The following is a 57,671-nucleotide window of genomic DNA, read 5'->3' on the forward strand; positions in this document are numbered from 1 at the left end:
CGCCTCCCCAACCGACTCACTCCCGACTGTCGTCGGCCGTTCGTCCCTCGCACAGCATCGGCGCGCCATCCGAGCGCGCCAGCGCGCGCCGACAGCAGTTTCGCGTCACCTCGCAGTCGAGTATTGACTCACAGACATCACCCACGCGGCTGCCCGGCCGGTCGCCTGGGGCAGTTTCACCGGCCGGACCTAACTCATGAGCACTGACACAGACGACGACTCCGGTTCGCACGGTTGCAAAGCACCCGATTCAGACGGCGAAGTAGCCGAGAATATCGCTATCGTCGCGTTCGAGCGGAAGATGGACACCGCCGAGGACATCGTCGACGGCATCGGCGACCGCTACGAGTCCATCGACATCCTCGAATACCACGGCGACGTGTTCGAGGAACACTGGGGCGAGTACGACTGCTTTATCGGGCTGATGGCGAGTGGCATCGCGATGCGCAAGACGGCCCACTTGCTCGACGACAAGTGGGACGACCCCGCAATCTGTGTCGTCGACGAGGAGCTCACCTGGGCCATCCCCATCACCGGCGGCCACCACGGCGCGAATCAGGTCGCCGACGACCTTGCAAGCATGGGCGCGGTGCCGGCGATGACGACCGCGAGCGAGGCCGCCGACAAGCAGGGCGTCGAGAAGCAGGCCAAGGCGCTTGACGCCCACGTCGTCAACGGGGACTCGACGGTCGCGACGAACCTCGCCGTGCTGGACGACGAACTCGGCCCCATCGAGCGCCTCGACGGCCCGAAGGCCGTGTTGGTCGACGACGACGTGACGGTGCTCAAGCGCAACAAGGACGACGGCGTCGTGCTCGGGTGTGGCAGCGTCGCCGGCGCGGATGTCGAGCAGTTCCACGCGGCCTGGGAACAGGCGCTGGACGAGGCCGACCTCGACCGCGACGACGTGGAGTTCATCGCGACTGGCACCCGAAAAGCCGACGAGGAAGGCATGCTCGCCGCTGCTGAGGAGTGGGGGCTGGGTGTCATTGCCTTCGAGAAGGAGACGTTGGAGGAGTTCGAGGGACCGACCCCCTCGCGGTCGAAGGAACTCATCGGGTGGCCGGGCATCGCCGAGGCGTCGGCCATCGCCGCCGGTAGCGAGCACGATCTGCTGGCCGAGAAGACCCGCTATGACGAAGCTGTGACCGTCGCTATTGGGCGCTAATCTCGCTTTTTCTCAGGCATTGCGGTTTCAGTTCCGGTCTTCGGTCACCGAGCAGCTACTGAACCATCTCTGGCCGCGACTCCACAACTGTTCCGAGTTCTTGCCACTGTACAACTCTAAACTTATTTATTATGTGCGCTTGTGGTGACAAATGGCGCATGACAACACTACTCGAAGACAAGACGGCGGTCGTTACGGGCGGCGCGAGCGGGTTCGGCCGGGCCATCTGCCGACGGTACGCGGAGCACGGCGCAGACGTTATCATTGCGGACCGACAGCAGGACCCCCGCGAGGGCGGCAAACCGACCCACGAACTGGTCGAAGCCGAGACAGACCAAACAGCACACTTCGTCGAGTGCGACGTGACCAACCCCGACGACCTGGAGGTGGCTGTCACCGCGGCCGAGGAACTGGGTGGTATCGACATCATGGTCAACAACGCCGGCATCTCCGAGATAGCGGACTTCTACGAGACTACAGAGGAGGACTACGACCGGCTGATGGACGTGAACACGAAGGGGGTGTTTTTCGGCGCGCAGGTCGCGACGGAGGCGATGCGGGAGAACGGCGGTGGCACTGTCATCAATATGTCCAGCTCCGGCGGCATCCGCGGCACCGGCCTGCTGGTCAACTACTGCACTTCGAAGGGCGCAGTCCGACTGTTCACGTACGCGCTTGCGGATCGCCTGAGCAACTACGACATCCGGGTCAATGCCATCCATCCGGGCTACAGCAAGACCCAGATGTTCGAGGACGAGCGCATCGACGACACGACGAAAATGATGCTGAAGGAACTCATCCCCTCAGGTCGCTTCGGCGAACCCGAAGAGATCGCCGACGTGGCGACGTTCCTCGCCAGCGACATGGCCTCCTACGTCAACGGTGAGAGCGTTGTAGTCGACGGAGGACTGACGAACACCTGACCGAGAGGTACCGAACTGTTTGCGCTGCGATTCGTCGACGTGAGTACGGTTGCACAGCCACCGCTCTCGACTCTTCCCCGAGCTCGTATACAACCAAACTACCCCTTCCCAACACCTGCGCTTGGACTAGTACAAGCACAATTGTTTTATGCGAAAGCGGCGTTGTACTCACCATGCGCCACAGTATCGAGATTCGACCGGCGGCCCTCGGAGACCGAGGATGAGTAGCGACGGACGCCAGTCGACAGCGGCCGCGGCTGAGGCGACGCGTCCAGCCGACTACGGGACGCTGTACGTGGTCGGTATCGGGCCGGGGCTCCCCCACGACATGACCCAGCGGGCGAAAGACGTTATCCAGACCGCTGACTGTATCATCGCCTCGAACCTCTATCAGGAGTTCCTCCGGAAGGACGGCACGCTCCCGCCCCAATCGGCTGAACTCGACGGCGAAACCGATGACGGCGAAATCGCTGGCGAAGAAGGGGCCGTACTGGAGCGGCCCGACGGCAGTCGGCAGACGCTCATCCGCTCGTCGATGGGGAAGCAGGTCGAACTCGCCCGCGAGGCCTTCGAGCGGGTTCGGGCTGGCGAGGACATCGCCCACGTCTCCGGCGGCGACCCGAACGTCTACGGGAAGTCCGACCTCCTCTTTACGATGGCCGACGCCGACGACGCCGACGACGTGCCAATCGAAATCGTCCCCGGCGTGACCGCGGCGCTGTCCGGCGCGGCGAACCTCGGAGCGCCGCTGTCGAACGACTTCTGTACGATTTCGCTGTCGGACAAATGGCGCGGCTGGGACGAAATCGAGGAGAAGCTCCGGGCGGCCGCGATCAGCGGCTTCATCGTCGTCCTCTACAACTGCTGGCGCGATTACGAGCGGGCCGTCGATGTTCTGCGGGAGGAACGAGCGGACGACGTGCCCGCCGCTATCGTCAACGACTCCGGCCGCGGGGAAGCCGGCCGGAACCTCGACGACGAGACGGAGACGATCACGACGCTTGGCGAACTGTCCGAACACGACGACAAGGTCGGCGGCATGGGCTCGTCCATCGTCGTCGGCACTCACGAGACCGAAGTCTGGCGCAACGATTATCAGGAGTTCCTCGTCACCCCGCGCGGCGGGCGTGACGTCGACGATTTCTAACAATGAGCACTGACAACACTACTGACGCAAGTACCGAGACAGAATCGAAATGCGGGGCGAGCGAGGCGGGAAGCGCCTCCGAGAGCGCGAGCGAAGTAGAGACCGATACCACCTCGAAATGCGGTGCGAGCGCGAGTTCGTCGACAGAGACGAGTCCGGACACGGGCGACGACACCGCCTCGAAGTGCGGGGCCTCGTCGTCGTCCGAATCGTCGTCCTCGTCCAGTAGTCGCTCCTGTGGCGCGTCCTCGTCGTCCGGTTCCTCGGACGAGGAGGAGGTCGGCGCGACGGTCGACGACTTCGACGCCGAACCGGGCCGGCTCATCGCCGTCGGCCTCGGCCCGGCCAGCCTGAAGGAATGACCGCTCGCGCCCGCTCCGCCCTCATGGACGCCGAGCACATCGTCGGCTACACGACCTACGTCGAACTGCTGCCCGACGAGATTACTGAGGGAGCCGACGACATCTACAACACGCCGATGTGTGGCGAAGTGTCCAGAACGGAGGAGGCCATCGACCGCGCGCTGGCGGGCAACGACGTGGCCATCATCGGCAGCGGCGACCCGAACGTGTACGCGCTGGCCGGCCTCGCGCTGGAGATCATCGAGTCCAAGGGCGCGACGGCGACAATGCTCGATTTCGACGTGGTTCCGGGCGTCCCGGCCGCCCAGTCCTGTGCAGCCCGCGTCGGCGCGCCGCTGGTCAACGACACCGTCTCCATCTCGCTGTCGGACCACCTCACCGACATGCCGACCATCGAGTCGCGGCTCCACGCCGCCGCCAAGGAGGGCTTTACCATCACCATCTACAACCCCTGGAGCCGGAAACGGCGGGACAACTACGAGAAGTGCTGTGAGATCTTGCTGGAACACCGCGACCCCGAGACGCCCGTTGGCGTCGTCCACGCCGCCGGCCGCGAGGACGAACAGGTCGAAATCGTCGAACTCGGCGAATTGCCGGAACTCGGCGAAACGGACCTCGTGGACATGACCACCACCCTCCTCGTGGGCAACGAGGACACCTACGTCTGGGACGACCGGATGGTGACCCCGCGGGGCTACGAGACCAAGTACGACTACTAATGTACCGAATCACTATCGACCGTGAGGCCTGCGACGGTATCTTCGCCTGTCTCGTCCGCGACGACCGCTTCGTTGAGGATAGCGAGGGACTGGCGGCTATCGAGACGGACGACCAGACGGCAATCGAGGCCACTTTCGACGACGACCGGCGAGACGACGCCGAGCAGGCCGCCGCGGCCTGTCCGCTGGACGCGATTCACGTCGAATCCGTCGAGGATGGCGCAGGAGCCGTCGATGTCCCGGCGAGTGACACCGAGGAGGTCCAGCCATGAGCGTCGAGACCGGCGCGCCGCGGGACATGCTTGCGGCCCATCCCGAGACGGCATACTTCTGGGGCCGGGTCGCCGGCGACGGCGAGTGCGAGGACGGCTGTGTCACCGTCCGAACCAACGACGAGACGGCCGCCCGGCGGCTCGCGTCCATCGCCGGTGCGGAGCGGGCCGACCGCCGCATCGTCGAGCGGGCGTATGCCCACGACACCTCGATTACCCGTCAGGAGGAGGAGTTCACGGTGCAGGTCGTCGGCAGCCTCGCTGACCGTGCCAGCGCCGCGCTTGGCCTCCCGTTCGACGGCGAGTCGGGCGGCTACCGCTTCGACGCGCTGGCCGACTACGACCGCCAGCTCCTCCGGGGGCTGCTCGAAAGCTGTGGCACGGTCTGTTTCAAGTCCGACGACAACGCCGTCGGCATCTCCTTCGTCCACGAAGACGAACGACTCCTCCGGACGATACAGACGCTGCTCGACCGCTGTCCGGTCGACGCGCCCTACGACGAGCTCTCGGAGACATCGTCGGGCTACTGGTTCGGCGTGGCCGACGACGCGGCACCTGCCCTCGGCGACTGGCTGTACGAGGGCAGCGAAGAGACGGGGTTGTTCGCGCCGAGCCGCCGGCGCAAGCTCCAGAAAAGCATTGAACGAGTCCGATGAGTGAAGCTATCACCGCGCCGGAGACGCTGGACGACGAAGCGGTGCTGCTGGTCGGCCACGGCTCCCGGCGCGAGAAGTCGAACGAACAGGTCCGCGACCTTGCGGTCGAACTGGAGGGCCGACTCGGCATCCCGGTCGACGCGGCCTTTCTCGAACTGGCCGAGCCGGCTATCGACGAGGCCATCGCAGGGCTAGCCGGGGCGGTCTCGGAAGTGTCGGTGGTCCACCTCTCGCTGTTCGCCGCCAGCCACGTCAAAAACGACGTGCCCCTGGCCGTCGAGCAGGCCCGCGAGGCCCACCCGGAACTGACCATCAACAACGGCGCGCATCTGGGCGTCCACCCGGCGCTGCTGGACCTGCTGGACGACCGCGCGGCGGCCGTCGAGGCCGAACTGGGAGTCGACCGCGAAGAAGACGAGGTGGCTGCCGTCGTCTGCGCCCGCGGCTCCAGCGACCCGGACGCAAACGCCGACGTGCACAAGCTCGCTCGCCTGCTGTACGAGGGCCGCGAGTTCTCGCGGGTCGAAGCGTCGTTCATCGGCGTTACAGAGCCGCTGCTCGACGACACCCTGCACGACATCGCCAAGACCCGGCCCGACGCCGTCGTCGTCATCCCGTACATGCTCGGCGACGGCGTGCTGACCGGCCGTATCAAGGACGGCGCGCGCGAGTTCGACGAGGAGTACCCCTACGTCGACGCCGCGCCGGGCGAACCGCTCGGGACTGACACGCGCCTGCTGGACGTGCTGGGCGACCGCTGGCAGGAGGCCCGAACCGGCAGCGTCGAGATGTCCTGTGACACCTGCAAGTACAAGGTCGAACTGGACGGCTACGAGGAGGACCAGGGCGGCGCTCGCGCGATGCTCCGGGCGCTGACCCACCAGGCCGAACACGCCGACCGCGAGAACGTCGACGACGACCCCCACGTCCACGACGCCCCCGAGAAACACGTCGCCGTCTGTACGAACCAGACCTGCGCACAGGACGGCGCACCCGCGGTCCTCGAACGACTGCGCCAGGCCGCCCGCGACAGCGACCAGTGCGACGCCCGCATCACGCGGTCGTCGTGTCTCGGCCGCTGCGGCGAGGGGCCGATGGTCGCCGTCTACCCGGACGGTGTCTGGTACGGCGGCGTCGAAGACGAGGACGCCGCCGACATCGTCTCCTCGCATCTTGACCGCGACCGCATCGTGAGCGAACTCGTCGACCAGACGCTTTGAGAGTACACCCTTACAACACTACAACCATGAGCTGCTACGAAATCGAGGCCCTCCGACTGGGCCTCATGAACGTTCTCGGTACCGAAGACGACCACGCCCGCCAGCACGCCGAACAGGAGCTGGAGGGTCACATGACCGGCCCCATTGAGGCCCTCGCCGGCGCGGAGACGCTGGCCGCCATCGAGCGCCACCTCGACGCCGCGCTCGTGGACCTCGAAGAGGAGATCGCCGCGACCCCCGAAGACGACCCCGAGTACGACTACCTCCGGGGGCGACTCGTGGCGGTCCGCGACGCCGAGCGGGCGGTGTCGCGCATCACCATGCAGGGCGAGGACGTCCTCGACGGGCTGGGTGAGGCCCACGACGTCCTCCACGAGGCGTTCCCGGTCGATGAGTAGCCAGCGCGCCCCGACCGCTGACCTCGGGGACGTGGCCCCGGCTCGCTCGCGCCATCAGGGCCGTCGCTCGGCGGTCACGCTGACCGACGGGCTCGCGGTCGTCGGCACCGCCGACGGGGACCTCCGGGCGTTCGACGTCTCGGCGGACTCCGGCCCCCCACGTCCGTGCTGGCAGTACGACACGGACGGGGAACCCAGCGTCGTCGCGGCGGTGTCCTTCGACGGCGGTGTCGTCGTCGGGGAGCGCAGCGCTCGCGGGCAAATCCGCTGTCACGACGCCGACGGGGACCTGCGCTGGCGGTACGAAACCCGCGGGGACCTCGGCGAGGCCCAGCAGGAGACCAGATTTCTGTTGCCGTTCGTCGCCAGCCTCGCAACCGACGGCGGCCGGCTCTATGCCGCCGCCAGACGGTACGAGCGACGGACTGACGCCGACGGGAACGACCTCCGCCACTTCGAGAGCGTCGTCTACGCGTTCGCGCCCGACGGCACCGTCGACTGGACGTACCGGACCGACGGTTCGCCGATATCCCTCGACGCCGACGATGGCCGTGTCGCAATCGCCTACAACCGCTGTCCTGGCGACCACCAGCACGGCCTCGTCGTCCTCGATGCCGCCGACGGTGACCCGCGCTGGATGTGGGACCCCGGCACCGACGGCCAGCGGCGTGTCGGTGACGTGGCCCTGCTGGACGACGGCGCTGTCGTCTCCAGCCACGGCGACTACTGTGGCTACCGGCTCGACAGCGGCGGCCGGGAGCGCTGGCGTGTCCCGCTGGCGACGCCGACCGACGTGGACGGCGACATCGTCTACGCGTACCCGAATCACGTTCACGCGACAGAGGTGGGCGCGGTGTTTGTGACCGGCAACACCTACCCCGAGGAGGGCCGCGAGACAGAGGCACGGCATCCGACCGAGCACACTGCCGTTGGCGTCTCGCCCGATGGCGACCGTCGCTGGGACGCGCCCGTCGGCGGCTTCGCCAGCGGGCTTGGCACCGATGGCTCGCTGCTGGCCGTCCCCGGTGCACAGAACTTCCGGGACCGCGATGCCGACGACCACGCGCTTCGGCTGTTCGGTGTTGCAGACGGCCCCATCGACACATTGGACACCGACGGCGTCGTGACGGCGGCCGCAGTTGCGGACGGGACCGCTGTCGCCGTCGAGGAGCCGGTCGTCTACCACGACGAGGGCCGCGAGCGCGGAGCGTACCGGCTGCATCTGGTTGAGGTGGAGAACGAGACGGCCCGTTCGCGCCACTGACGCGTCGACGTAGCGATTTGGGCCGGTAACGGCCCGTTCGGACGACTTTTCGCTCAGACGTGATATCCCCGGTTTGGATCTGATTACTGTGTTATGTGGTGTCAAACTAACCATTCGACAGTCGTAGCGTCTCGGTATGGGTGCCCAGCATGGCCGATAACACAGACCCGGACCACGAGGAGACACAGTCGGAGGCAGACGCCAAAGCTGACGACGACAGCGCCGCTGCCGATCACCCTACAGAGCGTGAGCGGGAGTTCGCGCAGATGCAGCGACGGCTCAACGAGCGGGAGATGGGCCTCGACCAGCGGAGCGCGGAACTCGACCGGCGCGAGGAGGAGATCGCCGCCCGCGAAGAGGAACTCGACCGACAAGAGACAGAGCTCGACGAGCGGGAGTACCGACTTGATGAACGCGAAGCCGCTCTCGACGACCGGGAGACGGCCCTCGACGAGCGCGAGGCCGAACTGACGGAGTACGATGCGCAGTTGTCAGAACGTGCCACGGAACTCGACGAGCACGAGAAGACGCTGCACACCTACCTTTCGGGGCAGATGACGGACGTAGAGGAATCGGTCACGGAGACGATGCACAACGCGCTGGACCGGTACGAGGCGGATCGGTCGGCCGGTCGGTTCGGCCCGACCGGTACGATCCTCGTCGGGCTGGCCGGTGTCGCGCTCGTCGTTGCCGGGATCGGGTTCGGCGCGCTGGTCTCGGCCGGTACGGCGTCGTTCGGCGTCGGCGGGACGACGACGAACCTCGCTATCGCCGCCGTCGTCGCTATCGTCGGCCTGGCGCTGAATCTCGGAACGGTTGCCGGAAAAATCTGAGCCGCGTCGTCGTTAGTCCGCGGTCGCGGGATAGTCCAGGTCGTCCGCGGCTGGGGTATCACTGTCCCCGAGCCAGGCGTGAACCCCTGCGATTGTGGCCCACAGCACTAGCTGGCCGAACACGACCGTCCAGCGGTAGGCCGCGACGAGCGCGGCAGGCACGTCACCGTGGACCGGGTTTGCCGGTGCGAGCGCGACCGGAACTGCGAGCAGTGCGAGCGGCAGCGCCATGGCTCCGAGTCGAATGGCGGTGTGGTGGCGCGCTGTCCGCTGATACGCGAGCCCGGCGAGCACTGCGACCAGCGCCCCCAGTGCCATCAGGCCGGCGTACCAGGCGAGGCGCGTCTCTGTCCCAAGCGCCTGCTCGACGCCCGGCGGCTGTGGCGGCAGGACGAGCCACGGCGCGCCGGAGACGGTGAGAAAGCCGGCTCCCGCAAGCGCCAGTCGCTTCGTCGCGCCCGAGCCGGGGATTGCAGGTTCGAGGAAGAAATACGCCATCCCGAACACTGCGACGCCGAACAGCAGGCCCCAGAGGACGCCGCCGCCGATGCTCGCGACGGCCGTCGTGAGCCCGGAGACGACGGGGCCGCCGCCGTGGCCGTGCCCGTGTTCGAACGTCTCCAGTCCGGCAGTGAAGCTGTTCCCGACTGTCGCGACGAACAGACCGTAGACCAGCCCGCCGGCCACGCCGGCCACTGCGCCGCGTTCGAGGTAGTCAGTCGCCATCAGTGGCAGGTGATCCCGGCGCTGTGTCGGAAGTTGTGCAGCGAGTCGTGCAGCATCGGGTCCTGCACGAACAGCAGCGTGAAGCCGAGCGCCGCCACCAGCGCGACGGCAATGGCGATCTGCGGGCCGGTCAGCGACGCTCTGGCGCGTTCGATACGGTCATGCACGCTGTCCGTAGCGCGTGCGGTGTCAGTGTCGTCCTGCATTGAAATCTCGTTTGTCTTAAGAACAAGTAAGATTGTAAAACTTCCGCCTGAGACAGCTCCGGCCGGGGGTTATCGCTTGCTGGCGACGGCGTCGACGCGCTCGGCGGTCAGCGCGTCCAGCGGGACGACCGACGCGTCCGTTTCGTCAGCAACGAGGTCGAGCAGACCGGCGCGACTCCCTTCGCCCGCATCCACGACGACGGTGCGGTCGGCTGCTTCGCCGAGCGTCCGCGCCGCGTTTCTGGTCGCTGCGACCGGACTCCCGTCGGCGGTGTTCGCCCGGCCGTCGGTCACGACGACGACAACGCCGGCGTCCGGGTCCGCCCGGTCGAGCACTTCCCGAGCGGCCGCCAGCCCGTCCGGCAGCGGCGTCCGGTCGCCGGTCGGGAGGTCCTTCAGGTGTCGGGCCGCCAGCGAGACGCTCTCGGTCGGCGGGAGGACCACGTCCGCGCCCTCGCCGGCGAAGGTGACAAAGGCGACCTGGTCGCGGGCTTGGTAGGCGTCCTTCAACAGTTCCAGCACAGTCCCCTTCGCGGCTTTCATCGCCGGGCGCATCGACGCGCTTGCGTCGACGGCGAACACGACCAGCGTCTCGGCGTCGCCTGCACGAACGGACTTCCGAAGGTCACGTGACTCGACATGGCCGCTCCCGCGACTGGCCGCCGCCCGGACCGACGCTGCGGCGTCGACCTCATCGTCCCGGCCGGCGCGCTCGGTTCGGACCGTTGCACCGCGTTTCGTCCCTGTCGCGCTCGCACGGCCGCTTGCGCTCCCACCGTCGGTGTCGACCGACGGGGCATCCACGTCGGGTGCGCCGCTGTCGCCGACTGTGGCGCGGGACTGGCCCGGCAGCAGCGGGGTGGCGTTTTCCGGGTCGTCGGACTGGTTGGACTCTCCCTCCCCACCGTCGTCTCCGGCCGCTCCTTCGCCGTCGCCGGCCTCTGCTTCCTGCCGCTCGCCGTCGCTGTCGGCCGAGGTGGGCGTTGGCTGCTCGCCGCGCTCGCCTGACTCGTCGTCGCCGCCCTCGCCGGCGTCACCGCTGTCGTCCGGCCGCTGTTCTTGCTGTTCGCTTCCGTCCTCACCGCCTTCGGAATCGGCTCCGTCGTTTACTGACTCGTCGCCGGCCCCCGCTTCCTCTCCATCGTCTTCCGCGTCACCTTCCTCGTCACCGTTTTCTCCGTCGTCGTCGGACTGCTCCTCGGATTCGTCCTCGCCGTCCTCGAAATGGTCGTCGAGCACGTCGTCCACGTCCGGCGCGTCCTCGAAGGGCCGGGAGGTGAGCCGGTGGGGGAGCGCGAACTCGGCGGCGCGCTCGATGTCTGATTCAAGAACCGTCGTCCGCCCGTCGAGCGCGGCGAACGTCCGGGCCGCCCGCGCGGTGGCGATGTCGCCGCGGTGACCGTCGAGGCCGGCGTCCCGACAGAGTTCGGCGATCTGCTCGCGGAACTCGCGGGCGAGGGCGACCTCGGGCAGCAGTTCGCGGGCGGTCCGCAGGCGCTCGCCCGGGTCGCGGTCGGGTTCGCTCTGCATCTCCTCGTCGCCGTCCTCTCCCAGTGCTTGGTCGATGATAGCGACACGGTCATCGAGGTTCTCGCAGGCCGACACCTCGGTCTGCAGGGCGAATCGGTCCCGCAACTGCGGGCGGAGGTCGCCCTCCTCGGGGTTCATCGTCCCGACGAGGGTGAACTCGGCGGGGTGGGAAACGGTGACGCCGTCGCGCTCGACCCGGTTCTGGCCGCTCGCAGCAGCGTCGAGCAGCACGTCGACGAGGTGGTCGTCCAGCAGGTTCACCTCGTCCACGTAGAGGATGCCGCGGTTCGCGCGGGCCAGCAAGCCGGGGTCGAACTCGTGGTCGCCGTCGAGCGCGTCGGCCACCGACAGCGTCCCGACGACGCGGTCCCGGGTCGCGCCCAGCGGGAGCGTGACGAGTGGCACCGACCGCGTCTCGACGGGTGGGTCCGCCCGCGTCCGGCAGTCGTCACACTGGGCCTCCGGCCTGTCCGGTGGACAGCCGTAGGGACAGTCCGCGACCGCGCGCTGCTCGGGCAGCAGGTCGGCGAGGGCGCGCACGGCCGTCGATTTCGCCGTCCCCTTCTCGCCGCGGACCAGCAGGCCGTCGAGGTCGTCGTCTGTCGCGACGGCCAGCAACCCGTCTTTGAGGTCCCGCTGGCCCACCACGGCTGCGAAGGAGGCCTCCTGCGAAGCTTTTTTGCCGTCGCCGAGTACAACCATACTTGTATTAGTGCAAACGGAGATTTAATAACGTTATGCCACAGCTAGGACTCTACACCGCGACGGAGAACGAACTCGGGGCCGTCCAGCGGGCCGCGGACGAGGTCGACGCCGACCTCGTCGTGCGCTCGGAGAGCGACCTCGACGACGAGCCAGCGGTCGAGGCGTTCGTCGACGAACTGACAGACGCCGACGCCGTAATCCTGTGGCTCCACGGAGCCGAGGACAGCATGCCCGGCTACGAGATGGCCGTCGAGCGGTTGCGCGAGGCCGGCGTCCCGCTCGTGGTGAAAGCGACGGGCGACGCCTTCGCCTTCGAGGACACGTCGGTTCCTGACGAGCACCGCGAGACAGTCTACGACTACCTCGAGAAGGGCGGGGCGAGCAACGTCGCCAACTGCGTGCGCTACCTGGTGGCGCAGTACGGGCACGCCGACCCATCCTACGACGACCCGGTGACGCTGCCGACGGAGGGCGTCTACCATCCCGACCATCCGGGCGCGAGCATCGACGACCTGCGGGCGACGTTCGACCCGGCGAAACCGACCGTCGCCGTCTGGTTCTACGAGTCCCACTGGACCCACGAGAACACCCGCTACGTCGACGCGCAGGTCCGGGCCATTGAGGCCCAAGGGGCGAACGCGCTCCCGATATTCTGTGAACCGGCGACCGACGCCGAGGGCCAGTGGAACGCCGAACAGGTCACTGAGGAGTGGCTCCTCAATGCCGACGGCAACCCGCTGGTCGATGCAGTCTGCTCGTCGTTCATGTTCTCGCTGTCGATGGACGAACGCGGCCGCAGCGCCGACGACGAAGGCCAGAGCGCCGAGGACGTGTTCCTCGACAAACTCGGCGTCCCGGTCATCCAGACCGTGACGACGATGCGGTCCCGGTCCCGGTACGACAGCAGCGACACGGGCGTGATGGGCTTCGAACTCGCGCTCTCGGTCGCGCTGCCGGAGTTCGACGGCAACGTCATCACGCACCCCATCTCGGGCAAGGAGCGGACCGACGACGACGCCGGCATCGGTAGCGCGCCGAAACAGCACTTCCCCATCGACGACCGCATCGACCACGTCGCGCGGCTGGCGGTCAACTGGGCCGAACTGCGCCACACCCCGAACGACGAGAAGCAGGTCGCCGTCGTCCTCCACAACTACCCGCCCAGCGACGACGGTATCGGGACCGCGTTCGGGCTGGACTCGCCCGAGAGCACGGTGAACCTCTTGGAGGAACTGGACAGTCGCGGCTACGATTTGGGAGACACAATGCCCGACAGCGGCCAGTCCCTCGTCGAACGCCTCACCGCCCAACTGACGCTGGACGACCGCTGGGTCGCGCCCGAGGACGTGCGCGAGATGAGCGTCGACACCGTCTCGCCGGCCCAGTACGGCGAGTGGTTCGAGACGCTGGACGCGGACTTCCGCGAGAACGTCGTCGAGGAGTGGGGCGACCCGCCCGAGCGCCCGTTCGCAATTCCCGGCGTGGAGTTCGGAAACGTGCTCGTGACGGTCCAGCCCCCACGCGGGTTCGGCATGGACCCCTCGAAAGTGTACCACGACTCGGACCTCCAGCCGCCCCACGACTACGTCGCCTTCTACCGCTGGCTCCGCAACAGCTACGAGACGGACGCTGTCGTTCACCTCGGGACCCACGGCAGTCTGGAGTGGCTGCCGGGCAAGACTGTCGGGCTGGACGGCGAGAGCGCACCGGACCAGCTCATTGACGACATCCCGAACGTCTACCCCTACATCGTCAACAACCCCGGCGAGGGGACCCAGGCGAAGCGGCGCTCCTACGCCGCCATTGTCGACTACCTGACCCCGGTGATGGCCAATGCCGGGACCTACGACGACTTGGCCGACCTGGAAGAACTGGCCGACCGCTACCGCGAGGCCGGCATGGAAGACGCCCGGACCGACGACGGCGAGCACCTCGCCGAGCAGCTCCGCCAGACCGTCGACGAACTGGACCTCGCCGTCGAACTCGGCATCGCCGGCGAAATCGACGAGAAGGCCGACGTACGTGGCCCTGACGAAGCCGGGTCGACTCTCGCTGAGGGTGACGTGGCTGGCGACGACCTCGACATTGACGCCCTCGTCGAACGGGTCCACGAGTACCTCACCGACGTGAAGACGACGCAGATCCGGAAGGGGCTGCACACGATGGGCGAGCCGCCGGCCGACGACCGACTGGTCGACTACCTGGTCGCGCTCACGCGCCTCGAGAACCCCGGCGCGCCGTCCCTGCGCGAGAGCGTCGCTGGCGTGCTCGGCGTCGATTACGACAAACTGCGCAACGCCCCCGGCGAGTACGACGAGGCGCTGGGGATGACCTACGCCGAGGCCGCCGACCACGTCCACGAGACCAGCAAAGACCTCGTCCGGACGCTGGCCGAGCACGACTTCGACGTGCCCGAGAGCGAACTCGAAGACAACACCTCGGAGGTGAATATGAACCTTCTCGTGGTCGACATCGAACCGCTCGGGGATGCCCGCGTGCGGTCTGGCGCACACGAGGACCTCCGCGAGGCGCTGGCCTACATCTGCGAGGAGGCGGCCCCCCGGGTGGCCGGCGCAGCCGACGAGATTCCCCGCACCGCCGATGCTCTGGCTGGCGAGTACGTCCCACCCGGCGGCTCCGGCGCGCCGACCCGTGGCGGTGTCGACCTGCTCCCCACAGCCAGAAACTTCTACACACTGGACCCGCGGAAGGTCCCGGCCAAGACGGCGTGGGACGTGGGCAGCGAGGTCGCCGACGGCGTGCTGGAACGGCACGAGACCGACGAGGGCGAGTACCCCGAGGAAATCGGCGTCGTCGTCTGGGGCACGCCGACGGTTCGGACCCGCGGCGAGACAATTGCGCAGGTGCTCGCGCTGATGGGCGTCGAACCGGTCTGGTCCGACGCCGGCCGCGTCGAGGACGTGGAGCCGATTCCGCTCGAGGAACTCGGCCGCCCGCGCATCGACGTGACGACGCGGGTCTCCGGGCTGTTCCGCGATGCGTTCCCGGCGGCAGCGGGGGTCGTCCACGACGCCGTCGACGCCGTCGTCGACCTCGACGAACCGCACGAGATGAACTACGTGAAGAAACACGTCGAGGAGGAGACCAACGACCTTGTCGCCGACGGCATGGACGAGGGCGACGCCGAGAGCGCGGCGAAACACCGCGTGTTCACCACTCGCCCCGGCGGCTACGGTGCCGGGACCAACAAGGCCGTCGACGAGGGCAACTGGGACGACCGCTCGGACCTCGCCGACGTGTACGTCCAGTGGGGCGGCTACGCGATGGGGTCCCGGGGCCGGGTCAGCGACGCCCACGACGCCTTCGAGCGCCGCCTGTCCTCGGTCGACGCGACGGTCAAAATCGAGGACACCGCCGAACAGGACGAGTTCGACTCCTCGGACTGGTACGCCTTCCACGGCGGTTTCATCTCCGCAGTCACGGAAATCGCCGGCGAGGAGCCGAACTCCTACGTCGGGGACTCCTCGGATCCGGACAACGTCGACGTCTACACCAACGAGGAAAAGGTCCGGAAGGCGATGCGCGCCCGCGTGCTCAACCCCTCGTGGCTCGACTCGATGGAGGAACACGGCTACAAAGGAGCCGGGGACCTCTCGACGACGGTTGACGTGGTGCTGGGCTGGGACGCGACGACCGACGTGGTCAGCGACACGCTGTGGGAGGACGTGGCCGAACGCTACGCCTTCGACGCGGACCGTCAGGAGTGGCTCCGGGACGTGAACCCCTGGGCGCTGGATTCGATCACCGACACGCTACTCGAAGCTATCGACCGCGGGCTCTGGGACGCCGACGACGAGACGCGGGACCGCCTGCGGGATCTGAACCTGGAGGTGGACGGTGATTTGGAGGCCCGTGCCGGGGCTGGCTCCAGCAACGATTCGACAGAGGTGACCTCAGATGACGACTAACACAGACGACGCGACAGACGGCGACACGAACAGCGAGGACGACTTCGAGGAGTACGCCGACCTCGGCGCGACCACCTCGAACGCGATGGATATCGCGGAGACGTCGATGGACCGCGTCCGCGAACTCGTTTCGGACGAGACGCTGGCCGACCGCATCCGCCAGAAGTCCGTCCACGCGACCGGCGACCCAGAGTTCCAGCACCTGATGCGGTTCACCGGGACGGACGACGACGAACCGGTCCGTGCGGGGGCTCGCGCTGTCCTCGATGAACAACCCATCGTCACCGACATCACGATGGTCAAGGCCGGCATCACCGGCCGCGGGCACGACTGTCCGGTCCAGAAGGCCATCGGTAACGGCGCGGAACTGGCCGCCGAAACCGGGATGACCCGCACGGCCGCGTCAGTGCTCGAACTCGACAAGCAGGGCGTCTACGACGGGGCGATTGCCGTCGTCGGGAACGCGCCGACCGCCGCGCTCGCGCTGGCGGACTGCATCGAGGACGGCACGCGCCCGGCGGTCGTCGTCGCCACGCCCGTCGGCTTCGTCAAGGCCGCCGAGAGCCGAGAGCGGCTCCGCGAGGTCGCCGCCGAGCACGGCGTGCCGACCATCACGAACGTCGGCCGCCGCGGCGGGAGCGGACTGGCCGCCGGGCTGACGAACGAACTGGTGCACGTAGCCTCAGACGTACGAGACGGGGAACTCACGCTCGATGAGTAGCGACGACTACGACCTCGATAGCGGGCCGGACCCAGCGGCCATCGCGGCGAGCGCGCCCGAGGACCCCGACGCCGACCGGCCGGTCCACGCTGTCGGCATCGGCCCGGGGAACCTCGATTTCCTGACGCCGCGCGGTGAGCAGGCGATTCGCGAAGCTGACGTAGTCGTCGGCTTCGAAACCGTCGTCGACTTCGTCGCCGACCGGACCGACGCGGACCTGCTGACCTGTGGCTACCGGGACGAACTCGACACGCTGGAGACTTTCGCCGAACGCGTGGCCGACGGCGAGCGTGGGACTGCGGTGGCGATGGGTGACCCGAACCATTCGGGCTACCAGTTCGTCGGGAAGGTCCAGCGCGCCGTCGACCGGCCGGTTCGTATCGTGCCGGGCATCTCCTCGCTGCAACTGGCTGCCAGTCGCGCCCGGACGCCAATGGAGGACACGACCTTTGTGACGCTCCACAAGAGCGGCGACCTCTCCACCGACCTCGACCGGCTCCGGAGCGACGTGGGCGACCGACACCTGCTCGTGTTGCCGCGCCCCTTCGACCTGATGCCCGAAGACGTCGCAGCCGAACTGCTGGACGCTGGCGGCGACCCCGAGCTGCCGGCGCTGGTCTACGAGCGACTGACCCACGACGACGAGGACCGGACCGCGACGACGCTCGGCGATCTTGCCAAAGATGCTGGCGGTGGCGGCAGGGACGACACGCGGTTCTCGGACCTGTCGGTGTTCGTCGTGCGGCGAGACTGAGGCCGTTTTACTGCGGTCAGCTAACTGCGGCGGGCTCTTGCTGCCGCCGCCTGTATTCGTTTATCAGACGGAACGCCAGCACGTACCCGATAGCAGCGAACACGATGGCCAGGATAATGTTCCCCGTCCACAGTCGGACCAGCACGTCGCCGCCCATCGACATCGACACACCGTCGAATGACAGCCCGGGTATCGGCCCCAGAATCCGGTTGCCGAGCCAGAAGCTCGACGCGTACACGCCCCACTTGACTGGCGGATTGAGTATCAGCACCGAGGCAAACAGCGCGACCTTGCTGAGCTGTCTGAACAGGTACGCGAGGACGAGAAAGGCGATGAACCCAGTGCCAAGCGTCGGTAGCGCGGTGAGGAACACACCGACGCTGAAGCTCATCGCGACCTCTCGCGGAGAGTGGTCCTCTATCAGCGCGGTCACCAGCTTCTCTTTGACCTGTTCCCGCGTCTGCGCTACTCGTCGGCGAACCATCTACGTGCCAGAATGTACCGTGGGTACAAATCGCTTCCTCTCGTCGACGGGAGCTCGGCACTGCCGCCGCGACAGCCCTAATCGCCCTCGCCGTCGGTCGCCATCGGCCGGTTTGTGGCGGCCAGCGTCGCCTCGAACGTCTGTGGCGTGCGCGTGTCGGCCATCGTCCGTGCCGTCTCGACGGCGGTTGCGACGGCCTCGGTGACGAGCGGATGGTCGCCCAGCGTGTCAGTGTAGGCGAGCCCGCCTCTGTCGAGGTCGAGCTTGGCGGGAATCTGCGTCTCAGTTGCGTCGGTCGGCGCGAGAAAGAGCGGCACGGCGACGGCGTGGTCGTGGGTGAGGTTGTACCTGACACATTCGACGGCGGGGTTTTGCAGCAGATAGCACGGTTCGACCTCGCCGAAGGCCGACCGCTCGCGCAGGCGCTCGGCGTGGTACTCCGTCACCTGCCGCTGATACGGCTTGCCGCTGGAGCCGAAGGCAACGAGTGCGACGGACGAATCGGCAGCTTCCGGTACCGCAGCGGCGGCACGATCACGGAGCGCTTCGGTCAGCAGCGGGCTTCGCCCAACCGGTTCGCAGTAATGCGTCTCGGCGTCGACCTCCTCGAGCGCCGCCGGAACGTCCGTGACTGTCGTGTGGTCGTGAGCGACGGTCATCGGGAGCGCAAACACCCGGTCCGCATCGATGGCTACCAGTTCGTCGCGTAACTCCCGACGGGGTTCGTGGTCGTAGGTCAGCACCGTCACGTCGGTGGCTACCCCGCGCTCGCGCAGACGGCGAGCGTGTGTCTCGTAGGGCGTAGCGCGTGACGTGTCCCGACCGATGAGCAGGAGTGTGTCGTGTGGCATTGGTAGCTCCTAACGCTAAAACAAGCTGAGTTGTTTTAGCGAAAGTTGGCTTGCCTGAACGTTGGCAGGAACCCACTAATACCTTTGGGTCCCCCGTCGTACCGGCTATCGACGACCGTCTGTGCAGCGCAGCGGGCACCGGGTCTTATGGATGCTGGACCGCAATCTCGGGCTATGGACGTGACCGAGAGTGACCTGCCCGGCGTGGGAAAGAAACACGAGGTGGACATCGGCGGTGGCCAACAACTGGTCGTCGTGACCCACAACACGGGCACTCGCGAACTGTATCTGAGAGAGAGCGAGGACGCCGACTCTGTGAAGTTGCTCGAACTCTCTGACCGGATGGCTCGGATAGTCGGCACGATACTCGAAGGCGCGTACTTCCAGCCGGTCGAATCCAATCACGTCGAGACGATGCTGTCGGAGGGCACGCTGCTCGAGTGGTACGCAGTCGAGGACGACTCACCGCTGGTCGGTGAGACGCTGGCCGGCGCTGATGTCGGTCAGCGGACTGGCGTCACTGTCGTCGCGATACAGCGCGACGACGACGTCATCGCCGCCCCCGCGTCCACCGCCGAAATCGAGGCCGGTGACACAATCGTCGTCATCGGCGAACGCGACAACTGTGAGCGGTTCGAGCAGCTCCTTGGCGGAGAGCTGTAGACAGATGCCTGTAGCCGGCTCGTTGGGAGGCTACCGCCGTGGCTGACCTGCTCGGTATCGGTGTGTTGTTCGCCGCCGTCGCGGTCGCTACCCTCGTCGCCGTGTGGCTGAACAAGTCGGTGATTCCGTTCTACATCGTCTTCGGGATGGTGCTGTCGCCGTCGGTTGCGGGGCAATTCTCCGTCGCCGGCTACGGTCTCCCGGTCGTCGAGTCCTCCGAGTTCATCGAACTCGGCGCGGAGCTCGGTATCGTCTTCCTGCTGTTTTTCCTCGGGCTTGAGTTCAATCTCGACCGGCTGCTGGACCGCTGGGAGCGCATCACCAGAGCGGGGACCATCGACCTCGCCATCAACTTCGGTGCCGGTCTCCTGCTCGGGTTCGCGCTGTTTCGCGACCTGCTCGCGGCCTTTCTGGTCGCCGGCATCGTCTACATCTCCTCGTCGGCCATCATCACGAAGTCGCTCATCGACCTCGGCTGGATCGCCAACGACGAGGCCGACCCGTTGCTCGGGACGCTCGTGTTCGAGGACCTGTTCATCGCGGTGTATCTCACAATCGCCGCCGCGCTCGTCACCGGTGGGTCCGACCTCGGGGCCGCCGCGACCTCTGTCGGCGTCGCGCTCTCATTCATCGTCGCGCTCCTGCTGCTGGCCCGTTACGGGACGCCATGGTTTGAGTGGGCCTTACAGACGACCTCGAACGAGTTTACTGTGGTGCGAGCCGTCGGTATCACGGTTTTCATCTCCGGACTTGCCCTCGCTATCGGCGTTAGCGAGGCCGTCGCCGCGTTCTTCATCGGGATGGCCTTTGCCCCGACCACTCACACGCACAAGCTAGAACGACTGCTGGAGCCCCTCCGCGACACGTTTGCGGCGGTGTTTTTCTTCTGGATCGGCGTCGAGACCGACCCCCGATTGTTCGCAAGCGTCGCGGGGCTGGTCGCCGCCGCTGTCGTCGTCACCACGCCGACGAAAATCCTGTCGGGCTATCTGGGCGGCCGCGCGTACGACCTCGACCCCCGTCGGTCGATACGCGTCGGCCTCGGCATGGTCACTCGCGGCGAGTTCTCTCTGATCATCGCCGCCGTCGCACTGACCGGCGCAGGCACGTCGCTGTCGTCCGAGCTAGCCAACGCCGTCTACTCCTTTACTGTCGCCTACGTGCTCGTGATGAGTATTCTCGGGACGATGCTGATGCAGTACTCTGCTCCCTTCGAGGACTTTGCAACGGCCCGCTTCGGGGCGGAGTAACGAGAAAAATGTGGGGGCGGCCCTACAGTTCGCTGTCGGGAACGACGACGACCTTCCCGAAGCCTTCGCGGTCCTCGATTATCTCGTGTGCCCGAGCGATCTCGCTCATCGGCAGCGTCTCGCGGACTCGCGGCTCCATCTCTCCTTGCCAGACCAGATCAAGCACTTCGTCGGCCTGCCCCGGGGTGGCCATCGTCGAGCCGATGACCTGCAACTGGTTCCAGAAGATGCGGTTGATGTCCGTCTCCGGGTTGCCGCCGGTGGTCGCGCCGCAGGTGACGACCCGGCCGCCCTTGACGAGGCTTTTGAGCGAGTCCTGCCATGTCTGTGCGCCGATGTGATCGACAACCATGTCGACGCCGCGGCCGTCGGTCAGGTCCCGAATCTCGCTCGCGAAGTCCGCCTCCTCGTAGTTGATGGTGTGGTCCGCGCCCAGTTCTTCGGCGTAGTCGAGCTTTTCCTGGCTGCTGGCAGTGGCGAACACCTCAGCGCCGGCGTGGTCGGCTATCTGGACGGCCGCGTGGCCGACACCGCCGGAGGCACCGAGAACGAGAACGGACTCGCCGGCCTTCAGGTCGCCGCGGTCACGGAGCATCCGCCAGGCGGTCTGGAACACCAGTGGCGACGCGGCGGCCGTCTCCCAGTCGACGCCCTCCGGGACTGGCGTGAGATTCTCCGCTGGCACGGCGGCGTACTCGCTGTGGACACCCCGGACGTGCTCGCCGATGATGTGGAAATCAGGCGCGAGCGTCGGGTCGCCCTTCCGCGTGAACTCGTCGCCACCGCCGCTCTTGCCGGCGAGGACGGCGACGCGGTCGCCCGGCTCGAACCGCGAAACGCCGTCGCCCACCTCGTCGACGACCCCGGCGGCGTCACTCCCCGGGATGTGTGGCATATCGAGGTCGATGCCGGGGAGCCCGCGACGGGTCCAGATGTCGAGGTGGTTCAGTGCGGCCGCCTTCACGTCGATGACGACCTCGTCGCGGCCCGGTTCGGGGTCGGGAAACTCGCCATACTCGAGCACATCACGATCGCCGTGACTGTCGAACTGAACGGCTTGCATCGTCATCACTTCCCGTGGCTCGCTTATAAACGCCAGCCTCCCGGAGGCTATTCTGGTTGTCGTCGCCAGTGTTCGGTCTACCAGCGCCGCTCAATCTGTGTCTATTGCTTATTCTATTCTGTCTATGCACTGTATGGTTACAGAATACACATCTTCTCTCTATCTAGCCGACTTCTATTATTATCTATCGTATATGCGGCCATATCAGCCTGAGATACTGTGGATATCTGGAGATAAAAACACAAAAGACGCTAATTCAGATATCTGAGCGTCCTTCTCGGCCTTGCAACACTGTCCGGGCTTGGTGTGTGCTACTACTCACCACTGCTGGCTCGATGAGGAGCATACTTATCGCTCGAACCCGTTCTCTACGGCACCAATGACACACACATCAAACACACCCACTGGTCGCTCTCGGGCCGTTCCGACACGCGACTGCGTGGCTCCTCGCTGTGGGACAGCGGTGACCGACCGATGAATCTCTCGCTCGTTATCGTCGCGACGATGACTGGCGTCGCAACCGGCGTCGTGTTCGGACTGCTTGACGTTCCCATTCCGGCCCCACCGAATCTCGCCGGTGTCATGGGTATCCTCGGAATCCTCGTCGGCTATCGCCTCATCGAGTACTTCGACGTCGGCGTCAGCCTGCTGTCGTTGCTGAAGGTCTGACGACGATAGAGCGCTTTTCGGACCTGAGCGTCCTAGCTTCTCGCTACCAGAACGACAGTGACGGCAGTGACGACACTGCCGCCGTCAGTGGTCCGCGTGCTCGGTTCCGTTGTGGTGCTGGTGAGTGCTTTCGTTCTCGCCGTGGTCGGTTCCAGCCTCCCCGTGATCGTGATCGCGAGTGAGGCGGCCGTGGTACGTGTCGAGCGTCCGTTCGAGGAGCGCGGTCCGCGTCTCGTGGCCCTCGACGACCGGTTCGACCCACCGCGATTCGGTTCGCCAGTAGCCCATCACGTCGCCGGACGGCTCGATCACCTCCGCGTCGAGGCCCTCGACCCCCCAGTCGTCCGTGTACGCCTGGATGAACGAGACGACGACCGTCTCGATGCCGGCCGCGAGTTCGTGGCCGCGCGTGCTCTTCGTGACGTACGTCAGCCTGACGCGGCTGTCTTCGACGGCGAGCGAGTCGATGTCGACGAACCACTTCCGCAGGTTGGACTCGAACGCGGCCAGTTCGGTGTCGGCAGTACCGTCGGCTTCGTCGTCGCTACCTGCGTGTTCGTTGCCGTGGCTGTGTCCCTCGCCATGGTCGTGACTGCCGTCTGTGTGCGTGTGGCCGTGCGCCTCGTCGTGATGTGGCCCATCGTCTCCCTGCGCGGGCGTTGGCGTCGAGCCGCCGGCCCCGATGTCGTCCGACTGGCTGTTCTGCGTCCCGCCGAGGCTGCTACAGCCTGCGCTGGTCGCCGCAGCCAGCGCGAGGGTTCCGAGGAACCCACGCCGACTCCGTCGCTGGCTGGTGTCCCGCATGAATCAGGTCCTCCGTCGTGTTGCGAGCAGCGCCGCGCCGACGAGCGCGAACAGTGTGACGACGGCGGTGAACCCGGGTCCGGACGCGGCGGTCGTCTCCGACTCCGCGGTTGCAGTGTCATCCGCTGCTGTTGCCGCTGACTCGCCCTCGGTGTCCGCCGGCGTTGCAGTCCCCGTAGTGCCGCCGGATTCGCCGTTGCCGTCAGTCCCGGATTCGGCCTGCTGGTCGGTCGAAATCCAGACTGGGCTAGTCAGCGCTCGGTCGCCGTCTTCGTCGACGACACGGAAGGCGACCCACGCGTTCCCGTCGATATCAACATCGGTGCTCATGGTGTCGTTCGTGCCGTCGAGCGTGACGTTCGAAACGGTCGTGCCGTTCCGAATGACCTCGGCGTAGGCCAGTTCGTCGAGGTTCCGGACCGTTGCGGACGCCTCTACGGACGACCCGGCGGTCGTGTTCACGGTCTCGCCAGGCATCCTGTCCTCGACGGTGAACTCGACGGCCGGACCGTACGTCGCGTACGTGTGCCCGTCTTTCACTGACTGGGCCCACTTGTCAGGCGTGACGGTCCCTTCGACGTATGCCCGGGTGCGGGCGCTCCCGTATTTCGCCGGGAAGCACTGCGAACAGTGGTCGTCGCTGACCCCGGTCGCCGTGATGTCGTAGCCGTTGTTCCAGAGGGTGAACAGCCCCTGCACGCTCGCTGCGTCGGACTCGCCGTACGGGCCGTTGTACGCCTCGATGGCGTCGACCATCGGGAGGTACTCCTCGTGCTGTCCGGGCGCGCTGTCGAGGCTGACGAAGCGGTCACCCGGATGGTTGATCTGGAACACCGTCGCGTTGTGTCGGCTGCGGGACTCCTCGATGAACTCCACGAGGGTCCCGTCGGAATCAATCATCTCCTCGCCGTGCAGCGGATAGGGGTTGAAGTGCCCGAGGTCGCCCGTGGTGATCTCCTCACTCCGGACGAACATGATGTCGCGCTCCTGTGCCTGTGACTGCATCGACCCCCAGCCGCCGATGGCGTTGTGGTCGGAGATGAACACTGCGTCAACGCCCGCCGATTTCTGAATGGCGACGAAGTTGTCGATGGGCGTCTTGCCGTCGAAGCTGACGCTGCTGTGGGCGTGGGGGTCGATGCCGACCCAGTTGCGTTCGCTTGGGTCGAGTTCCTCGGTGAACGTCGCGTTGACGCTGACCGATTCGCCGGGCGTCACCGAGATGTTCTTCTCGACCGGCTCGGCGATGTAGCCCGTCCCGTGGTTGAACACCAAGGTGTAGTTACCGGGCGGAAGCTGGAACGAGGCTGTGCCGGCCGGCGTCGTCCGGGTGTAGACGGTCTGGACCGCGGTGCCGCCGTCGAGCACCGTAATCCGGGCATCGGCGGGGCTGACCTCGCCCTCGTCGTCTATCGTTGCGGTGACGTTGACGGGAGCCGGTCCTTCTAGCGAGTCGAAGTCGGCGGTTGTCGCTTCGCCGCCGCTGACGGTGACGGACTTGGGCTCTGATGCTGCGAACCCGCTGGCATCGGCCGTCAGCGTGTACTCGCCGGCGGGGAGTTCGAGTTCGTACGTTCCGGTCTCCGAGCCGACGGTGTAGGTGAACGCACGGTCGTCCTTCGAGGCGGTGACTGTAGCCTGTGAGACGGACTCGTTGTCCGTACTCTCGATGCTGCCGGTCACCGTCCCTGTCTCGGTTCCCTGCTGCTTGTTGTAGTACTCGCTGGTCGCGCTACTTGACCCATCTTCGCCGACGAAGAAAGCGAACTCCGCTGACCGCGTTTCGCCGGGGTCGAGGCGGTGTTCGAGCCACGGGTCAACCCAGGTTGTGGACCCCGTGTACGAGGTAAATGAGCCGTTCCCGCCCCAGACGCCGTAGCTCACGCGGTCACCGGTGAGCGCGGCCCAGGGCTGGTCGAGCGTGTCGGCACTCACTGGTGGCGAGCGCGTCTCTTCGATCGTTCCCGAGCCAGGGAGCCAGGTCGACTGCCCCTCGGAACTCAGTGCGGCCCCGCTCTGGAGGCGCTCGGAATCGTTGATCGGGAGGCGCTGGTCGCCGCCGTTTTCCATCGTGGTGTTGATCCAGATGTGGCTGGAGTTGGCTGGCAGCGTGTACGTCGTCGTAATCGAGACGTTCGGATTCGTGCTGACGTGGCCAGTCGCGGTGACGACTGCCGCGCCGTTTGGCCCGGTTGCGTTCTGGCGCTCGAAGGACTCGTAGACGGGCCACGTCCCGAAGTTGTTGAACGCGAACTCGGCGACACCGATCTGGTCGGTCGTCAGCCCGTACGCGTTGGCGTCGTAGATACCGCCCGGCAGCGTGCCGAAGGGTCCGTTCGTCTCGGTACCGATGGCGGCGGCGACTTCGCTGTTTTTCAGCACAATCGTCTCGTTTGCTGGCGTCTCGCCGCCCTTGACTCGCTCGCCGGTGACGGCGACCGGCTTGTCCGGTCGCTCGACGTGGCCCGACGAGGCCAGCCACTTCACCGTCCGGAAGAGGAACGGCCGCGTATCGGTTTGCTGGTGTTCGGCCTGCCACTCGTCGGTGAGATACGTCGTGAGCGACTTCTGACTGCCGAAGGCGACGACGCGGCCGTTGTCACCGATATCCCACGTCGCGGCCGCACCAACGATGCGCTCGCCACGGGGGTACTCCTTCTCTGTCGTGGAGTAAGTGTACTCGTAGGTATCGCTGTCACCGTACAGCAACGGGGCCTGCGTCCCGTTGTCCGTGTCGGTGACGTTGAGACTGACCCCGTCGTACTCTACGGTGTCGACGTTGTTCATTATCGGATGGCGGCCCGTGTTGTGCAGGATGACCCGCCACTCGTAGTCCTCGACGGTCTTGTTGGTCGGATCTTGAACGTTCCGGAGCCACTTGTCGCTCTCGCCGTTGAAGTGGAGGCCGTACGGGTCGGTGATGTCGTTGAGCTTGCCGGCGTGGCCCTGTAGTGGTGAGGTCCAGTCCCCGACGACGAACAGGCTGCCGCCGTTTCTGACGTACTCGTCGATTGCATCCTGCTCGGCCTCGCTATAGGCCGTCTGGGGGACGGGAATGATGACCACGTCGTAGTCCGACAGCCCGCTCGCGGCCGAACTGTTCCACGAGGTCAGCCCGCCGGTCGTCGACCGTTTCGTGTCGACATCGTACCCGCGTTCGCTGAGTCGGTTCGCGAACTTCGTGAATGTCGAGCCCTGATGACTCCCGTCGATCAACACGTCGACGCCGGCACCGCTGTTGTTGAGATCGACGGAATCATCAGGAACCGGACAGCTCCCGTCGAGCTGACAGGTCGCCCCACCAGCCGAAGCCGTCTGTGTTGCTGTCTGACTGTTCGCCGTTGCTAGCTCGTTTTGTTCGCTCGGTGCAGCAGCGGCGCTTCCGAGGAAGCCGGTGCTGACAACCGACAAAACGAGTAGTACGCTGAGTAGTACTGGCCGTATGTGATTTCTATCCATCACTTCCTGTACAGTATTGTGACTATATAGTTAAAATTTATGATAGACGCACTGTTGCCGGATACTGACTGTTCTCCGTAACGAATGATCGACTTTCCCCCTGAGCTGTGGCCCGGACTTCGGGGATGGATGAACCCTCAGCTGTCCCCCAGTATCGCACCGCTTGGGCAGTATAAGACGGCTTTGGCGGACACACCTGGTCTGTCGGCCACACATTCCGACACACGGATTGTGGTAGCGACGACGGCCCGACAGATCGCCCACAGGTCTGTCTCCGGCGGTGTCCGTGTCACAACCGGTACGTACCAGCTTTTAAGACCCGATGGGCGGAACTTCGGAGGTATGTCACGCAAAGTCTTCTTTGATACGGACCCTGGCTGCGACGACGCGGTCATGCTGGCGATGGCGCTCGGTCACGATGCAATCGACGTTGTCGGTCTCTCGACTGTCTGCGGGAACACGACTATCGAGAACACGACGCGAAACGCCCACGCGATACTGGGCCTCGGTGGCTACGACGTTCCGGTGTCCCGGGGCTGTGGGCGTCCGCTCGTCGACGATCTCACGACCGCCGAGTGGATTCACGGCGAGAACGGGCTCCACGGCGACATCCCCGACGCCGACGGCGACACGCGGGACATCCACGGGGCCGACGCAATCGTCGAAGCCGCCCACGAGTACGGGGACGAACTGACGATCGCAGCCGTCGGTCCGCTTCCGAATCTGGCGATCGCACTGGCCAAGGAGCCCCGGTTACCCGACCTCGTCGAGGACATCTATCTCATGGGTGGGGCGGCGATGACGACCGGGAACGTGACGCCGATGGCCGAGGCCAACTTCCACAACGACCCCGCGGCGGCCAGCCGCGTCCTGCAGGACGCCAACACGCGGATGGTCGGCCTGGACGTGACCAACCGCGCCACCGTCTCCCCCGAGTTCATCGAGGAGTTCCGCACGGCCGACGGCGTCCGCGGAACCATCGCCGAGTGGCTCGACTACCGACCCGACTCCGGGACCTACCCGCTCGCCGACGCACCGGCTATCCACGACGCCGCCGTCGTCGCCGATCTCATCGACGAATCGGTACTCACCTTCGAGGAGTACCACATTGAGGTAGACACGACCGGCGGTCCCTGCCACGGGGCCGTCATCTGTGACGAGCACGGCACGACCGACAACGACCCCAACAATCGTGTCGCTGTCGACATCGACGTCGACCGATACCGGGACATCCTTGAGACGGGCCTCCAAGCCTACGCGACGCAGTAGCGGCCGCTTGCTGTGTCGGTTCTGCTATTACAACGCCCTGATAACACCCGTGAAACTGTCTTCGGGCGAAAATCCGATGAGCCGACAGCCTGAAGCCACGGAAACCAGACCACTGAGGCGCGGACTGCTCCACCGCTGCAGCACGAGTGTGTCCGAACTTGCGCTACTGTGCTATTGCCGACCGAATGCCAATATGGCACAAGTCTGTGATTCACTTTGTGCAATATTACCACACCATCGTCTGTGTGGATTATTTGTTGTAGTTCCGTCAAATTAGCACCCAGCAAACATTTTATATAAACGTTCAATCTAATGTATGCTGTGTCACGAAGCAACAAAGAAGACCTAGAAGCCGCTTCAGCGGACCGATCGGAGAACGATACGACGAACACACCAGTCGACCGGCGGAAGTTCCTCTCGGCTACTGCTGCACTCGGCGTTGCGGGAATCGCCGGCTGTGCTTCCAGTTCCGACAACGGCACCGAGCAGACCGACGAAGCATCTACAGATGCTGAGGAGACCACGACTTCATCTGGCACGGCCGAGAGCACATCTGAACCTGCAACGGGCGAGGTGACGCTCGTCCACGACACCCACGTCCACGGCAGTTATGGCGACCTCGAAGAGGCGGCGAACATCGCTACCTACTTCGACCTGATGAATCAGATCGCGGACAACAACGACCACTCGATAAAGGTCGGATCCGGCGACGACCTGGCCACCTCTATTCTCTCCGCACAGTTCGACGGCAAACACATCGTCGACGCGTTCAATGAGGGCGGGCTGGAGTTCGACACGTTCGGGAACCACGACTTCGACAGAGGGCCGGACGTGTTGCGGGACCGCATTTCCGACAGCGACTTCCAGTGGGTGAGCGCGAACGCCCGCAACGCACAAACGGGCGACGTGTTCGGCGCTGAACAGGGAGCGAGCCAGTACGAACTCGTTTCGGCCGGCGATGTGACTGTCGGGCTCACGGGCATAATCAACGTCGAAGCGCCGACGATCACCACCATGGGCGAGACGACGGAGGTCCCGGGCCTCGAAGCCCCGGTCGAGGAAGTCGTGACCGAAATGCGGGACGACGGCGCTGATCTTGTCGTCGTGCTGTCCCACGTGGCAAGCCCGGCCGCCGTCGAGCTCGCGGAGTCTGTCGACGGTATCGACGCCATCGTCGGCGACCACGCCGCGACGTTCTCCGAGGAGCCCCAAGTCGTGAACGACACGGTGCTTTCCTTTGTTGACGACGAGTACGACTACCTCGGCGAACTGACGCTCACTGTCGAAGACGGGGAGCGAACCGACCACAGCCTGACGGTGTACGACACCGCTGCCGCGGTTGATGAGGGCCGCGTCGAACCGCACCCGGGCGTGCTCGAGATCGCCGAAAACTACGAAAGCAAGCTCAGCGACGAGCTCGACGTCGTCATCGGAGAGACAACCGTCCCACTCGATGCCCGCGAGGACACTGTGCGCTCCGAGGAGTCAAACTTCGGGAATTACATCGCCGATGCGCTCCGCAGCCACGGCAACGCGGACGTCGCAATCCAGAACGGTGGGGGTATCCGGACCGACGAACTCTACCCCGAAGGGGACATCACGAGACGAATGGTCTACAGCGTCCTCCCGTTCGGGAACAACCAGGTGACCATCGAGGTCACCGGTGAAACGCTGGTCGAGGCACTGGAGCTCAGTTCGACCGGCGGGGGCGGATTCCTGCAGGTGAGCGGTATGCGCTACACATACGACCCGGACAAATCGAAGGGCGACCGCGTCACGGAGGTAACAGTCGGTGGTGAGCCACTCGACACCGAAGCGACCTACACCGTCGCAACGAACGGCTTCACCGCCACAGGCGGCGACAGCTACACGATGTTCCAGGACGCCCCGAGGATTATCGACGCGAACGAGGGCGAACTGCTGTCGGTCATCGTCGAGGACGCAATCGAGGAGGACGGGACGATTTCGCCGTCGGTCGAAGGCCGAATCAAGACAGAGTAGCTACAAACATGGATTCGCTTGGCCGACCATGATTGTCTCGCCGCTGTGTGCGGCGTGTCCTACACTGGGCCGCATCGCCGTCGTGCGCTCTCTCGGCGTCGGTCGTCTGGCATCCCAGCGCCCGCCTTCCGTGCGATGGTTGTAGCCGGGTTCCGTCGTCTCGGCGGTAGCAGATTCTCTCCCGATGTGGCACTCTGGCCCGGAGTTGCATCTCGATCGTAGCTGACAGTACACGGCCAGGCCATGTCTGGCGTGAGAACTGTCGTCTCCTCGCTGTGTCCCCGAGTAGCCCCCTACGTCCCGTCTCCGAGCGTGAGCGTCGTGTCGTCGAACTCCAGAAACGCAGTCTGGTAGCCGCGATGTCGCGCGACCTGTGGCGGGCCCCGACCGAAAGCGTCACGTCGTCACCCATCGCGATAGCAGAGAACGGGGCACCGTAATGATACCCCAGTTCGGGGTGAATGGCTGCCTTCAGTGGCTCGCGGACCTCCTCGCCGGCGTTGGCCACAGTTGCTCGGAGACCCATGAACGGGAGGGGATACTGGTTGTACGGCGTTCGAGCGGACACGGCGAGATACGGACCAGAGCTGTCGATTCCGGCCGGAGCCCTACGCAGCACCTGCACCACAAATTCCGCAGCACCACTTTCGATGATCCCGCCGTGTTCACCCGGTAGCGACGCTGCATCCGCCAGCCTTCCGTCGGGCTGCATATCCGTCTCCATCGGTTCGAGCGCCCCCGCTTGTCCCGCCTCGTCGACGAACCGCTCGCGAATGTTGTTCGTGATGTCGGTTCTGAACAGCAGGTCGAACTCGGCGTCCACCGCGTCGGTGAATCTCCCGCGATACTCCCCTAGCTGCCGCACCGAGACCGGGTCAAACGAGAGTTGCACCGTGTACTCTCCCTCCTCCGGAAACGCGACGTTGTCCCCGAAGTGTGGGCCCATCTGCTGGGACAGCATCGGCCACAGCGACTTTTCGGTCACACTGTCGCCGCTCGCGGCATCTCGAACCTCGACAGGCGGGCTACCCAGCGGGATGCGCTGGTTGTACTCCGGGTCCCACACGGTTGCCATGAGATGCAGTCCCTGCCCGTCCTCGATCTGTACGTAACTCTTCTCTTTGCCAGTTAGTATCCAGAAGTCGTGAAGCAGTGTATAGGACATCGCCACCATATACGGTCCTACCTCCGCCATACCGACCATCCGCATCCCGTCTTGATGTGCCGGGATGTGCACTAATGGCCGTTCCTGGGCAGACGCTGTCGGGAGCTCATTTCCCCGCCCCTGTTCGGTTCCCTCGGGCGTCGATTCGGTACCGCCAGGTGCAGCCTCGGACGGGGTCTCGTCCGCGGCGTCATCCCCCGTTGCACAGCCGGCGACACTCACCCCAAGTGCTACCCCGCTCGTAGCGATGAAGTCCCGGCGCGTCGGGTTTCTCCTGGGCGACATGGTATCCCTCTGCTCTCGGAAAGGATAAAAAACCTTGTCAGGGATAGACCGTCGCCGTCGTTCGGGCGGACTGTGGGGCCGGCTGGGTCACGACGGACGGGGGAACGAGCGTTTCGAGCGGGGCGGGAGCAAGTAGTTCCCGCGTCGAACCGTCGTAACGTATTGCAGTATCCCGTTGTTGTTCTTCGTACCGACGCCGCCGACATTCGCAACGTCGTCGCCGTTCATGGCGTTCCGGGTCCGGATAAAGTCCGTTATGCCCTCCTGAAGACTGAGGAAGTGTACTCCGGTTTGGCCATCGTCTACCGTCGCGAAATCGCGCCGGAGGAGCCGTGGGTCACCGCCCTCATCTCGTGCACGCGCGAGTTTCTGTGCGTGCCCGACCACTCCCTTCTCAAATGCGTCGTCCTCGACTCGGTCAGCGACGCCAGTCTCCGCTACGAGCGACGAATCACCGAGGTTGTCGCCCACGCCCTCGACCAGGTTCTTCGCTGCGTGCGTCGCCGAGAACATCTTGGCGACGCGCTGTTCCCGGGAGTCTTGGTTGTACCACTGTTCCAGTTCCGTGTGTAGCAGTGAGAGGTGTTGCGTGGTCCCGCCCGCGAACGGCCCCTCCGCGATCGTTACGCTGTCTTCCGTCGCCTGATTCTGTCGAAACCCCGATTTGAAACCCATGAAAAGCGGTGCATCTTCGGGGACCGCGCCGTCCGGAACGCCATCCACGTCGTCGTGTTCCGCCGGGAGCCCCGCACCGATAAACCCTGTCCGTCGGTCGATCAACTCGACCGTCCCGTCTATGGTTTCGGTGACTTCGCTCCCGTTTGCGGTCTCCAGCTCACCGAACAGCGCTTGCTTGGCCTCCAGCACCGCCGAAGCGTGGTCGCTTGCCAGATGAACGAGGAGATCCGGGGTATCGAACGACGGGTCCTCGAAAGGGGCCAGCGCCGCTGGCTGTGGCAGGTCGACCAACTCGGAGAGCGGTTCGTCATACCGGTCGAAGTACGCTGGGGAGTAGCCGACAGTAAACAGAAGCCCGTCAGACCCCCACCGATACGTCTCCTCTAGCTCGCGAAACGCGTTCTCCGCTTGTGTCCGGTCGCCATCATTGACCGGTCCGTCGCCAACATAGTCGGCCAGCAACAACACATGGTGCCGAGCCGGCACCGGATTCCCGTGCTCGTCGGTTCGAGAGAACTCGTTCCACGCGTGCTGTCGACTCGGTAGTTCAGCCTCCGATTCGGTGCCAGCCGGCCGGTCGGTACCGCGGTCTGTCCCTCCCGCCTCCGTTGGCTGCCCCTCCAGGTCGAGGCAGGCTGCGAGCCCTGTCGACCCTCCGAGGGCGACGGCTGCGCGGAGCGTTTCCCGGCGGGTCAGGGTCCTGTCTCCGTCTGTCATCAACTACTATCCGTTCGGACGATTCCGGCATAAGTATTCGCCTGGGACCCAACAGGACGACGCTCGGCGGCCTGTCCCCGCGAACGACGAGACGGCTCGCTACTGCGGCAGTCAAAACGGACGGAGTGCGCTTACCGGGAAAAACAGTGCCGCTATTCGTAGATGTGGACGCTCCCGGTGGTGTTGTCCTCGATGTAGTCCCAGTCGTACTCCACGCCCAGGCCGGGGCCGTCGGGGACGCTGACTGTCCCGTCGTCGTCGACGGCGTCCATCAGGTCGGAGTAGCCGCCCTCGTACACTGGCGGCTGGGTGTTCTGGCAGTCCGGGTGGACCAGCGCCATCTCGTAGTAGTTCGAGTTCCGGCAGGCGGCGATGCAGTGGCGCTGGGCGGGGCCGGGTGCGTGGAACTCCACGTCGAGGCCGTACGCTTCGGCCATGCGAGCCACCTTGATCGCGCCGGTGATGCCTGCATCGTACTCGGGGTCGGCTCGGAGGAAGTCAGTCGCCTCGCTTGCGGCGAAGTCGGATTTGATTTCCAGTCCGCGGATGTGTTCAGTCTGGAGGATCGGCGTGTCGAGTTTCTGTGCCAGCTTCTTGTGGGCGTGCTGTGAGATACCGCCGTCGCGGAACGGGTCCTCGTACCAGAAGAAGCCCTGTTCATCGAGCGCCCGGCCCAGCTCCAGCGCGTCGGCGAACGTCTCCAGTTCGCAGGCAGGGTCGTGCATCAGGTCCATCTCGTCGCCAACCGCTTCGCCGACGGCGTGGACTGCCTCGACTTCGCGGTCGAGACTTCGGGCGTCGTCGCCGCCGCCCCAGCCGTGAATCTTGAAGCCGCCGAAGCCCTCGTCGCGGCACTCCTCGGCGAAGTCGGCGAAGGCCTCGGGCGAGTCCAGCCCGCCCGCGTCGTCGCCGTGGTACGTCGACGCGTAGGTGGGGATACGCTCGCGGTAGGTCCCCAGCAGTTCGTGAATCGGTGCGTCGTAGTACTTGCCGGCGAAGTCCCACAGCGCGATGTCGATTGGGCCGATGCCCATCCGGTCGTACTTCCGGAGCGCGCGCTTGCATTCGGACCAGTGCTTCTCGCGTTTCAGCGGGTCCTTGCCGATGAGGTACTTCGCGATGATGTTGTACTGGGCGGCTGCCGGCGAGTTCCCGCCGACGTACTCGCCCGTGATTCCCTCGTCAGTGTGAATCTGTACGCCGAACAGTTTCCGCGTGGTTGTCTCGCCCGGCGCATAGACCAGATTGAAGCCGTGCTTGTCGGTCCCGACGTCATTAAGGGGGTACTCGAACTCTCGGCTTTCGATCCTCGTTATCGTTGGCGACATTTGCCGGACATACTGTGGTGGGGATATTAAAGCTACCCCGCGACAGATACGCCGTCTCTGTTTGAGCGGCCGGCACAGCAGCGACCGGAACCACGGTCTCACTCAGTCCAGCGCGTCAATACGGCGAATACCGGCCTCACCCAGCCGAACCGAACAGCCGATGTACAGCGGTTCGATGACTCGGGGGTAGTCGAACGACACCGCGTGCTCGTGGAGCACCTTCGGGTCGCCGGCTTCGCCCTGCCACATATCGTGATGTGAGGGGAGCAACCGGGATAGCTGGAGCTGATTTGCGGCCTCGATAATCTCGTTTTCGTCCATGTACCACTTCGTTCTGACACCGCAGTCCGGCTCGGGCTCGTAGATAGAGCCGACGGTGCCAAACGCCAGCGCGCCCACGTCGATGTCGAACTGTTCGCCGACGTCGGCAAACGCCTCGGCAGGCCGGCTATCGCCGGCGTGGAAGAACGTCCCGGCGTCGTGCTTGATGACGTACCCCACCGGTTCGATGGCGTCGGGGTCGTTGGTGCCAGTAACGTGAACGGTGAAATCGCCGACAGCGAACTCGTCGCCGACGGTGATTTCGTTGCGCTTCTCGTCGGGCACCCGCATCTCACCGTCGTAGTCCGGAGAGTCGTACGACGCCGACGGCGCATACAGGTCCGCTCCGAGGTCCTCGACCAGCGGGCCGTACGACGGCGGGTGCATGTGGTCGATGTGTTCATGTGTGACGAGCGTGGCATCACACTGGGTCGCGTCGGCGGGGTCCATCGGTACCGGAATCATGCGGATGAGGTTCGGCGGGTCGCCAGTCCCGAAGTAGGGGTCGATGTACAGCGTCGTCGACTGCGACCGGAGTACGAAGCCGTTACAGCCGAGATACCAGATTACGACGCCATCGCCGGGGTCTGTCGCCTCTATCTCGTCGTGGACGAACCAGTCGTCCCACGTTGACTGAACCATGCGCCGAACTACGCCTGGCCGGGTCAAAAAATCTCGTACCGCATTCAGTCGAGTGTGACTGTCGACTCCGTCTCGGAGGCCTCGTAGATTGCCTTGATCGTGTTGATGTCGACGAGGCCGTGTTCACCGTCGGCGTAGGGCTCAGTGTCGGTCAGCAGACAGTGGGCGAAGTACTCGAACTCTTCTTCCATCTGATCGATCTGTTCGAAGTCGATGTCGACCGTCGTTCCCTCGTGAGAAAGCTGGAGCGCGCGGTCGTCCCAGGGATAGAAGGCCGGTTCGACGCGGACCTTGCCCTCGGTTCCGAGTACGGAGATGTGACTGTCGAGATGGGCGTTCTGGCTGGCTGTACACATCGCGTACATGTGGCCGGGGAAATCTAACTGGAACGCGCCGTGTTCGTCTGGCACGTCGGCGAACTCTTCCTGTACCGATGCGACAGTCCCCCGGACGGCCACGGGGTCGGCATCCAGCAGGAATCGGCTCGTGTTCAGCGGATAGAGGCCGATATCCATCACGGCACAGCCGCCGGAAAGCTCCCCGTCCAGCCGCCACTGGTCGGGGTCGGGGACGAGTTCGAGGATGGGCTCGGTCATATTCCCGTGGACGAACAGCGGTTCGCCGATGTACCCTTCGTCGATGAGGTCTTTCGCCCGCCGGACGGCTGGCTCGGTGTGCATCCGGTAGGCGATCATCAGCGTCGCGTCGTGTTCGTCACAGACCTCGACCATTCGCTCGGCGCGCTCGATGGTGGCCTCCATCGGCTTCTCACAGAGGATTGCCTTCCCCAGTTCTGCCGCCGTCTCGACGTAGGGGAGGTGGAGCGCGTTCGGGGTGACAATGTAGACGGCGTCGTACGCGTCGCTCGCAGCCCCGTCGTGGAACTCCTCGTAGGTGATCGCGTGTTCGACTGTCTCCGAATCAGCGGCCACATCGGCCGCCTTCTCGCGGTCACTGCTGACCAGCACAGTCGTTTCACAGAGGTCCCCCGCGTCGACGGCGGGCATCGCCTGTTCGGTGGTCCACCAGCCGACGCCGATCATCGCGAACCGTACTGGATCGTTGGTCTCTGTCTGTTCCTGCCAGTCTCGACGGTCGAATCCTCCCGTGAGCGCGTCAACGTTCATGCCACTGCCATCGACTGGCTGGATATTATCTTTTGTGTTGGCACGCCCGTGTCAGCTCCCGCTGTTCCAGAGTAGCGAATGGTAGTTCGTCTGTTGAGTAAACTAGTCCCAGCAGATGACATAGATGTTTGGTATTATGGAACGATATGACAGTCTCACCCGCAGATATTCTACAGCGACCCGTCGATAATCCGGGCGGAAAATACTGTTTCACGGGCCGTCTGTGGACTGTCTTCGTCTACGCTCTCCGGTTTCCGTATCGAGAATAACGACAGTACAACCGTTACGGGAACATTCCATAATACTGAACGGACTGTCGAGGGCGGAGCGCCACGGTTCGTTTGACAAGGGGGCCGCTTCGAAGCTCCGCCCCGCTCGCTGTGTTCACACGGGGTGTCTACAATGACTGCCAACGACAGAACGGCGCTGCGCCCAATCGGATACCGGTCCCGTTTCTCGCCGTATTCTGACCGGGCCGGCTAGTGGCACTTCGCGGTAGTGAAACTTGCTTCGGATGCCGGGGCGCTAACAACGAGAGTGGAACGTCTGTACGGGACAGACAGTGTCGATGCTGGGACCGTTCCACCATCGTCGGCCGGTTGGGCTACGACCATGACTTTGTACGCTCGCTCTTGCGGTGGACAAGAGCAACAGGATATTAAGAATAATACTATATAACTTTATTGTAACAGAAACTACACTCCACCGTCAGCGACGGTGGCCGCCTCGATTAGCTGTTGCGGTACACCGTCTTGATGTAGCTGAAGAACTCCAGTCCGGCGTCACCCTGCTCGCGGTAGGTGTTCGTCGAGGAGCGCTTGAGGCCGCCGAAGGGAACGTGCAGTTCCAGTCCGGTCGTCTTCTCGTTGACCTTGACCACACCAGACTCGGAGCGCTCGATGAACTCGTTTTCCTCCTCGATTCGGTCGGTCACGATGCTGGCCGAGAGCCCGTAGTCGATGTCGTTGGCGACCTCGACACCTTCGTCGAAGTCGGAGACAGGAATCACGGCGAGCACCGGCCCGAACACCTCTTCCTGTGCGATGCGCATGTCAGGTTCGACGTCGGAGAAGACGGCCGGCGAGATGAAGTTCCCGGCGTCGTACTCGCCACCAGCGAGCTCTTCGCCGCCCGTTTCGAGGGTTGCTCCCTCCGACTGTGCGATGTCGATGTACTCCAGGCTCCCCGCGAGCTCGTCCTCACTGACGTGGGGACCCATGCCGGCCCGGTCGAGGCCGTTTCCGATCTCGAGCGACTCTGCATAGTCGACGACGGCGTCGAGGAACTCGTCGTACACGTCCTCGTGGACGATGGCCCGGGACGTGGCCGTACAGGCCTGGCCCGTGCCGCCGAAGGCCCCTGCTCCGACGATGTCGGCCGCTTTGTCCACGTCGGCGCTCGGCATGACAACGGTCGGGTTCTTCCCGCCCATCTCTGCCTGCGCGCGCTTCCCGTTGCTCGTCGCCTGTTCGTAGACGTGCTCGCCGACGGCCGCGCTGCCGGTGAACGACACTACGTCGACATCCTCGTGGGTGGTCAGTCGCTCGCCGACCTCGCTCCCGGGGCCACAGACCAGGTTGATAGCGCCGTCCGGAATACCGGCCTCGTCAAGCGCCTCGACGATCATTGCGCCGACGGTCGGCGCCTGCATCGCGGGCTTGATGACGACGGTGTTGCCGACCGCAAGCGCCGGGGCGATCTTCCAGGCCGGAATCGCGATGGGGTAGTTCCACGGCGTGATAAGCGCCGCGACGCCCATCGGCTCTTTTTTCGTCTGCAGACCGGCGCGGCCGCCGCTTGGCTGTTTGACAGTGCCGCCGAAGTCGCGGGCCTTCTCCGCGTAGTAATAGAAGATATCAATCGCACGCTGTACCTCGCCCTCGGCTTCGCCGAGCGGTTTCCCCTCTTCGCGGGTCAGCGTCTCCGCAAGCTCGTCTTTCCGGGACTTCAGGATTTCACCGGTCTCACGCAGGAGCACGCCGCGCTCCGGGCCAGACATTCCGCCCCATTCGTCTGTTGCTTCCGCCGCGGCCGCGACCGCTTCGTCGGCGTCCGCCGCCGAGGCCACCGGAACCGTGCTGACGACGTCAGTCTCGTCTGCCGGGTTCGTGACGTCCTGTGTCTCTCCGCTCCCGGTCCACTCACCGCCGATATAGTTCTCATACGTCTGCGTCATACGTTTGATTCATCTCATTCCCAATACTTACGCGTTTCCCATCCTTCGCTGTGCCGCGTCGTTCGACGGTATGGAACGACCGGTGGGTCACGGGGGAATGCTGGATAACAGGCACCGTAGCCAGTGTACCCAGCGTCGCCGGTCCAACCCCGAATTCGCGATGCCCGACTCACAGCGGAACCGCAATTGAAGGCACTAAAATAGCTACCGCTGTCAAACAGCACGACAATACGATCTGTGTGTTGCCAGATCTGTCACAACGTTAGCGTGGCCGCGTTGCGGTATCTGCGTTGCTTGGAAATTACTATTCGTCGGTCCGTACCGGTCTCCCTGAGCTATTCGCATTCTGTTGCCGTGTCGCTACGACTGATCGCTGCTGCGCCTCCTCCTAGTATATAAATCCATCTCATAGTATAACATGTGTATGTATGTTATTGATCCGCTGCTGGTAGTTGCTGGACTGGCCGCCGCCCGAGTCGCTCTCCCGACATTTGATATAGCGGTATTTAATTTATAGCGATAAACAGCACCGACGAAAAAATATCAGCCAATGCGCTGTAGTACGCCCAAAGGCTCTTGAACCGGGTCGAATCTACCACGCGAACGGTGCCGGTGTTACCCTCAGATTTCAGAATATGGGTAACAAGTGGACAAGTGTGAACACAAATACTGTACTACTCTCTCCAGAATTAACTATTTAGTACTACCAGATGATACTGACGCCCGTACCGAAATTAAACCCGGGCCAGCTCGTCGCTGTCCACTCTTTCGAGAAGCGCGTCAACAAGTGCGCTCTTCCGGTGTGAGACAAGCAGATGGCAGTAAATGTCGTCTTCGCTGTCCGCACCACAGTTACACAGCGGGCATCCGTATGTGTGGCTCTTTGCCCCCTCGGTCGCTCGCTGCGGGATGCTGGCTTGCATATGCGGATGTAAGGGCCTTGCCGAACATAGCGGTTTCTAGGACCGCTATGTTGCTCTCAATGTGCATATAGAGACTCTCCCCGTGTCAGCCTCAGACGCGACACATCCGGCTGCTCACTCACCTCGACGAGATTGGTGTACAATGTTCGTATCTCTCTCACCCTCAAACGAGACTGTCGTTGGTCAGACACGCCCGCCAAAACCGACGTGTTTCGACCGGTATCTACCACGAAGAATACCGATTCTTAGTCATATATCTCCTATATGTTTACTGAAATGCAAGATATATCTCTAAAAGAGCTAGTGTGCATATACTACGGCGCTACCGACCGTCGCTGAACGACGCAGCTACCGACGGCTGCCTGACGACTCACTCACCCTCGCGGAACTACCGTGCTGCGATCTCCTGTAGCCGCTGTATCCGTTCGTCTATCGGCGGGTGCGTCGATAGGAGACGTGAAAGCTCGCTGTCCGCTTCGCTGTGAACGTATAACTGTCGCAGGAGACCGGTCTCCGGCTTCGACGCCTGCTCGATTTTCGTGAGGGCTCGGGCGAGTCCAACGGGATTCCCCGTTATCTCGATCGCGCGGTCGTCGGCTGCCAACTCTCGACGCCTGGAGTAGCCGAGTATCAGCAGCGTTACCGCGAACCCGAGACCAGCAACGACCTGTAGCGCGTACTGCTGTGCCCGCCCGAGCCAGGAACGCGACCACGACGACGGGTCGCCGCGAAGCAACGCGAGCGAACGGGCGATACCGCCGGTTAGCACCACGGTGGGGAACACCACGAGGCCAGCGAGCCCGACAAACGTCTGGACGAGGCTGTACGCGACAGTCTGAACGAGCGCGTCGCGGGTCTCTAAGTGTGCGAGTTCGTGTGCCAGCAGCGCCTCGAACTCCGTCGCGGATAACAGTTGGAACAGCCGCCGGTCGACGACGATGACCCCAGCGCCGCCGATGGCGAACGCGTTCGGGATCGGCAGCTCCGCCAGTAGCAACGTCGGCGTCTCGACGTCCATCTGATCGACGAGCGTGTCGAGGCGGCGGTAGACCTCCGGCACACGCGCCCGCGAGAGTTCGACTGCGTCGAGAGACCGCTTGAGCCGCGCCGTAGCAGCCCAGTAGTTCACGATGCCGAAAACAATTGCCGTCACGATAACGACAAGGGCGGCTATCAGCGGCGACGGACGGCTGTCCCACACTGGTAGAAGCAGCGCGTACCCCACGTATGCCGCCGAGAGATAGACCAGCAACGACAACACTCCGACGACGGCCATGAGGAGCCGTCGGGTCACAGCCATGTTCGTCGGTACGCCGCTGTGCGAAAAAATCGCTTCGGTGGCGTCACCACTGTTCCGTCCTTCGAATACTGCGATGCCAGTTTCGCGGCCATCGAGGATTTGGTATAGCGATATCGAATTTACTTCGGCTCCAAAAACGGAATACCTACTTCGCCGGACCGGCGACAAATCAGCGTTTCAGGCCTTGCTGCCGGTGATAGATACGAAGCAGCGCACACTGTAGCCGACACGCCTTTTTCACCGCCACACGGACCACTCAGTATGCGAACCGCACGACTTCTGACCGAGGATGGACCGCTCACCGGCGAATACGTCGATGGCGTCGTCCACGCTGACGACGGCCAGTACGTGGTCGGTCGCGATGGACGACTGCTCCCGCCGTGTGAACCGACCGCGCTGTACTGCGTCGGTCGGAACTACGCCGCGACCAACGACCAGATGGATTACGACCGGCCCGAGGAGCCTGACTTCTTCATCAAGCCGCCGACGTCACTGCTCGCCCACGAGCAGGACATTCCCTACCCGCCATTCACCGACGAGCTCACCTACGCCGGCGAGCTAGCTGCGGTCATCGGCGAGCGGTGCCACGATATCGACCCAGCTGATGTTCCGGACGCAGTCGCGGGATACACGATCCTGAACGACGTCGACGCGCTGGACCAGCAGGGCCGAACCGCACGCAAGGCCTTCGACGGGTCCGGGCCCCTGGGGCCATGGATCGAGACTGATGTCGACCCCACCGGTATCGACATGTACACCGATATCAACGACGAGCGCCGGCAGTCTGCCAACACCAGCGAGATGCTGTTCGGTCCCCACGAGGTGGTCGCGTACCTTTCCGAGCGGTTCACGCTCCGTCCGGGCGACGTTGTTGCGTTCGGCAGTCCGGCCAACCCGGGGACGGTCGCGCCCGGTGACACAATCGAGATAACCTACGAGGGTGTCGGGACGCTCCGGAACTCGGTCGTTTCGCTATAACGGCATTAAGACGCTGGAATAGCCATATAGCGGCCTTCTTTAGCCTCTTCTCGACAGATTAGTGAATCTGAGCGCTATGGCTCGATAAACCACTAAACGCTATACAAAATCACTGCAGCCGGGACCGAATCGTCTCCGCGGTTTGCTCGCCGATACCGTCGATAGCCGTCAGTTCTTCATCAGAGGCTGTCCTGACGTTGTCCACACTGCCAAAGCGCCGGAGCAGTCGCTTCCGCGTCTCGGGGCCGATGCCGGGCACGTCGTCAAGGGTCGTCGACACTTCGTCCCGTAGCGTCTGGTGGTACTGGACGGCAAAGCGGTGGGCCTCGTCGCGAATCCGCTGGAGCAGGTGGAGCTGCGGGGCGTCGCTGTCCCAGTCGTACACGCGGTCGGGCGCGATGACCAGTTCCTCGTCCTTCGCCAGCGCGATGGCCGGCACGTCCCAGCCGGTCTCGGCGAGGGCGTCGCGGGCCGCCCCGAGCTGGCCGTCGCCGCCATCGATGAGTAGCAGGTCCGGGTCCGGCCGGTCGTCCCGGCCTTCGACGGCGCGTGCGGCCCGCCAGCGGAGGAGTTCGCGCATGTTCGCGTAGTCGTCGTTCTGTTCGGTGAGCTTTTTCCGCCGGTAGTCGCTCTTCTCGGGCGTCTCGTCGACGAAGGTGACGTTCGAACCGACGGCTGACCGACCCTGTGCGTGGCTCACGTCGAAGCCCTCGATACGGCCCGGACGGTCGATGCCAAGGGCGTCGGCCAGCCGTCCGGTCTCGTCGTCGGTCCCGCCGCGCTGGCGGGCGTTTTTTACTGCGAGGTCGACCAGCGTCGCCTCCCGTCCGGCACCCGGCACACCAAGCGTGACGCCTTCGTTCTCCAGCCACGCTTCGAGGTCCGGATCGGCGGGGGCCTCGGCACAGAGAATCCGGTCGGGTAGCTCCCGCTCGGCGTAGTACTGCGGGATGAACGCCCGATACACGCCAGCGGTCCCTTCACCGTCAGGTGCGTCGAGCGTGTGTCGGTCCCGCTCGACGAGCTTGCCGCCCTCGGCGTGGAGTCGAGCGACGATGGCGCGCTCGCCTTCGACGGCGGCCCCGAGTACGTCCGTCGTCTGGTATCCCCCGGAGTCGCTGACGGCAGTGTCGCCCTCGCCGTGGAGCGCCTCGACGGCCCCGAGCTTGTCCCGGAGGTTTGCGGCGCGTTCGAACTCTTGGTTCTGTGCAGCGGCCTCCATCTCGCGGCGCAACGGGTCCGCCAGAACACCGGTTTCACCCTCGAAGTACCGCGTGACGGCTTCGACGTCCTCGGCGTACTCGCCCTCGCTGATTTCGCCGGTGCAGGGTGCGGTACAGATGCCCATCTCGTAGTCGAGACAGGGCCGGTCCCGGTTGCTGTACTTGTGGTCGGAACACCCCCGGAGCCCGTACGTCTCCCGCAGTGCCTTCACCACCGTCTCGACCCGCCCCTTGTCGGTGAACGGCCCGTAGACGGTTGCGCCGTCCGCGGGGTCACGGGTCACCTCGATTCGGGGGACGGCATGGTCGGTCAACTGGACCAGCGGGTAGGACTTGTCGTCTTTCAGCCGGACGTTGTACGGCGGCCGGTGGCGCTTGATGAGGTTCGCTTCGAGGAGCAGCGCCTGTGTCTCGGTGTCGGTGACGGCGAAGTCGATGGTTTCGGCTCGCTCGACCATCTTGGCGATGCGCTCGCTCCGCGGGTCGGCGTACGAGCGCACGCGGTCCCGCAGGTCGACAGCCTTCCCGACGTAGAGGACCCGGCGTTTGTCGTCCCGGCCCTGTTCGAACAGGTACACGCCGGGCTCCCGTGGCAACGACCCCGCGCGCTCTCGAACCTCGTCGGCGTCCATTAGCACAGGGTTGGCGCTCGGCGGGGTTGAACGTCACGGGAGCGGGTCGTCTGGCGCCGACTGGGCCGCACTGCCGGCATCGGCAGGCGGAGCCTCCGGAACGATGGCAGCTTCGATCCGGTCGACGACGCTCTCGTCGTCCGGTGCAGTCAGCTCGATATCGTCGTCGCCGGCGACGCGCACGACGAGCAGTCGGTCGCGGCTCCAGAGGTAGACACCGAGGACGACGGCGGCAAAGGCCAGTGCGAGACCGCCGAACAGTCGCATCAGGTCGTCCAGTTGCGCCATCAGCGTCAGCATCGTCTGGAGCATTCCAAGCATGCCCCCGATACCGACGGCGCTCGCGGCACCGCCGCTGTCCAGCGAGACGTTGCCCACGAGGCTGTCGAGGCTCACGGTCATCCCGGCGGCCACAAGCACGACACCGACGACCAGCGCCTTCACGCCGAGTTCGAGGAACGACCAGTCGCCGCTGGTGGTGACGTCGACGCCCTCGACGTTGGGGCGGTCGACCTGTCGGTAGTTCGACCCCTCGCGGTCCGGCGTGAACACGAGGACGCGGTGACTCGTCACGACGACCCCGCCACGGTCCAGCCAGACGTCCGCTTCGATCACCTCGCCGTCGTACAGGAGGCTCTCGGCCCGTGCGACCCAATCCATACACCCCGTTTACCGCGGACACCTGTATATTCTCCCCCCGTAACCGCTAACTGTGCGCCCTCGAACATGACAGTATGACCGCCGACCCCCGCTGCCCTCACTGCTCGGAGAAGGTCAGTGCGACCGCGACGTGGTGTATGCACTGTGGCCGGGACTTCGAGAGCCCGGTCGACGCCGGAACCGGAACGACGGTTCTCGATGCCGGCGGCAGCCAGACCACGTCAGACCTCGAAGCGGCGCTGAACGCCGGCGACGTCGACGGTATCCAGAACGCTCTCGCACAGAGCGACAACGGGCCGACACTCGTCGGTGTCGTACTTGCCGGTATCGCGCTGTTTACCCTCCCACTCGTCTCGCCCCCGGGCGCTGCACTGTATCTCCTCGTCGTCGCCGGTGTCGGGGCAATTGCCGCGACACAGTCGACGTTCGACGCGGCGCTCAGAACCGGCGGGAAGGCACTCGCACTCGCTCCCTTCCTGCTGGTGTTTCTCGACGTGTTCCTCGGATATCTGTTCAGCGGAGCGGTAGCGACCAGTGCCACAGTTCTGTTCGGCCCGGCAATTTACGCCGGTCTGGTCATGTACGGCGTCCGCTGGTATCGTCGTCGCTGAGCGGTCTGCGGTGACCCGAACCCGAGTTGGCGTGCATCTCGACCAGCGTGTCGGCGACTTGCTTGACCGCTCTATCCGCGACGGCCGCTCGCTGGGCATCCGTGAGCGGGGTGTGGCGGCCCATGGACGAATGTGGTTATTCAACTGATAAATACTTCGTGGAAGGTACAACCGCCATCTGTGTCTTTTCCTCGTGAGCGGTCCGCTCTTCTCAGGCCGCACGCCGGTTCGCTTCGCCCGGTATCAAAACTACCATGCCTCCCGGATTCGAGTGGTCATCTACTACAGGTGGTTCTGTGACCGAAAAACGCGAATACAAAGACGACTATCAGGACAAGACGCTGTATCTCCCGGGGCCGACCGAGGTGCGCGAGGACGTTATCGAGGCGATGGCCGAACCGATGTTCGGCCACCGGATGGACCGGATGACGGACCTCTACACCACCATCGTCGAGGACACGAAGGAGTTCCTCGGCACCGACAACGACGTCATCGTGCTCACGGCGTCGGGCACGGAGTTCTGGGAGTCGACGACGCTCAACCTGGTTGAGGACAGCATGCTCGTGCCGACCTCCGGCGCGTTCAGCGAGCGCCAGGCCAACGTCGCAGAGCGCCTCGGCAAGGACGTCGACCGCATCGAGTACGACTGGGGCACGGCGGTCAAGCCCGGCGACATCCGTGACGCGCTCGAATCCGGTGACTACGACGCCGTCGGGGCCGTGATGAACGAGACCTCGACCGGCGTCCGGAACCCTATCGAGGAGATCGGCGACGTGGTCGCGGAGTACCCGGACACCTACTTCATCGTCGACGCGATTTCCTGCCTCGGCGGCGACCAGATCGACATCGAGGCACACGGCATCGACGCCATCTTCACGTCCACGCAGAAGGCCTTCGCCATGCCGCCGGGGCTCGCGGTCTGTGCCGTCAGCGACGCGGCCTACGAGCGGGAACTGGAGAAAGACTCGGCGTCGTGGTACGGCGGCTTCCAGCGCTGTCTGGACTACTACGACCGGAAGGGCCAGACCCACTCCACGCCGGCGATTCCGCTCATGCTCGCGTACCGCAAGCAGATGAAACACATGCTTGATGAGAGCCACGACGCCCGCGACCAGCGCCATCAGGAGATGGCCGAGTACACGCGCGAGTGGGCGCGAGAACACTTCGACCTCTACCCCGAGGAGGGCTACGAGTCCCAGACGGTGACCTGCATCGAGAACACGCAGGACATCAACGTCGCCGAGACGGTCGAGACCGTCTCCGAAGAATACGACATGGTGTTCTCCAGCGGCTACGGCGACATCAGCGAGGAGAGCTTCCGCATCGGGCACATGGGCGAACACACCGTCGAGAGTATCAAAGAACTAACCGACGCAATCGAGGACGTCGCCGATCTGTAAATTGAGAAATAATCGACTGAGGCCGGGGCTATAGGCCGTTCTGGGGCGGTTCGCTTCTACCACTTGGCGTTTTCACAGTTTGATAATGCTGGGAAGACTATATTACTGCCGACTACTTTGATGTAGATAGACGAACCATATGAGTAAAAGCAACAGGCGGAGTAGGGACAGCGACTCCTCAACACCGATGAACGTGACCAGAAAACAGTTCGACTGGAGCGAGACGCGACCGAGCGCGGCAGTGACTGAGTACATCTCCGCCATGACCGGCCGGGAACAAACTGACTTCGCACCGCTGTACGAGACTGTCGACCCCGAAGCGCTCGACTCACTCGTCGACTCCTCGAAGCGCTCGACGCCTGTCAGTATCTCGTTTGAATATGCCGGTCACTCGGTCACTGTCCGAAGCGACGGGGAACTCGTTATCAAGGCACCAAGCGCCAGTATTGGCCGATAACTTTCGGTTTGCGGAGTTTTTGCCCCTCCTCTCCTGTTTTCCCCCTGATAGCGATTGTGCTTGTGCAGGATCGAAACGCCCAGCTCCGAATATCTATAAAAAACCGTTTTTAGGCCTCGACACCCCAATTATCAGTGTTTGAATTCGAAAAGGTAGGCATAAGTCAGGAGGTCAGAAATTCGTACGTATGACTGGGACGAACGTGCGAGCGAGGGTTGTGACCCACTACAGCCGACGAATCGGGGTCGCAATCGGTGTGACGCTCGCAGTCACGCTCGCGTTCGGGGCTGTGTTTGCCGCGCACGCGGCAAATCAGGGGGCTGGACTCGCGGCCATTTCTGGGACGCTGTTCGTGGTAACGCTCAATCTCGGACTGCTCGCGATTGTTCTGGCCGGGAACGCGGCGGTCGAACTCCGGCGCCTGACCGACGCCGCGACAGCTATCGAGGACGGCGACCTTGAGACTAGTCCGGACGTCGACCGCGCGGACGAGTTCGGTCGCCTCGCATCGGCTTTTGACAGTATGCGCCGCTCTCTCAGCGACGCGTTCGACGAGTCCGAAACCGCACGTAAGGAGGCCGAACAGGCCAAGCAAGACGCACAGGCGGCGCGACAGGAGGCCGAGGAGTTCAACGAAACGCTCCTTGATCATGCGACGGACATCGGTGACGCAATGACGGCCGCGGCTGACGGCGATTTCACCCGAAGTCTCGACACAGACACCGGTGTCGATGCCGTCGAACGGATCTCGGTCGCCTACGAGGAGATGGCCGACGGCCTCTCGGAAACTGTCGTCGATATCCGGCAGTTCGCAACTGATGTTGAGGAAGCAAGCACGGCCGTCGCTGCCGACGCGACAGAGGTCGAGGAACTCAATCAGTCTCTTGCCGTCGATATCCGGGAACTGGCCGGCGATATCGAAGCACAGGCAACCCAGCTCGAAACGGCCATCGAAGAGACGAACGACCTGTCCGCGACCGTCGAAGAAGTCGCCTCGACGACTGACGAAGTCGCTCGACAGGCCGGGGAAGCCGCGAACGTAGGCGCGACCGGGACAGACCGTACGGCAGAGGCCATTGAGGCCATCGAAGGAATCGAAACCGCTGTGACCCACCTCGACGAGTTGGTGACTGACTTGGATGACCGCATGGACGACGTCGCGGCCACGACCGGGCTGATAGATGATATCGCCGAGCAGACGAATATGCTCGCACTGAACGCCAACATCGAGGCCTCACACGCCGGTGACGGCGGTGACGGGTTCGCTGTCGTTGCCGAGGAAGTCAAGACGCTCGCGGAGGAAACCCAAGCGGCGATCGACGAGATCGAGAGTATCGTTGAGGGGGCTCGCGGGGAAGTCGACGAGGTGGCCGACGAGATGGACCACACCAGAGAGCGCATCGACGCGGGCGTTACCACGGTCAATCAGGTCGGTGACGCCGTCGAGCGGTTGACTGACACTGTCGACGATGTCGACGCTGCGATGGCCGAGATCTCACGGGCGACCGACGACGGTGCCAGCGCGACCGAGGAACTGGCTGCGACTATCGACACCGTCGGCGAGGTCGCCAGCGACGTCGCCGAACAGTCCCACGACCTGGCCGATACGGCCCAGGAAACCGCCGAAACGATGAGTGCCGTCCGGCAGCGGGCAGAGGACCTCTCGACACGGACCCGAGAACTCATCGATCGACTCGATGCGTTCGAGACGCGGGCAGTCGGTCACGGTGGAACGGACGGGGCGACACCGACCGCCGGACAACAGCGCGTCGGGGGCGACGATGATTAGCGGGTCGGCCGTCTACGAGATCGCCGCGGTCCTGCTGGCCGTCGCGGCCGTCGTGCTCTCTGGGTGGCTCAGGCGCATTCCGTCGTCCCACCGACACTACTGCTACCCGGTGGTGGCCGTCGTCGGGATTTCGGCCGTGACGACCGCGCTGACGGCGGCCGGCGTCCTGCCAGTGCCCGGGTCCCAGCTCACTGTCCCGAACATCGTCGACGACTTCGTCGCGTACACGGTGCTGTGGACGCTCACGGTCGCGATAGCCGGGGCGTCCCGCCGAACGTTGGCTGTCGCCGCCGCCATCCCGGCGGTACAGGTCATCGCTTTCAACGGCGGGACGATCGTCGGCGGCGCTATCGGACTCGTCGGCTTTGGCGTCCTCGTTATCGGCCAGCTCCTGCTTGCGTACCTGTTACTCGGCCCAGTCTGGCGTCGTGCGGCCGACCTGCCCGACGACCAGCGGCTCCTGCACTGGAAGTCCCGGAACCTCCTGTTGTTCCTCATCGGGATGCTCATCGCCTACTCGTTGCTTGCGGTTGCGGACGTGTTCGACCCGTTCGTGTTGACCGTCATCAGCGAGTACATGGGGCTCCTGATCCGCGTCGGCTTCGCCGGGTTCCTGTTTGCCAACGTCGATGCTATCGCGGTCGACCGGACCGGCTTTGCCGACGTAGCATCGGAGTCGGCTGGCGCTCAGCGCGCTGATTGACGAGGGCCGCTGTTGTTGGTATAACACTCTGCAATCCCAGACGGAGTTGCTTAGTGGTCGGCACCCAGAACAGACTGTAATGGCTGTAGCCGACGACGCTGATCTCGCGGACAACCCCTATGTCGAGGGACCCCCGACCGAGTTCGAGGACACAACGACTCTCGACGAAGCGACGGCCCGCGAGCAAGCCGACCAGTTGCGCGAGGCGCTCCGCTATCACGACTACTGCTACTACGTCGAGAACGACCCGGTCATCGGCGACCGGGCCTACGACGCGCTGTTTGCCCGGCTCCAGCGACTCGAATCGGCGTTCGACCTCGACACCGACGGCAGTCCGACCCAGCGCGTCGGTGGCGAGCCACTGGACGAACTCCCCGACGTCGAACACGTCGCCCGGATGGGCTCTATCGACCAGGGCGGCGAGGAAGCGGACGTACGGGAGTTCGACGAGCGGGTTCGCGACGGGCTGGGAACCGACGCCGTTCAGTACTTCTGCGAGCCGAAGTTCGACGGCCTCTCTATCGAGATCGTCTACGAGGACGGCGTCTATCAGCGCGCTGCGACCCGCGGCGACGGCGAGGTCGGCGAGGACGTGACCGAGAACGTCCGGACCATCTCCAGTGTCCCCCAGCGGCTCCGCGGTGACTACCCCGACTTCCTGGCCGTCCGCGGCGAGGTGTACATCCCGCGGGACGCCTTCACGGCGTTCAACCGCGAGCGCGTCGAGCGCGGCGAGGACCCCTTCGCGAACCCCCGCAACGCCGCCGCCGGGACGCTCCGCCAGCTCGACCCGGCGGTGACCGCAGAACGCCCGCTGTCGGTGTTCTTCTTCGGCGTCCTTGACGCTTCGGTCAGCTTCGAGAGCCACAGCGAGATACACGAGCGGTTCCCCGAGTGGGGCCTCCGGGTGTGCCAGCGGACCGCTGTCGTCGACGACATCGACGCCGCCATCGACTACCGGACCGACCAGCAGCAGGCCCGCGACGACCTCGATTACGAGATCGACGGCGTCGTCATCAAAGTCGACGACATGGACGCCTGCGACGAACTCGGCTCGACCTCGCGCGCCCCGCGGTGGGCCTTCGCCTACAAATTCCCGGCCCGCAAGGAGGAGACGACGGTGCGGGACATCGTCGTGCAGGTCGGCCGGACCGGCCGGCTCACCCCCGTCGCGCTGATGGACCCCGTCGAGGTCGGCGGCGTCACCGTCTCCCGCGCCTCGCTGCACAACCCCTCGCTCATCGCCGACCTCGGCGTCGACGTGGGCGACCGTGTCCGCATCAAGCGGGCCGGCGACGTCATCCCGGACGTCGTCGAAGTGCTCGATGACAACGGCGACGGCCACTTCGAGTTCCCGGACACCTGCCCAGCCTGTGACAGCCCGGTCGAGCGCGATGGCCCGATGGCGTTCTGCACCGGCGGCCTCACCTGCCCCGCCCAGCGCGAGCGCAGCGTCGAACATTACGCCAGCCGCGACGCGCTGGACATCGAGGGCCTGGGCGAGAAGGCCGTCCAGCAACTGCTGGACGCCGACCTCGTCTCGGACCCCGCGGACCTGTACGAACTCACCGTCGAGGACCTCACTGACCTGGAGGGCTGGGGCGAGACCAGCGCCCGGAACCTCGTCGAAGGGATGGACGACGCCCGCGAGCCGCCGCTTGCGAACTTCCTCGTCGCGCTGGGTATCCCCGAAGTGGGCACCGTCACCGCACGAAACCTCGCTCAGGAGTTCGGCACGTTCGAGGCGATACTGGACGCCGCTGACGACGGCAACACCGACGCGTTCGAGGCCGTCCCCGACGTAGGTTCGACCGTCGCGCGCTCAATCGTGGAGTTCTTCGAGGGCGAGGGCAACCGCGCCGTCATCGACCGCCTGCTCGACCACGTCGACCCGCAGGCCGCCGAAGAAACGGGCGGTGATGCACTGTCGGGCCAGACGTTCGTCTTCACCGGCTCGCTCGACGGCTACACCCGCAGCGACGCACAGGACCTAATCGAGCGCAACGGCGGGTCAGCGACGAGCAGTGTCTCCGGCAACACGGACTATCTGGTGCTTGGCGACAATCCCGGCCAGCGAAAACGCGATGACGCGGAAGAACACGACGTGGAAACGCTGAGCGAGCGAGCGTTTGAAGAGCTGTTGGAACAGCAGAACGTACTATAAATCAGCCCCATTGAATAGCTGGTAGCCAATAGCGAGCGGGACAATACACCAGGCTAAGAGTATAACGAATGCAAACGGATCAGAAAGATACCACGGGACAGCCCCTTCAAGGATATTGAATGCTTGTTGCTCCCTTCCTGCTGAAAGGATTCCGCCGCTTACCATTTGTGCACGCACTTGTGCAACTGTGGCCTCGGAGTTGGTAGTTGACTGAACTAACACCTGATACGCTCTCGTCGGGTTGAGAAGTTTCAGGAATAGCTCGATTTTTATGCTAGTCGCGGATGCAACATTTGCATGCTCTTGAAGAAGGCTTCCAGTACCCCTTGCAGCCCTTCCCCAGAGCGCAAAGAGATATAAGAAGATTCCCGCTGCTACCATAAGCGACCGTTTTGCGGTTGCGGTCGCGGCTGAGGCACCGAGAGAGAAACCGATGAATGTCAGGGCCAGCACTAGGGTTAATCCGTAGAGCTTACTATAGAACCCCAATGCAATATCACTGCCAGCCTCTGGAAGGAAAACGAGTATCTGCAACACAAATATGACTACCAGCGTCGTCGCAATTGAAAGGTACCTCCCAATCAACTTCCCTATAATTACATCTTTACGAGTATATGGGAGCGACATGAGGATCTTTAACGAACCGCGTTCGCGTTCTCCTGAAATCGCAGTGTAAGTAAACCCAATAGCGGCAATTGGGATGATAACAGAGAGAACTCGGGGAGACGTAACTACCAGATTAAGCACTCCAGAGGCTGCTTTAGCGTTACTCCCTAATGGGCTGTAGAGGGCAATAATCGGGAACAGTACGAGACCTGTAAGGAAAATTATGGCTAATACGAGTACTGCCCGCGTGCGAATCATGTCTGCGAACTCTTTTTTCACGATTGGGTACCAATCGGCGAATTCTGAGTTCTTGATGCTCGTATCGACGTCGCTTATGAAGCGCTTGACGGGGTTCTGCTCGGGACTCATGCGTCCACCTCCTGCTGACTCTGTTCTGTCTCGGTGTATGCGGCGAACACTTCGTCGAGTGATGCCTCCTCTGTGTCGAAGTTGGCGACCTCGTGGCCGTTCTTCTCGACGGCGTTGAGGACCGCCATCTTCGCGTCGCCGTCGCAGGTGACTGAGAGCGTATTTCCGTCCGCGGTCACCCCCGACACCGCATCGATTCCCTCGATTGCTGCAATCACGTCGTCAGTGCCATCGCCGTCGGCCAGCGTCACACGGAGGACGGTGTCCCCGGCGGCGGCCTCGCGCAGCCCGGCGACGCTGTCTTTCGCGATGAGGCGGCCGTTCTGGAGGATACCGACCGTGTCACAGACGGCCTCGACCTGGCCGAGGATGTGACTGGAGAAGAAGACGGTCGCGCCGCGCTCGTTCTCCTCGCGGATGATCTCACGCATCAGCCGTGCGCCGTTCGGGTCGAGCCCAGTCGTCGGCTCGTCGAGGATGAGGAGGTCGGGCTCGCCGACGATGGCCATTGCGAGCACAAGCCGCTGTTGCATCCCCTTGGAGTAGCCGCCGGCCTTGCGGTCGATGGCGTCGGCGATGCCGACCCGTTCGGCCAGTTCGTCGGCGTCGGCGTCGGCGTCTTTCGATTCGATGACAAAGGAGAGGTGCTGGCGACCGGTGAGCCGGTCGTACACGTCGTAGCCTTCGGGGAGGACTCCAGTGCGGGCACGGATTCGCTTCGGTTCTTCGTGGATGTCGTGGCCGAGCACCGTCGCCGACCCGTCGGTCGCGCGGACGAAATCCAGGAGGATGTTGATCGTCGTCGACTTCCCGGCCCCGTTCGGGCCGAGGAAGCCGAAGATTTCGCCCTCCTCGACGGTGAGGTCGACCCCTTGCAGCGCGGTGAGACTCCCGAACTGCTTGGTGACGCCATCCAGTTCTATCGCTGCCATACGGCCGGTTTGTGACGGCCGCCTGTATAGTCTTTCGTGTTCCAGTTATCACGCAAGAAAGTCAGAACGCGGCTACACACCGTCTCAGGGCCGGTTATACCTCAGCGTCGGGGTCGTGGCGCTCGGCCATCCGCTGGGCCTCCGTGGCGTAGCGCTCCCGCGTCTCCTCGTCGGTTACGGGTTCGAGCTTGTCGACCTCGACATCCGTCGCTGCCGTAATCCGTTTCCGTCTGAGCAGGTTCGGTGAGAGCTGCTTGGTCAGGTGGCGGTCGCCCTCCGGGGGCGCGTAGATGAGCGTCACCATCCGCTCGTCGCCGAAACTGGAGCGTTCGACCAGCCAGCACTGGACCGTCTCCTCGTCGTCGGTCATTGCTGTGTCGTTTGCGGGCCGGCGGTTTATATCTTACAACCCCCTCTCGAACCGCTGTTACCGGGTCACGTTCAGTCCTTGCTCAATGTCCGCGGTGAACTCCTCGTCGATGTCGACCGCAGTCCCGGCGTTCCGGACCGTATTCGTCGCGACCACGCCCGCGTTGCCCGACCGGAGTCGGATGCCGGCCGCTGAGGCGTTGCTGACCGTGTTGCCCGTGATGGTGAAACTGTACGGTCGCTCTGCACTCCGTGCGTCGGTGTTGTCCGCATCCGCTGGGACCGTTCGTGCAAGGATGCCAACCGGACAGTTGTCGACCTGATTACCCGAAATAGTGATGTCGGACGACCGGGCTCTGGGGGTCCCGGCTACCTCGTCCCGGAGGTGGGTCTCCTTGTACTCGATTTCGATGCCCGCCTCGCCGCCAGGGTCGGGTGCGAACTCCGTCAGGTCCTGACAGACGTTCCCGACAATGGTTCCGCGCTGGGCCGGCGAGCAGGCGATGAGGCTGTGGCCGCCGTCGACGGTGACGTTACCGATGACGGCGAAGTTCGCGACGTTGTACGGCGCGATGTTATTGAACTTCACGCCGACGACGCGGTTCCCGGCGATGACCACATCGCTGGACTGCCGGAGGTCGCGGTCGCTGCCGGTCGGTGCGGCCCGGCTGGTGATACCGTACCAGTTCGGATTGACGGCCTCGTTGTGCTCGACCGTCACGCCGGTACACCGCGTGAACGACAGCGCCATCTGGAAACCGTTCACTGTGCGGTTGCGAGCGATGTAGACGCCGTCGCACTGGTCGGCCTGGATGGCCTGGTTGTTCAGTTGCGTTCCGTCGGCGTCGAACTCGATGCCGGTGACGGCGACGTTGTCACCGCGCACGCGAACGAGGTCGTGGCCGGTCGGAAGCGGGTTCGACTGGGACTCCGACGGCGCGGGGTCCTCAGCCGTTCCCGTCTGCGAGACGACGAACCGGGTTCCCTGCTGTCCGGTCAGTGTGGTGTTGTCGCCCATCGTCGCCGGCTCGCCAAAGCGGAAAGTATCGGCGCTCGCGATAACGGCCCCGCCGCTGTCCGGCACGTTGTCGAAGGCATACTGGAACGCCTCATCGGCAGTACCGCCGGTCGAGAACGCGACGCTGCCGCGGTCGCCATCGAGAACCAGATACTCCGTACCGTTGCCGTTCCCGTTCGACTGGCCGGTTCCCGTCGTGACGACGTACACTGCCCCTGTCCCCGATAGTCCAGCGCCCGTCTGTGCCTGCCCGGTTCCGCTGAACAGTCCGATGCCCGCTACGGCACCGATACTCGACAGAACGGACCGTCGTGACGCGCCCCAGTCCGACTGTCGCGACCCAGTACTAGCTACATTTGTGTCAGCAGTCATTCAAGTATGGCTGCCCGGCCGTTCGCAATAACCGCTTATAATAGCGGTCTGAACCATACGTACCCGTCAATACCTGAACTGTCCGGGCCGACTGACGCCGACTAGTGAATCTCTGGGGTGCCAATTTGTTGGCGACGTGGTACTCCAGACGACAGAACGCGACACCCGGGCTCACTATCCCCACCGTTGACAGCAGATTTATGCCGACAGCGACGGGACAGTACGACAATCCGACGTGGGCTCCGACGACTCGCCGTTCGACGATGTATCGGCAGACCGGGACTACCTCCGTGTCCTCCTCACTGCCGTGTGTGTCGTTGCCGTGGTGTTGGCGACGGCGACGCTCCCGATTCTGGCACCCGGTGGGACACAGAGCCCGATGGAGTCTCTTATTCCGCTCCCGCAGGAGAACCCCTTCGGGTCAGCAGGGGCACCTCGACCGGCGGCAGCGGCGGGCAACTCGGTGCGCTGAACCCGGGAAGCCAGACCAGCGTTGGCGGCTCGCTCGATAGTGGCGACAGCGGCGACAGCCCGTATCAGTCACAGGACACGGAGCCGCATTTCACCGTCACGAGTTCGGAACCGGCGTACTGGCGGACTGGCGCATATGAAACCTACACCGGCACGGGCTGGGACGGGCAAGCGGACCCGCAGGCCTATCAGGGACCGATGGCGGTCGACGGGATGGCCGACTCGACGGTCGATTACGAGGTGCAACTGGCCAAGTCCGCCACGTCGCTGCCGACCGTCTGGCGGCCGAAATCGGTGTCCCGGGACGACGTGATGGTCACCGAGTACGGCGCGGTCACGTCCGAGCGACCGCTCCCTGCCGGAACGACCTACAGCGCGACCAGCGTGACACCCCCCGACGACCCAGAGGTGCTACGAACGAGTGGCCGCGACTACCCTGCGGACATCGAATCACGCTACACGGGCGTGCCGGCGTCGACCTCGGCGCAGGTGGGCCCGTTCACCGACCGGCTGACCGAAGACAGCGACTCGCCCTATCAGACCGCGGCGACCATCGAGCAGTGGCTAGAGGCGAACAAGAACTACTCGCTGAACGTCAGCCAGCCGCCCGAGGACGACGTGGCCTCGGAGTTCATTTTCCAGATGGACAAGGGGTACTGCGAGTACTTCGCAACGTCGATGGTGGTGATGCTGCGGAGTCAGGATATCCCGGCGCGCTACGTCGTCGGCTACTCGACTGGCGAGCGGACCGGCCAGAACCAGTACACTGTTCGCGGGATGAACGCCCACGCGTGGGTCGAGGTGTACTTCGAGGGCGTCGGCTGGGTGAAGTTTGACCCAACGCCGGGACAGGAGCGCCTTGCGTCCGAACAGCAGGCGATGCAAAACAGCAGTCAGGACTACAGCGCCGCGGAGTCCGGAAGCCCCGACGAGGAGTTCGCCGTCGGGACGCCGGCGGGCGAGCCACAGACCGAAGCTCCGACTGATGGGACTGGACAGGAGTCTGGCGGTGACGAAACTGAGGGCACTGAGACCGGTGCAGACGGGACCGGTGACAGCGACGGAACTGGCGACTCGGGCGACGGACAGACGGTCTCGCAGTCCGGTGAGTTCATCGTCGAACTCAATCGGACGGCGACGCCGGGCGCGGCGGTGGCCGCAACGGTAACCCGCGACGGCGCACCGGTCGAAGGCGCGACGGTCTCGTTCAACGGTGAGCCGGTCGGAACGACGGGGCCGGCCGGCACCGTTTCCGGGACGGTCCCCTACGAAGCCGAACTGACGATTACTGTCGATGTAGCCAGCGATGCGGACCCACTCATCGCTCCGTCGGTCCCGCGTGACAGCACTCGTGCTTTCGCTGTGACCGGCCCGCAGACCCAGCAGTCGACGAACGCGAGCTACGAACTGAACACGAACGCGTCGGTGAGCATCACCGGCCAACAGGTCACCGGCGGCGAGGTGACCGTCACCGCGACCGTCGACGGCGTGCCGGTGCGGGACGGCGACGTGCTGCTCGACGGCGAGCAGGTGGCGACGACGGACCGACAGGGGCGGGCAACGGTCACGCTCCCGACCGAGCCGGGCAACGCCTCGATTGCCGTCGAGCGCGACGCTGTCAGCGGGAACACGACCGTCGTGCTCGAACAGCTCTCCGTGGCAACGTCGCCGTCGCTCCCGCTGGCCTTGCCCGTCGCTGGCCAGACGGTGAACGCGACGATGGGCGGAGACCCGGTCACGAACGCGACAGTCGCCGTCGGCGGGGAGCCGACAGCACGGACCGGCGCGGCCGGTCAGGCAACGGTCGGGATGCCGTTTGCGGCCAGCGCCGAAATTTCCGTTTCGAAGTACGGCCAGACGGCCACGACGACGGTCGGTGGCCTGCTCGTCAACGCCGCGGGCGTCGTGCTCGCTCTCGGTGTTCTCGTCGCTGGGACGGTCATCGGTGCTCGTCGGAGAAACGTCACGCCGGGGACGGTATGGGGCTGGGTTCGGGCCGCACGCGAACTCGCCGTCGGGGCGCTCGTCGGCATCGCGGTGATGGCCGATGACTTACTGGGCCGTTTCCGAACACGACTCGAACTCACTGTCACGGCGCTCCGTGACCTGCTCGCCGGCCACCGGTCGCCAGCGGCGCTGCTCGACGCGTTGCGAGCGTGGATTTCTGAACGCTTTGCAGCGGCCGAAGACGCAGCCAGCGATGCGGTGG

The 57,671-nt window shown here is 64.5% G+C and carries 47 protein-coding genes and 2 pseudogenes (1 of these 49 cut by a window edge); 26 read left to right on the forward strand and 23 right to left on the reverse strand.

All coding sequences use genetic code 11. The annotated features are described in order from the left end of the window. Nucleotides 1-196: 196 nt before the first annotated feature. The 10 genes and pseudogenes from cbiG (at nucleotide 197) to SG26_RS09245 (ending at nucleotide 8,962) form a co-directional block, all read left to right on the forward strand. Nucleotides 197-1,168 (forward strand): cobalt-precorrin 5A hydrolase, encoded by a 972-nt coding sequence (cbiG, locus tag SG26_RS09200; protein ID WP_014039263.1) that lies wholly within the window; start codon nucleotides 197-199, stop codon nucleotides 1,166-1,168. A gap of 158 nt (nucleotides 1,169-1,326) precedes the next feature. Continuing rightward, complete coding sequence (locus SG26_RS09205) at nucleotides 1,327-2,091, forward strand: SDR family oxidoreductase (protein ID WP_050037425.1); 765 nt, start codon at nucleotides 1,327-1,329, stop codon at nucleotides 2,089-2,091. A gap of 220 nt (nucleotides 2,092-2,311) precedes the next feature. Continuing rightward, nucleotides 2,312-3,238, forward strand: coding sequence for a precorrin-3B C(17)-methyltransferase (locus SG26_RS09210; RefSeq protein ID WP_050037426.1), 927 nt, complete (start codon nucleotides 2,312-2,314; stop codon nucleotides 3,236-3,238). A 2-nt stretch (nucleotides 3,239-3,240) separates the two neighbouring features. Next, nucleotides 3,241-4,319 (forward strand): annotated as a pseudogene (gene cobJ, locus SG26_RS09215) (precorrin-3B C(17)-methyltransferase). Further along, complete coding sequence (locus SG26_RS09220) at nucleotides 4,319-4,591, forward strand: ferredoxin (RefSeq protein ID WP_050037427.1); 273 nt, start codon at nucleotides 4,319-4,321, stop codon at nucleotides 4,589-4,591. Before cobJ ends, SG26_RS09220 begins: the two are co-directional and overlap by 1 nt. Continuing rightward, a complete protein-coding gene (locus SG26_RS09225) occupies nucleotides 4,588-5,247 on the forward strand; it encodes a hypothetical protein (protein ID WP_050037428.1) in 660 nt (219 codons plus the stop codon). Before SG26_RS09220 ends, SG26_RS09225 begins: the two co-directional genes overlap by 4 nt. After that, nucleotides 5,244-6,467, forward strand: coding sequence for a CbiX/SirB N-terminal domain-containing protein (locus SG26_RS09230; protein WP_050037429.1), 1,224 nt, complete (start codon nucleotides 5,244-5,246; stop codon nucleotides 6,465-6,467). Before SG26_RS09225 ends, SG26_RS09230 begins: the two co-directional genes overlap by 4 nt. A 26-nt stretch (nucleotides 6,468-6,493) precedes the next feature. Next, nucleotides 6,494-6,865, forward strand: coding sequence for a DUF3209 family protein (locus tag SG26_RS09235; RefSeq protein WP_014039269.1), 372 nt, complete (start codon nucleotides 6,494-6,496; stop codon nucleotides 6,863-6,865). Continuing rightward, on the forward strand, nucleotides 6,858-8,129 hold the full coding sequence (locus tag SG26_RS09240) for a PQQ-binding-like beta-propeller repeat protein (RefSeq protein WP_050037430.1): 1,272 nt from the start codon (nucleotides 6,858-6,860) through the stop codon (nucleotides 8,127-8,129). Before SG26_RS09235 ends, SG26_RS09240 begins: the two co-directional genes overlap by 8 nt. A gap of 149 nt (nucleotides 8,130-8,278) precedes the next feature. Then, the gene (locus SG26_RS09245) at nucleotides 8,279-8,962 is read left to right on the forward strand and encodes a DUF3552 domain-containing protein (RefSeq protein ID WP_050037431.1); all 684 of its coding nucleotides are present in this window, start codon (nucleotides 8,279-8,281) and stop codon (nucleotides 8,960-8,962) included. Nucleotides 8,963-8,974: 12 nt separating this feature from the next. Here SG26_RS09245 and SG26_RS09250 read toward each other — a convergent pair whose 3' ends face one another. The 3 genes from SG26_RS09250 to SG26_RS09260 all read right to left on the reverse strand — a co-directional run bounded on the left by SG26_RS09250 (nucleotide 8,975) and on the right by SG26_RS09260 (nucleotide 12,126). Beyond that, nucleotides 8,975-9,688, reverse strand: a complete 714-nt coding sequence (locus tag SG26_RS09250) for a CbtA family protein (protein ID WP_050037432.1) — start codon at nucleotides 9,686-9,688, stop codon at nucleotides 8,975-8,977. Then, nucleotides 9,688-9,894, reverse strand: coding sequence for a CbtB domain-containing protein (locus SG26_RS09255; protein WP_014039273.1), 207 nt, complete (start codon nucleotides 9,892-9,894; stop codon nucleotides 9,688-9,690). The genes SG26_RS09250 and SG26_RS09255 overlap by 1 nt, the downstream gene beginning before the upstream one ends. Nucleotides 9,895-9,963: 69 nt before the next feature. Then, entirely contained in the window at nucleotides 9,964-12,126 is a 2,163-nt protein-coding gene (locus SG26_RS09260; RefSeq protein WP_014039274.1) for a VWA domain-containing protein, read from the reverse strand. 35 nt (nucleotides 12,127-12,161) lie between these two features. Between SG26_RS09260 and cobN the strand changes: the two genes are divergently transcribed. Genes cobN through SG26_RS09275 form a run of 3 tightly spaced genes read left to right on the forward strand, consistent with a single transcriptional unit; the run spans nucleotide 12,162 to nucleotide 17,533 of the window. Next, complete coding sequence (cobN, locus tag SG26_RS09265) at nucleotides 12,162-16,058, forward strand: cobaltochelatase subunit CobN (protein WP_050037433.1); 3,897 nt, start codon at nucleotides 12,162-12,164, stop codon at nucleotides 16,056-16,058. Continuing rightward, entirely contained in the window at nucleotides 16,048-16,779 is a 732-nt protein-coding gene (locus tag SG26_RS09270; protein ID WP_050037434.1) for a precorrin-8X methylmutase, read from the forward strand. The genes cobN and SG26_RS09270 overlap by 11 nt, the downstream gene beginning before the upstream one ends. Next, nucleotides 16,772-17,533, forward strand: coding sequence for a cobalt-precorrin-7 (C(5))-methyltransferase (locus tag SG26_RS09275; protein ID WP_050037435.1), 762 nt, complete (start codon nucleotides 16,772-16,774; stop codon nucleotides 17,531-17,533). The genes SG26_RS09270 and SG26_RS09275 overlap by 8 nt, the downstream gene beginning before the upstream one ends. Before the next feature lie 16 nt (nucleotides 17,534-17,549). On the opposite strand, the gene SG26_RS09280 is transcribed toward SG26_RS09275, so the two are convergent. Beyond that, nucleotides 17,550-18,017, reverse strand: coding sequence for a DUF2062 domain-containing protein (locus SG26_RS09280; RefSeq protein WP_014039278.1), 468 nt, complete (start codon nucleotides 18,015-18,017; stop codon nucleotides 17,550-17,552). Nucleotides 18,018-18,094: 77 nt separating this feature from the next. After that, nucleotides 18,095-18,868: a CbiX/SirB N-terminal domain-containing protein gene (locus SG26_RS09285; protein WP_050037436.1), complete on the reverse strand. Its 774-nt coding sequence runs from the start codon at nucleotides 18,866-18,868 to the stop codon at nucleotides 18,095-18,097. Between the two features lie 174 nt (nucleotides 18,869-19,042). Here SG26_RS09285 and SG26_RS09290 point away from each other — a divergent pair, with 174 nt between their 5' ends. Together SG26_RS09290 and SG26_RS09295 are read left to right on the forward strand one after the other, a co-directional pair. Continuing rightward, nucleotides 19,043-19,531, forward strand: a complete 489-nt coding sequence (locus tag SG26_RS09290) for a cation:proton antiporter regulatory subunit (RefSeq protein WP_014039280.1) — start codon at nucleotides 19,043-19,045, stop codon at nucleotides 19,529-19,531. A gap of 38 nt (nucleotides 19,532-19,569) precedes the next feature. After that, a complete protein-coding gene (locus tag SG26_RS09295; protein ID WP_050037437.1) occupies nucleotides 19,570-20,781 on the forward strand; it encodes a cation:proton antiporter in 1,212 nt (403 codons plus the stop codon). A gap of 22 nt (nucleotides 20,782-20,803) precedes the next feature. On the opposite strand, the gene SG26_RS09300 is transcribed toward SG26_RS09295, so the two are convergent. Further along, nucleotides 20,804-21,844 carry a zinc-binding dehydrogenase gene (locus SG26_RS09300; RefSeq protein WP_044951606.1) on the reverse strand — a complete coding sequence of 347 codons (1,041 nt, stop codon included), beginning with the start codon at nucleotides 21,842-21,844 and terminating at the stop codon, nucleotides 20,804-20,806. 474 nt (nucleotides 21,845-22,318) lie between these two features. Here SG26_RS09300 and SG26_RS09305 point away from each other — a divergent pair, with 474 nt between their 5' ends. Further along, nucleotides 22,319-22,513 (forward strand): XapX domain-containing protein, encoded by a 195-nt coding sequence (locus SG26_RS09305; RefSeq protein WP_004518274.1) that lies wholly within the window; start codon nucleotides 22,319-22,321, stop codon nucleotides 22,511-22,513. Nucleotides 22,514-22,597: 84 nt separating this feature from the next. Here SG26_RS09305 and SG26_RS09310 read toward each other — a convergent pair whose 3' ends face one another. After that, nucleotides 22,598-23,317 carry a hypothetical protein gene (locus tag SG26_RS09310; protein ID WP_014039283.1) on the reverse strand — a complete coding sequence of 240 codons (720 nt, stop codon included), beginning with the start codon at nucleotides 23,315-23,317 and terminating at the stop codon, nucleotides 22,598-22,600. Between the two features lie 3 nt (nucleotides 23,318-23,320). Beyond that, the gene (locus SG26_RS09315) at nucleotides 23,321-26,776 is read right to left on the reverse strand and encodes a CehA/McbA family metallohydrolase (RefSeq protein WP_050037438.1); all 3,456 of its coding nucleotides are present in this window, start codon (nucleotides 26,774-26,776) and stop codon (nucleotides 23,321-23,323) included. Nucleotides 26,777-27,118: 342 nt separating this feature from the next. On the opposite strand from SG26_RS09315, the gene SG26_RS09320 reads away from it, so the two are divergent. Both SG26_RS09320 and SG26_RS09325 read left to right on the forward strand, forming a co-directional pair. Further along, a complete protein-coding gene (locus SG26_RS09320) occupies nucleotides 27,119-28,045 on the forward strand; it encodes a nucleoside hydrolase (RefSeq protein WP_044951612.1) in 927 nt (308 codons plus the stop codon). A 312-nt stretch (nucleotides 28,046-28,357) separates the two neighbouring features. Next, entirely contained in the window at nucleotides 28,358-30,046 is a 1,689-nt protein-coding gene (locus SG26_RS09325; RefSeq protein ID WP_050037439.1) for a bifunctional UDP-sugar hydrolase/5'-nucleotidase, read from the forward strand. Here SG26_RS09325 and SG26_RS21940 read toward each other — a convergent pair. The 8 genes from SG26_RS21940 to SG26_RS09365 form a co-directional block, all read right to left on the reverse strand. Continuing rightward, a complete protein-coding gene (locus SG26_RS21940; protein ID WP_255355506.1) occupies nucleotides 30,033-31,496 on the reverse strand; it encodes an iron transporter in 1,464 nt (487 codons plus the stop codon). The genes SG26_RS09325 and SG26_RS21940 overlap by 14 nt on opposite strands. 87 nt (nucleotides 31,497-31,583) lie before the next feature. Continuing rightward, nucleotides 31,584-32,891: a Tat pathway signal protein gene (locus tag SG26_RS09335; RefSeq protein ID WP_050037440.1), complete on the reverse strand. Its 1,308-nt coding sequence runs from the start codon at nucleotides 32,889-32,891 to the stop codon at nucleotides 31,584-31,586. Between the two features lie 152 nt (nucleotides 32,892-33,043). Then, complete coding sequence (locus SG26_RS09340; RefSeq protein ID WP_014039289.1) at nucleotides 33,044-34,219, reverse strand: mandelate racemase family protein; 1,176 nt, start codon at nucleotides 34,217-34,219, stop codon at nucleotides 33,044-33,046. Nucleotides 34,220-34,321: 102 nt separating this feature from the next. Then, nucleotides 34,322-35,182, reverse strand: a complete 861-nt coding sequence (locus SG26_RS09345; protein ID WP_050037441.1) for an MBL fold metallo-hydrolase — start codon at nucleotides 35,180-35,182, stop codon at nucleotides 34,322-34,324. A 44-nt stretch (nucleotides 35,183-35,226) separates the two neighbouring features. Continuing rightward, nucleotides 35,227-36,309 (reverse strand): D-xylose 1-dehydrogenase Gfo6, encoded by a 1,083-nt coding sequence (gfo6, locus tag SG26_RS09350; protein WP_014039291.1) that lies wholly within the window; start codon nucleotides 36,307-36,309, stop codon nucleotides 35,227-35,229. Nucleotides 36,310-37,039: 730 nt separating this feature from the next. Next, nucleotides 37,040-38,485, reverse strand: a complete 1,446-nt coding sequence (locus tag SG26_RS09355) for an aldehyde dehydrogenase family protein (protein WP_014039292.1) — start codon at nucleotides 38,483-38,485, stop codon at nucleotides 37,040-37,042. A 734-nt stretch (nucleotides 38,486-39,219) separates the two neighbouring features. After that, on the reverse strand, nucleotides 39,220-39,408 hold the full coding sequence (locus SG26_RS09360; protein WP_014039293.1) for a hypothetical protein: 189 nt from the start codon (nucleotides 39,406-39,408) through the stop codon (nucleotides 39,220-39,222). Nucleotides 39,409-39,796: 388 nt separating this feature from the next. Then, complete coding sequence (locus SG26_RS09365) at nucleotides 39,797-40,708, reverse strand: M48 family metallopeptidase (protein ID WP_050037442.1); 912 nt, start codon at nucleotides 40,706-40,708, stop codon at nucleotides 39,797-39,799. A gap of 261 nt (nucleotides 40,709-40,969) precedes the next feature. Here SG26_RS09365 and SG26_RS09370 point away from each other — a divergent pair, with 261 nt between their 5' ends. Then, nucleotides 40,970-41,686 carry a fumarylacetoacetate hydrolase family protein gene (locus SG26_RS09370; protein WP_014039295.1) on the forward strand — a complete coding sequence of 239 codons (717 nt, stop codon included), beginning with the start codon at nucleotides 40,970-40,972 and terminating at the stop codon, nucleotides 41,684-41,686. A gap of 109 nt (nucleotides 41,687-41,795) precedes the next feature. Here the strand turns inward: SG26_RS09370 and SG26_RS09375 are convergent, their stop codons facing one another. Both SG26_RS09375 and SG26_RS09380 read right to left on the reverse strand, forming a co-directional pair. Further along, nucleotides 41,796-43,541: an excinuclease ABC subunit C gene (locus SG26_RS09375; RefSeq protein WP_050037443.1), complete on the reverse strand. Its 1,746-nt coding sequence runs from the start codon at nucleotides 43,539-43,541 to the stop codon at nucleotides 41,796-41,798. Between the two features lie 33 nt (nucleotides 43,542-43,574). Then, nucleotides 43,575-44,201 carry a hypothetical protein gene (locus SG26_RS09380; protein WP_050037444.1) on the reverse strand — a complete coding sequence of 209 codons (627 nt, stop codon included), beginning with the start codon at nucleotides 44,199-44,201 and terminating at the stop codon, nucleotides 43,575-43,577. A 137-nt stretch (nucleotides 44,202-44,338) separates the two neighbouring features. Here SG26_RS09380 and SG26_RS09385 point away from each other — a divergent pair, with 137 nt between their 5' ends. Next, on the forward strand, nucleotides 44,339-44,812 hold the full coding sequence (locus SG26_RS09385) for a hypothetical protein (RefSeq protein WP_050007531.1): 474 nt from the start codon (nucleotides 44,339-44,341) through the stop codon (nucleotides 44,810-44,812). Here SG26_RS09385 and SG26_RS21135 read toward each other — a convergent pair. Continuing rightward, nucleotides 44,778-44,936: a hypothetical protein gene (locus SG26_RS21135; RefSeq protein WP_154020793.1), complete on the reverse strand. Its 159-nt coding sequence runs from the start codon at nucleotides 44,934-44,936 to the stop codon at nucleotides 44,778-44,780. The two genes, SG26_RS09385 and SG26_RS21135, sit on opposite strands and share 35 nt — an antisense overlap. A gap of 172 nt (nucleotides 44,937-45,108) precedes the next feature. Here SG26_RS21135 and SG26_RS09390 point away from each other — a divergent pair, with 172 nt between their 5' ends. From SG26_RS09390 to ligA, 5 genes are all read left to right on the forward strand, one after another. Then, entirely contained in the window at nucleotides 45,109-46,212 is a 1,104-nt protein-coding gene (locus SG26_RS09390) for an alanine--glyoxylate aminotransferase family protein (RefSeq protein WP_014039299.1), read from the forward strand. Between the two features lie 139 nt (nucleotides 46,213-46,351). Further along, the gene (locus SG26_RS09395; protein ID WP_228841581.1) at nucleotides 46,352-46,669 is read left to right on the forward strand and encodes a HalOD1 output domain-containing protein; all 318 of its coding nucleotides are present in this window, start codon (nucleotides 46,352-46,354) and stop codon (nucleotides 46,667-46,669) included. A gap of 187 nt (nucleotides 46,670-46,856) precedes the next feature. Next, nucleotides 46,857-48,458: a methyl-accepting chemotaxis protein gene (locus tag SG26_RS09400; protein WP_014039302.1), complete on the forward strand. Its 1,602-nt coding sequence runs from the start codon at nucleotides 46,857-46,859 to the stop codon at nucleotides 48,456-48,458. Then, a complete protein-coding gene (locus SG26_RS09405) occupies nucleotides 48,451-49,161 on the forward strand; it encodes a bacteriorhodopsin (protein ID WP_050038265.1) in 711 nt (236 codons plus the stop codon). Before SG26_RS09400 ends, SG26_RS09405 begins: the two co-directional genes overlap by 8 nt. Before the next feature lie 79 nt (nucleotides 49,162-49,240). Further along, nucleotides 49,241-51,325, forward strand: coding sequence for an NAD-dependent DNA ligase LigA (gene ligA, locus SG26_RS09410; RefSeq protein WP_050037445.1), 2,085 nt, complete (start codon nucleotides 49,241-49,243; stop codon nucleotides 51,323-51,325). Here the strand turns inward: ligA and SG26_RS09415 are convergent. From SG26_RS09415 to SG26_RS09430, 4 genes are all read right to left on the reverse strand, one after another. Beyond that, nucleotides 51,320-52,300 carry an ABC transporter permease gene (locus SG26_RS09415; protein WP_050037446.1) on the reverse strand — a complete coding sequence of 327 codons (981 nt, stop codon included), beginning with the start codon at nucleotides 52,298-52,300 and terminating at the stop codon, nucleotides 51,320-51,322. The genes ligA and SG26_RS09415 overlap by 6 nt on opposite strands. Continuing rightward, nucleotides 52,297-53,232, reverse strand: coding sequence for an ABC transporter ATP-binding protein (locus tag SG26_RS09420; protein ID WP_050037447.1), 936 nt, complete (start codon nucleotides 53,230-53,232; stop codon nucleotides 52,297-52,299). Before SG26_RS09420 ends, SG26_RS09415 begins: the two co-directional genes overlap by 4 nt. Nucleotides 53,233-53,326: 94 nt before the next feature. Next, nucleotides 53,327-53,602, reverse strand: a complete 276-nt coding sequence (locus SG26_RS09425) for a hypothetical protein (protein WP_008311289.1) — start codon at nucleotides 53,600-53,602, stop codon at nucleotides 53,327-53,329. A gap of 57 nt (nucleotides 53,603-53,659) precedes the next feature. Then, nucleotides 53,660-54,991: a right-handed parallel beta-helix repeat-containing protein gene (locus SG26_RS09430; protein ID WP_050037448.1), complete on the reverse strand. Its 1,332-nt coding sequence runs from the start codon at nucleotides 54,989-54,991 to the stop codon at nucleotides 53,660-53,662. A 235-nt stretch (nucleotides 54,992-55,226) separates the two neighbouring features. On the opposite strand from SG26_RS09430, the pseudogene SG26_RS09435 reads away from it, so the two are divergent. After that, nucleotides 55,227-57,671, forward strand: a pseudogene (locus SG26_RS09435) (transglutaminaseTgpA domain-containing protein); it runs 341 nt beyond the window's last position.

The organism is Haloarcula sp. CBA1115, from assembly GCF_000827835.1.
In the GTDB taxonomy this organism is placed as follows: Archaea; Halobacteriota; Halobacteria; order Halobacteriales; family Haloarculaceae; genus Haloarcula; species Haloarcula hispanica.

Coding starts and splice junctions, on each gene's coding strand:
- cbiG (WP_014039263.1), top strand. CDS start 197: ATGAGCACTGACACAGACGACGACTCCGGTTCGCACGGTTGCAAAGCA.
- SG26_RS09205 (WP_050037425.1), top strand. CDS start 1,327: ATGACAACACTACTCGAAGACAAGACGGCGGTCGTTACGGGCGGCGCG.
- SG26_RS09210 (WP_050037426.1), top strand. CDS start 2,312: ATGAGTAGCGACGGACGCCAGTCGACAGCGGCCGCGGCTGAGGCGACG.
- SG26_RS09220 (WP_050037427.1), top strand. CDS start 4,319: ATGTACCGAATCACTATCGACCGTGAGGCCTGCGACGGTATCTTCGCC.
- SG26_RS09225 (WP_050037428.1), top strand. CDS start 4,588: ATGAGCGTCGAGACCGGCGCGCCGCGGGACATGCTTGCGGCCCATCCC.
- SG26_RS09230 (WP_050037429.1), top strand. CDS start 5,244: ATGAGTGAAGCTATCACCGCGCCGGAGACGCTGGACGACGAAGCGGTG.
- SG26_RS09235 (WP_014039269.1), top strand. CDS start 6,494: ATGAGCTGCTACGAAATCGAGGCCCTCCGACTGGGCCTCATGAACGTT.
- SG26_RS09240 (WP_050037430.1), top strand. CDS start 6,858: ATGAGTAGCCAGCGCGCCCCGACCGCTGACCTCGGGGACGTGGCCCCG.
- SG26_RS09245 (WP_050037431.1), top strand. CDS start 8,279: ATGGCCGATAACACAGACCCGGACCACGAGGAGACACAGTCGGAGGCA.
- SG26_RS09250 (WP_050037432.1), bottom strand. CDS start 9,688: ATGGCGACTGACTACCTCGAACGCGGCGCAGTGGCCGGCGTGGCCGGC.
- SG26_RS09255 (WP_014039273.1), bottom strand. CDS start 9,894: ATGCAGGACGACACTGACACCGCACGCGCTACGGACAGCGTGCATGAC.
- SG26_RS09260 (WP_014039274.1), bottom strand. CDS start 12,126: ATGGTTGTACTCGGCGACGGCAAAAAAGCTTCGCAGGAGGCCTCCTTC.
- cobN (WP_050037433.1), top strand. CDS start 12,162: ATGCCACAGCTAGGACTCTACACCGCGACGGAGAACGAACTCGGGGCC.
- SG26_RS09270 (WP_050037434.1), top strand. CDS start 16,048: ATGACGACTAACACAGACGACGCGACAGACGGCGACACGAACAGCGAG.
- SG26_RS09275 (WP_050037435.1), top strand. CDS start 16,772: ATGAGTAGCGACGACTACGACCTCGATAGCGGGCCGGACCCAGCGGCC.
- SG26_RS09280 (WP_014039278.1), bottom strand. CDS start 18,017: ATGGTTCGCCGACGAGTAGCGCAGACGCGGGAACAGGTCAAAGAGAAG.
- SG26_RS09285 (WP_050037436.1), bottom strand. CDS start 18,868: ATGCCACACGACACACTCCTGCTCATCGGTCGGGACACGTCACGCGCT.
- SG26_RS09290 (WP_014039280.1), top strand. CDS start 19,043: ATGGACGTGACCGAGAGTGACCTGCCCGGCGTGGGAAAGAAACACGAG.
- SG26_RS09300 (WP_044951606.1), bottom strand. CDS start 21,844: ATGCAAGCCGTTCAGTTCGACAGTCACGGCGATCGTGATGTGCTCGAG.
- SG26_RS09305 (WP_004518274.1), top strand. CDS start 22,319: ATGAATCTCTCGCTCGTTATCGTCGCGACGATGACTGGCGTCGCAACC.
- SG26_RS09310 (WP_014039283.1), bottom strand. CDS start 23,317: ATGCGGGACACCAGCCAGCGACGGAGTCGGCGTGGGTTCCTCGGAACC.
- SG26_RS09315 (WP_050037438.1), bottom strand. CDS start 26,776: ATGGATAGAAATCACATACGGCCAGTACTACTCAGCGTACTACTCGTT.
- SG26_RS09320 (WP_044951612.1), top strand. CDS start 27,119: ATGTCACGCAAAGTCTTCTTTGATACGGACCCTGGCTGCGACGACGCG.
- SG26_RS09325 (WP_050037439.1), top strand. CDS start 28,358: ATGTATGCTGTGTCACGAAGCAACAAAGAAGACCTAGAAGCCGCTTCA.
- SG26_RS21940 (WP_255355506.1), bottom strand. CDS start 31,496: ATGTCGCCCAGGAGAAACCCGACGCGCCGGGACTTCATCGCTACGAGC.
- SG26_RS09335 (WP_050037440.1), bottom strand. CDS start 32,891: ATGACAGACGGAGACAGGACCCTGACCCGCCGGGAAACGCTCCGCGCA.
- SG26_RS09340 (WP_014039289.1), bottom strand. CDS start 34,219: ATGTCGCCAACGATAACGAGGATCGAAAGCCGAGAGTTCGAGTACCCC.
- SG26_RS09345 (WP_050037441.1), bottom strand. CDS start 35,182: ATGGTTCAGTCAACGTGGGACGACTGGTTCGTCCACGACGAGATAGAG.
- gfo6 (WP_014039291.1), bottom strand. CDS start 36,309: ATGAACGTTGACGCGCTCACGGGAGGATTCGACCGTCGAGACTGGCAG.
- SG26_RS09355 (WP_014039292.1), bottom strand. CDS start 38,485: ATGACGCAGACGTATGAGAACTATATCGGCGGTGAGTGGACCGGGAGC.
- SG26_RS09360 (WP_014039293.1), bottom strand. CDS start 39,408: ATGCAAGCCAGCATCCCGCAGCGAGCGACCGAGGGGGCAAAGAGCCAC.
- SG26_RS09365 (WP_050037442.1), bottom strand. CDS start 40,708: ATGGCTGTGACCCGACGGCTCCTCATGGCCGTCGTCGGAGTGTTGTCG.
- SG26_RS09370 (WP_014039295.1), top strand. CDS start 40,970: ATGCGAACCGCACGACTTCTGACCGAGGATGGACCGCTCACCGGCGAA.
- SG26_RS09375 (WP_050037443.1), bottom strand. CDS start 43,541: ATGGACGCCGACGAGGTTCGAGAGCGCGCGGGGTCGTTGCCACGGGAG.
- SG26_RS09380 (WP_050037444.1), bottom strand. CDS start 44,201: ATGGATTGGGTCGCACGGGCCGAGAGCCTCCTGTACGACGGCGAGGTG.
- SG26_RS09385 (WP_050007531.1), top strand. CDS start 44,339: ATGCACTGTGGCCGGGACTTCGAGAGCCCGGTCGACGCCGGAACCGGA.
- SG26_RS21135 (WP_154020793.1), bottom strand. CDS start 44,936: ATGGGCCGCCACACCCCGCTCACGGATGCCCAGCGAGCGGCCGTCGCG.
- SG26_RS09395 (WP_228841581.1), top strand. CDS start 46,352: ATGAGTAAAAGCAACAGGCGGAGTAGGGACAGCGACTCCTCAACACCG.
- SG26_RS09400 (WP_014039302.1), top strand. CDS start 46,857: ATGACTGGGACGAACGTGCGAGCGAGGGTTGTGACCCACTACAGCCGA.
- SG26_RS09405 (WP_050038265.1), top strand. CDS start 48,451: ATGATTAGCGGGTCGGCCGTCTACGAGATCGCCGCGGTCCTGCTGGCC.
- ligA (WP_050037445.1), top strand. CDS start 49,241: ATGGCTGTAGCCGACGACGCTGATCTCGCGGACAACCCCTATGTCGAG.
- SG26_RS09415 (WP_050037446.1), bottom strand. CDS start 52,300: ATGAGTCCCGAGCAGAACCCCGTCAAGCGCTTCATAAGCGACGTCGAT.
- SG26_RS09420 (WP_050037447.1), bottom strand. CDS start 53,232: ATGGCAGCGATAGAACTGGATGGCGTCACCAAGCAGTTCGGGAGTCTC.
- SG26_RS09425 (WP_008311289.1), bottom strand. CDS start 53,602: ATGACCGACGACGAGGAGACGGTCCAGTGCTGGCTGGTCGAACGCTCC.
- SG26_RS09430 (WP_050037448.1), bottom strand. CDS start 54,991: ATGACTGCTGACACAAATGTAGCTAGTACTGGGTCGCGACAGTCGGAC.